The following is a 57,671-nucleotide window of genomic DNA, read 5'->3' on the forward strand; positions in this document are numbered from 1 at the left end:
GGATGGCTCGCAAACGCTGTTACCCTGGGTGCTCGATCCGGCCAACCCGGCGAATCCGGCCACGCGGGGTGATAACCTTCGGGACAATGTGGAGCAGATTCTGATTGCCGATGCCATTCCGGGGAAAACCTACACCTTGACAATTTCGCACAAAAACAGCCTGTTGAACGGCAGACAGGATTTCGGTCTGATCGTCAGCGGAACCGGTGGAAATGCGTATTGTGCCTCGGCGGCTACGTCAGCGGGTGCGGCCAACATCGACCGTGTTCGTTTCGGCACCATCGACCAGGCCGGGCGCGACGGCTGCCAGCCGTATTCTGATTTCACGAGTGTAATCACCAACGTTTCTATCGGTCAACAACTGCCGCTGAACGTGACCCTCGGCAGTTGTGGCCAAACCCGGCAAACCATTACGAGGGCGTTCATTGACTGGAATCTAGACGGTGATTTTGATGACGCGGACGAACTGGTCGCCACCTCGGGTGTGCTGACGACTTCGGCTACGTTCTCGACAACCGTAACGGTGCCGGGCGGTTTGGTGGAAGGGCAATCTACACGCCTACGGATTGTGACGGTCGAAACCAGCGATGCGGGATTCGTGCAGGCCTGCGGAAATTATCCCAACGGCGAAACCCAAGATTATCTGGTGCGCTTCGTGCGTCCGCAAAGCGATGTCGGAATCAGTGCGCTGGTGTCGCCCCAGAACGGTTTTTGCAGTCAGTCCGAGATTCAGGTAGCCGTAACGGTTCGTAATTACGGCTCCACCGAGCAGCGGAACATTCCGGTGACGGTTCAGATTCTGGCCCCGTTTGGAGCGGCTGTTGCCAACTTGAGCGACACGTTGAAAGTGACGTTGGGGCCATCGCAGGAAGCCCGGTTGGTTCTGCGTGGTCTGGCCGAATTCAGAACCGCAACCGCCTATCGCTTCACCGTTCAAACGCGTTTATCGACGGATCAAAATGCGGCAAACGATCAATTGGTCAGTATTCTGACGACCTCGGCAGCCATCACCGATCAGGGCAGTTTTTCGGTTTCGGCCTGTGACAACAGTGCGGTTTCGCTCCGAAATACCGGCAGTGGCACAGCTTTCTGGTACGACGCCCCGACGGGCGGGAACCTGATCGGTGCGGGCAATCAGGCAACGGCACTCAGCCAACCAGCCAGCGGAATTTATTATGCCGCGCTCAACCAGTTTGTCGGCACGTTCGGCCCGGCGACCAAACAGGCGTTTGGCGGAGGAACGTATTCGGGGAATTTTGGCCCACAACCGGTGATTACGACGCAGGTTCCAATCGTTTTGGAAAGTGCCCGCCTGTATATCGGCAGTGCGGGACGGATTACGTTTACGGTTCAGAAACCGGATGGGGCTTTCGTTTCCAGTGTGACGCTCGATGTGACGCCCACGCGAAGCCCCAACACACCCGTCGGAACGCCCCCATCAGGCCAGCAATCAGACGACCCCACCGATCCGGGGGCCGACTATCTGCTCAATCTGTCGATTCCTGAAGCGGGTAGTTATACGATTGGTATTGCCTACGAAGATGGTGCTACCATTTTTCGGAGTAATGTCGGCGTCACGGGTTTTCCGTTCCAGATTCCCGGCGTCATTAGTCTGAAAGGGTCGCTGTTCAACGGGGATACGCTGACGAATGCCTATTATTACTTCTACAACCTGCGGGTGAAAGCAGCGGGTTGTCCGGCATCGGAGCGCGTGGCCGTGACGCCCAAACCGGGCTCTGCCGTGGTGGCGGTGGTAACGCCCGACGGTGCAACGGACATTTGCCGGGGGAGTTCGGTGGTGCTGCGGGCGCAGAATGTAGCCGGGTATGCCTATCAGTGGTTGTTGAACGGGCAGGTGATTTCGGCGGCTACCTCCGCTACGCTGTCGGTGACTGCTGCCGGTTCCTACAGCGTCCGGGTGTCGGGCGAATGCCCCACAGCAACTTCTGCGGCTGTGGTCGTTACGGTCAAAGAGCCACAGGCACCGGTGATTACCCGGGATGGCTACACCCTGCGATCCAACGCAACGACGGGCAACCAGTGGTTGTTGAACGGCGTTCCGATTGCGGGGGCCACGCAGCAATTGTATACGGCCACGCAATCAGGACGGTATTCGGTGCGCGCCAACGCCAACGGTTGTGCCGAACTGGTTTCGGCAGAAATCACGCTGGACGTCATTACATCAGTGAATCCGTCCGTCAGTTCAGGAGTTAGCCTGTGGGTTTCGCCGAATCCCGCTTTCCGGCAGGTGACGGTTTCGTTTATACCGGAATCGGTCAAGAGCCGGACGTACCGGTTTACGCTGGTGGATGTCCGGGGCATCGCCCTTCGCTCGGCACTCCTTACCCGAACCGCTACCGATTACTCCGCAAACATCGACGTGTCTACCTTGTCGCCGGGCCTGTTTTTTGTATTGATTCAGGATGAAGACGGGCAAACGATTCGGCGTAGTAAATTACTGAAAGAGTGAGTAAATTGGATTCGCCAAATGACTGCTACTGCAACCGGCTCACCATCTCACATTTTAACGCTACGGGTATGAATTCTCTCATTTCGCGTCGAACCTTTCTGAACGGTAGTTTAACGGCAGGGATCAGCCTGCCGGGGCTGCTTTCTCCCACTGCTCACGGTTTTGCTCCGGAAGACAACCTGCTCGTGATCGGTCCGTTGAAGGGCTACACGCCCCAAATTGGCACGCTCGTTTCGATGCTGAACTACAACCGGGACACCATTATTCGTTTGGTGAAAGGCATGACCAGAGCACAACTCGACTTTCTGTTCGATGCCCACGCCAACACCATCGGCAGTTTGTTGCTGCATCTGGGGGCAACGGACAAGTTCTACCAGATCAATACGTTCGAAGGACGGCAGGAATTCAACGAGGAGGAAAAAAAGAAATGGGGGGCCGCGATGGCGCTGGGCGATGCCGGGCGGAAAGAGATCAAAGGCCACGAGGTGAATTATTACCTGGACAAACTGGCTGCCGTGCGGGAAAAAACGCTGAACCTGCTAAAAACCAAAGATGATGAATGGCTGCTGGCGCTCGACCCGGTCTGGTCGAAACAGCAACCGGTCAATGCCTACTGGAAATGGTTCCACGTCTGCGAGCACGAATCGAACCACCGGGGCCAGATTGCCTTTCTGAAAAGCCGCCTGCCCGGCGCGAAACCGGCAAAGGATTGAATGCTACTCCTTCGACAGGGCGATCAATACGGCCCCACCGGCCATCAGGACGGCGCCCGCAATGACTTGCCAGTTAATTTTTTCTTTCAGGAAGATAACCGCCAGGATGATCGTAAACACCAGCGAGATTTTGTCCAGTGGAGACGTGCGGGAGGCATCGCCTAACTTCAACGCTCGAAATGTGAGCAGTGACGAGACGCAGGTGATGATGCCCGCAGCGATCAGGTAAATCCAGACGCGCCGGTCAATGCGACTGACATCCGGCAGATTGCCTTGCCCGATCACGACGCCCCATGACACCACGAGGATGCAAACCGATTGGATCGCAAACGCCAGGCTGGAATCGACCTGCTTGATGCCCGCTTTAGACAATGTCACCACGACAGCGGAAGCTAGAGCGGCCAGTAACGAAAATACGATCCACATGAGTTGATAGAAGATAAGTATACAATCAAAAAGCGTTCGTTGAAGGAAAAGGATATAAAAACTGATCGAAAGGTTTTTCAGGTTGGGCGGAGCGTAAAAACTTACTGGCCTAAAGTATATGATACATCTAAAATATAGAAAATGACCCAAATTGGGTTTTTTTACATCGAAAAAGCATTTTTTGTTAACTTAAAGCCTGCAAATTTAAACAACTCTTGCTTTTAGTCGGTTGTATGATATAAATATACGATACGATCAACGCTATGAAAATTGCAGTAGAAGAAGGGCAGGACAAAACGGTTTTGGTCGATGGCCGGCAGACCGTTACGATCACGCACATTGAGGAGGGCGTTAGCGAACGCAAAGGCATTCCGTTCTTTGCCGTCCGGTTTGAAAACGAAGCCGGTTACGTTTCCCACCGGTTTTATCAATCCCCGGCGGGTATGCCCGCGATCATCAGTTTGTTCGATCAGGTTGGGATCAAAGCCCAGGAAGGCAAAGAACTTGATACCAAACAATTGATGGGGAAAGAATTAACGATCGAGGTGGGTGAGCGGTCGTATAGCGACCCCGAAACCGGAAACGAGCGCACCCTGAAACAGGCTATTAACTTTCTGGCGAGTTAACCATACGCCGGTTCTCTGATTTGTAAACGCCCTGGCTTGATGGTCGGGGCGTTTGCTTGAATAAAAGAGAAAAAAGCCAATATTTAATTATCTCAAAACGTAATACCCTCCTCCCGAAGCAAGTCCGTCAGATTCAAGGAACAACTTTCCAAAACCGTTACACCATCAGCCCAGGTCTGCGTAATCCAGATGACGCGCTGATTTTACTTCTCAAAATTCTCCGTGAGAATTCGCTCAACGGTTAATTTAAGCGGCTCCAGTTTATTAGTGGAAATGTCCCAAAGTAGCTCAAGATCAACGCCAAAGTATTCGTGCGTTACGAAATTTCGGAAGGAAACAATCTTGCGCCATTCGATTTCTGGAGCAGACTGTTTTAGTGCGTCAGACAGGTGGTTAGCCGCTTCACCAATAATTTCTAATTGTCGTTCTATGGCAAAGCGAAACATCGGTTCGTCGTAAAGCGATTCTTTAGGACGATCAGCCATAAATTCATCGACGTAGGCAATGGCTTGAAGAATATGGAGCAATCGCGCTTTATCGTCAATCGGCTTTCTCATAAATCAGTAACTTTTCCCGATCAATGTACGGCTTAATGAACGGCGAAAGGCCATTCGCACTCACGAGATCGACGGGAGTGTCCAGCAATTGAGATAACTGCTCTTGCATGTCCAGAAACCGGAAGTAATCAGCGCCCTGTGCATAATCCAGTTCAACCAGAATATCAATATCGCTGTTCGGCGTTTGCTCACCACGTGCCGCCGAGCCAAACAGATAGGCGCGTTTCACCGGTTGGTTCTGGAAGTAAGAAACGAGTTGCGGAAACATACAGATTGCGGTTATTGTATAGGAAAGTTAACAGGATAACTCAGATTTACCAATACCTACTATTCCAGCGCAATCTTCGCCTGAATCACCGGATGCTCGCCCATTCCGACCCGCGAGAGGGGTGCGTTGCGTCGCCAGGTGCCGCCGTTGATGCGCTCCCAGTAGGTTGCCGTCCGCAGCTCCCGATTGAACGCCAGGTATTGCCCGAAACATTCCCGCACATTCTTCTGACCATCCGGCATTTTGAACGAGGTCGCGAATTTATAGCGGTCTTCGTTGGTCGGGAGCCATTCCATCGCGATGAAGAGACCTTCTTTCGGAAATTCAATCTGGTAGCGCGACAGATCGACCTCGCACCAGGTGTTGCCCCGCCGGGCGGCCGTCACCACGCTCTGGGGCAGCCGGTCCTCGCCCGGTTCGCCGTCCGCGTTGGCGTAAATGCGCACCCGAAACGGTGCCGTCGCCACACCCCCGCGTGCAATCAGATACGAAACGCGCTGCAGATACCCCCGAATGCCTTTGGTATTGCGGACGTGCAACGCAAACTCGATGTTCCGGCCCGAGCAGTTGCCCCAGACAATCGGCGCGCGCTTCCGGAGGGCCCCGACGGCCACCACCTTCGGTTTTCGGCCCCGAACCACAATTTCGGTCAGCACGTTCGGTTTGGCTCGCAGCCGGTAAACCGCCGTGGTATCCGACAAACCGGCCAGCGGCAGCAGCAGATTCTCAAAACCGACGCAGCTAATCAGGAGCGTATCGATGCCCTCCGGAATCCGCGCCGAAAACCGCCCCTGCGCATCGGCGTAGGTACCAAACCGGTGCTGTGGCTCGCTGATCAGGGCGTAGGAAACCGGCTGATTCGTGCTGTCAATCTGAACTTGTCCCCTGATAGTCGTTTGAGCAAGCACAAATAAAGGGCTGAATAAAAAAACAAAGGAGAAGAGAAACCGGCAGCGGGAGGTCATATACATGGAAAACCGTCAACAATTCGGTAGTTTTGTAATTCGGGTTAATGGATAAAGAGCGCGATCGATGCGTTAAACCGGAATCCGAATCGCATTTACAATTCTTCCGTTTTATGGATTTAAAGCACGTACCGCTCGAAACGATTCACGAACAACTTGGGGCAAAAATGGTGCCGTTTGCCGGATTTCTAATGCCGGTACGGTATTCATCCGACCTTCTGGAGCATCAGACCGTCCGCAATGCGGTTGGCATTTTCGATGTATCCCACATGGGTGAGTTCATTTTGAAAGGTGAAAAAGCCCTTGATCTGATTCAGAAAGTGTCGGCTAATGATGCCTCGCTGCTCTACGACGGCAAAGTGCAATACAGCTACCTGCCCAATGATCAGGGGGGCGTAGTCGACGATTTGCTCATTTATCAGATCAGCAAGGTAGAATATATGCTGGTGGTAAATGCGTCGAACATCGAAAAAGACTGGAACTGGATTCAGAGCCAGAACGATTTCGGGAGTGGCCTGGAGATGATCAACATCTCGGACGGCACCTGTCTGTTCGCCGTTCAGGGGCCCCTGGCAGCTCAGGCACTGCAACCGCTGACCAACGTCCTGCTGGATTCGATGTCGTATTATACCTTCGAGAAGACGGACTTTGCCGGTTTTCCCAACGTGATTGTCTCGGCTACGGGCTATACTGGTGCGGGCGGTTTTGAAATTTACGTGGCCAATGAACAGGCCGAAGCCGTCTGGAATGCGATCATGAAAGCCGGCGAACCCTACGGCATCCAGCCCATCGGATTGGGCGCGCGGGATACGTTGCGACTCGAAATGGGCTATTGTCTCTACGGAAACGACGTCGATGATACGATTTCTCCCCTGGAAGCCGGTTTGGGCTGGGTGACGAAATTTACCAAACCGTTTGTTAATTCCGAAAACCTGCAAAATCAGAAGAAGGACGGTTTGAAACGGAAACTGGTCGGATTTGAACTCATCGACCGGGGCATTCCGCGGAGCCATTACGAGCTTTGCGACGCTGATGGAAACCGCATCGGTGAAGTCACGTCCGGCACCCAGTCGCCCACGCTTAGCAAGGGCATCGGGATGGGCTATGTTCCGACGGAATATAGCAAACCGGGTTCCGAATTATTTGTCAAAGTCCGCGACCGGCTGTTGAAGGCACAGGTCGTGAAATTACCTTTTGTAAAAAATTAACGTAGATGGGAACACGGATTGTGCGGATTGAACGGATCAAAACTGATTTTTATCTGTGCAAATCCGTTCAATCCGCACAATCCGTGTTCCCATCCCTCCCCGTATGAAAACCATTGACGTCTGCCTGACTCCCGATTTACTCCACCTGCATGCCGATTCCCTCGAAAATTCCATCGTTGTCGTAGCAGACGTATTCCGGGCTACCTCGTGCATGGTGACCGCTTTTGCCCACGGTGTCAATAGCATTACGCCGGTGGCGACGGTTGAGGAGTGCAGCCAGTTGCAGGGCCGGGGCTATCTGGCCGCAGCCGAACGAAACGCCAAAAAAGTGGACGGTTTCGAGCTGGATAATTCGCCGTTCAGCTACATGGACGAGCGACTGATCGGCGCCAACATTGCCATGACCACCACCAACGGCACCTACGCCATCACGCGTTCGCGAAACGCGGTCAAAGTACTCGTTGGGTCATTCCTGAACCTGGAAGCGGTGGCGCGGTTTCTCCAGGGCGAACGCTACGACGTTCTGATTTTGTGTGCAGGCTGGAAAGGGCGCGTCAATCTGGAAGATACCCTGTTTGCCGGGGCGCTGATCGAGCGGCTGAAAGACGAATACATGGTTCCGGAAGACAGTGGGCTGATGGCCTTGCGGTTGTATGCCCAGGCGAAAAACGATTTACCCGCCTACCTCGCTCCGTCTTCCCACGTCCGGCGGCTCCACCGGCTTAGCATTCACAAAGACATTATCTACTGTTTACAGCACGATCTATACGACGTCATCCCGGTTTTGCGGGGCAGTGCGCTGGTGAGTATGGAGGTGTAGCCCATAAAAACGAGCCGACGCGCATCTCCTTCCGGAATCGCGCGTCGGCTCGTTTCATATTCTATTTTTTAGTTTGGCTTAGTCCTGCATGGCAACGTGCTGCTCCGTCTGCAAATAGTCTACAACCCCCTGAAAAGTGGTCAGTTTCGAGTAATCTTCGTCGGGAATCCGAACACCGAATTCCTGTTCCAACTGCATGATCAAATCAACTGTGTCCAGGCTGTCGAGGCCCAGGTCGCGCGTAAAGTGAACGGTAGGATGAATGGCCGATTCCTTGATGCCGAAGTTCTTGAGGATGTTGGTTACGCGATCTTTCATAGTCGTAAACTGTTTTCAGGTTGTCTAGTCGTGCAGACGAGCATCTGCTGGTGTGTGAGAGCGGCTATTTGTGTACGTGGCCACGTTGAAAGAACCGTCTGTTTTCTTTTTTAGTTTGCCAGACAATCAACTTTTCGTTTCCGGTACCTATAAATTTTCGCCCAGCAATCGTTTATACTCTAAATGATTGAGCAATAGTTGATACTGATAGTTCAATCGGGCCAGTTCCGCTTCTTCCACACCGGTTTCCGCGCTTTGCAACTCAACGGGTGTAATGACGCCGGAGGTTAACCGGATCTGCGCAATTTCGAGCGCTTTCCGGGCCTGTAACACCTGCGTTTCCAGGTTCTGTAACCGTTGCTGATTACTCCGAATATCGGCATTCAATTGTTCCAGATTCTGCCGCAACTGGGCATTGGCGTTCTCAACGGCATACCGGCTGGCGTCCAGATTCAGACGGGCGGCCTGGTTTTGCAAGCTGTATCGTTTGCCGGCATAAATCGGTATCGTCAGATTGACCCCGGCGGCTACGTTAAACCTCAGCGCGCCAATTTCCGGTAAATACCCGTTTTTGTAGCCCGCTGAACCGTTAAAACTCAGGTTAGGCCGTCCACTGCGGTCGTTGGCCAACACATCGGTTTGAGCCGCCCGTACCCGGTCTTGCGCTAGTTGTACTTCTTTATTCGTTGATTGAGCCGTTTGCAGGCTTCCTTCCAGTGTGAATGGCTGAACCTGTGCATCGAACTGGACGGCAACAGGGCTGATGGCCGGATTTGGATCGCCGGTCAGATACGTCAATAACGCCCGTTGCCGCTCCAGATTGTTTTGCAGATCAATTTTTCGATTCTGGGCGGTTTTTAACCGGACCTGTTGCGTCAGCAAATCATACTGCAACGCTTCGCCATTCTGTAAGCGATTGGCAAAAATCTGAATATTGCCTTGCGCTACTTTAATAACCGAATCCTGCACCACCATACTTTTTTCCAGAAAACCGATGCCGTAATAAACCGCAGCCACCTGATAGCCCAGGTTTTGTCGGGTCAGCTCCATATTTCGGCGCAGCAACTGCACCTGGTCGACGGCCTGTTTGATGCTGGCATCCGTCCGGCCAAAGTCATACAGGGTCTGTCCGATGCCAATGTTTGCATTGACGTTGTGGTTGGGTTGAAACTGAATGGTAGCGTCCTGACCGTTAACCGGCAAGGTTGCCTTTGCGACGGGCGTAACGTATTGGTAAATACCGTTGCCGGTAATGTTGGGCTGGTAGGCCGAACGGGCAATGGCCACGTGTACCTCGCCCGCCCGGAGTTGTTGCTGCTGCTCTTTCAGACGCGGATAGTTGGTGTTGGCCTGATTGATAAGCCCCCGCAGGTCGTCCGGAATCGACTGGGCTCCTGCGGTTTCCGCAATCAGCGTGAGGATAAAAAAGAGACTAAATAGTTTCATTGTGTTTTCGTATGATATTGTGGATAAGGTTATCCTTGATTGGTCGGCTGGTTAGTGGGCAGCATCGGCCGCGGCTTTGGCGGCTGCGGGGTCCATTTTTTTGTTCTGCATCAGAAACAGCAGCGGCAGGGTCACTACGAAAAAGAGCCCGGCGAGTCGAAACGTGTCCAGATACGAAACCATCAGCGCCTGTTTGGAAATCAGCGCATCCATGTTTCGGTAGGCTGCCGTAACGGAGTCGAATGCATTCATCCCCCGGGACGCCAGGCTCTGGGCCATCGCATTCAGCCGGTCGGTGGTCAACGCGTCACCGGGTTGCAGGTTCGAAACCAGATCGTTGCGGTGAACGGCACTGCGCTGGGCGATGTACGTATTGGTGATGGCGACCCCGAATGCCCCGCCCAATTGCCTCACCATGTTGGTGAATGCTATACCGGTCGGCAGTTCAGACGGTTTTAAGGTCGAAATTGACTGGTTGATCAATGGCGCGTTGATCATCGCCAAACCGGCTCCGCGCACCAGCAACGCCCACGTAAAATCGCGCTCACTGGCGTCGGCGTTGAGGTTCGACATCATGTAACAGAACAGAATGAACGCCAGATAGCCGAGAATGGCGAAAATGCGCGGAGAAACGCCAGCCGCCATCGACCGCCCGACCACCGGGAACATGATCAACGCCACGGCCCCGCCCGGAATCAGGATGTTCCCGGTTTTGGTCGCCGTATAACCGACAATCCGCTGGGCAAACAGGGGAAACAGCAGAATCGAGGTGAACAAGCCGTAGCCGATGATGAACACCAGCACCGAACCGACGGCCAGATTGCGGTTTTTCACCACCCGTAAATCCATCACCGGACTCTTGGTTTTCAATTCCCACCACAGAAACAGCGGAATGGAAATGGCGGCTATGATGGTCAGGTACAGAATGGCGCGGTCGTCGAACCAGTCGTCGGCTTCGCCCCGTTCCAGTACATACTGCAAACTCCCGACCCCCACGGCCAGCAACAGAATTCCGATCTGGTCAATCTTGATCGTACTGCGATCAATGCTGTATTCGGATGGCTGTTTGTCGATAAAGGTCGAGCACAGGAAAACCGCCAGAATTCCGATCGGAACGTTGATGAAAAACATCCAGCTCCAGTGGTAATTGTCGATGATGTAGCCGCCCAGGGTGGGTCCGAGGGTAGGACCCATCACAATGCCCATCCCGAAAAGAGCCGAGGCAATGGCGCGTTGCGAGGGCGGAAACGCATCGTACATGATGCCCTGTGAGGTCGAGAGCAATGCGCCCCCGCCGATTCCCTGTAAAAAACGAAATGCCACCAGCGTCCATAAATTGTCGGCAATCCCGCAGAAATAGGACGCAATCGTGAAGAGAATGATGGACCCGATGTAGTAGGTTTTCCGGCCAAAATAGTTCTGGAGAAAACCGGTCATCGGAATGATGATCACATTGGCAATCGCGTAGGCCGTGACAACCCACGAAATGTCTTCAATCGTGACGCCAAGATTACCCGCCATCTGGGTGATCCCGACGTTGACAATCGACGTGTCGATCAGTTCCAGAATAGCCGCCGACACGGTTGTGATGACGATAATCCACTTTTTGAATCCTGCTGATGCCATCTTACTGAACTTTCACGGATACATCCGTACTCAAACCCGCCCGCAGCAAGTCTTTGTATTTCGCCGGATTTTCGATTTCAATTTTCACCGGAACCCGCTGCGTTACTTTTACAAAGTTGCCGGAGGCATTGTCGGCGGGCAGTAGGGCAAACTTGGCGCCCGTTGCTTCCGAGAGCGAAACGACCTTGCCTTTGACTTCCAGATCCGGGTACGCGTCGATCTTCACATCGACCGGCTGCCCGACGCGCATGTGTTGCAGTTGGGTTTCCTTAAAATTGGCCACCACCCAGAACGTCGAATCGTTGACGATGGTGAACAGGTTCTGGCCGGGCTGCACATACTGACCGACCACCACGTTTTTCTTGCCGATCTTGCCAGCGATGGGGGCAGTAATTTTGGCGTAACCCAACCGGAGTTTGGCGTTGTCGATGGCAGCCTGTTTCACTTTCAGGAGGGCCTGCGCTTTCAGAATGTTGGCCTGGGCCTTCGCAATGGTGGCCTGCGCGACGGCTTCGGAGGTTTTGGCCAGCCCGATCTGTTGCACGTTGGCGTCGAACTGCCGGGCCTGAACCTCGGAGTTGTTGCGGCTATCCTCCAGTTGCTTTTGCGTCAGCGACTGCCCTTTGTACAGATTTTCGTCGCGTTTGAGGTCGTTGGCCGCTTTCGAGACCCGTAATTGTTGCACATTGGCGTTTGACTGGGTGACTTTCAGATTTTGCTGCACATTCCGCAAACTGGCCTGAGCGTTTTGCAAATCGGCCCGGGCGGTTTGAATATCGGCCAGCGTTTGCTGGTAATCGGCCTCTGCCTGTTGTAGCGCCACTTCATATTCCTGCGGGTCGACAGTGATCAGCTCCTGACCGCGCCGGACGGCGGCATAATCTTCAATGCCAACCTGTTGCACATACCCGGCAACCCGCGCCAGAACCGGGGCCGTGTTGCCCTCGATTTGGGCGTTATCGGTCGTTTCATACTGTTGGTTGTAGCGATACGATTGAAAACCGTAGAAAGCAGCCGCTACCACAACGACCAGCACGACCAGACGGGGGAGATACTTTTTCACGGGTGTGGTTTGTTCTGTTGCCATTTTTAGGAAAAGTTATACGAATCTTGTTTTAGTAAACCAGGTTGACTAGTTTTGGGCAAAAGTAGAAGAAGTTTTTAGAATAGTCAACTTGATTGACTAGTTGTATTCATACTTTAACAGGATTTTAATAGTATGCATCGGGGCCATCCAACGACCGTTTACGCAGTCGATGCTCCGCACCTTGTGAAAAGTTTGTAACTTGTCGGCTCTGTAACGACGCAAAGGAAGACGTATGAATACCGAAGCGGTGGCGGTTGAAAAACCGTTTGATTTTCAGTTTTTTTACAAAGTGCGTGAGCGGACGTTAGGCCGGGTCATGTCGAAAATGAAGCGGTTTATAGGCCGGTATATCGAGCAACGGCTTCCTGAGCTGGGTTTTCCGGATTTTAAAGCGAGTTACATTGCCTTTCTGGCCAATCTGGAAGAGGATGGCATTACGAACAATGAGCTGGCAAGACGGGCGGGCGTTACCAAGCAGGCCATGAGCAAGGTCGTCAATTTGCTGGAAGATGACGGCTATATTTATACGGTGAAAAACGAGCGCGATTCGCGTTCCAGCCAGATTTTTATCAACGAACGCGGCAAGCAGTTGATGGTAGCGGTTTTCAACTGCATGGAGGAGATTCGGGAGAAATTCCAGGCCATTGCCGGTCGCGAACGGGTCGAACAGATGATCGATACGATGGTGATGCTGGTGCGGGAAATCGAGAAAGATACCGGCCCCTTATCGGGTATTCACTGCGTGCAATAACGATTGATGCTGAAATTTTCACCCTAACTGGTCAGTCGGTTAGGGTATTTTTTTGTTTAGGAATAAAAACCACAGGCCATGAACTTTACATCCGTCAATCCCTATACCCAGAAAAAAATCAAGTCCTATCCGGCCCTGAGTGCACAGTCGCTCGACCAGAAAATCAAACAGGCGGACCGCGCTTTTACCGGTTGGTCGGCGCTTTCGCTGGAAGAACGTCTGGCTTATTTTCGGAAAGTAGCGGCCTATCTGCGCCAGGAAAAACAGCGGTATGGGGCGTTGATGACAGCCGAAATGGGTAAGACGCTCAAAGAAGCCGTGGCCGAAGTGGAAAAATGTGCCGTTGGTTGCGATTATTACATCGAACACGCACCCCGGTTTCTGGCTGACCTGACGATCAAGACAGAAGCCAAAAAGAGTTTTATAGCCTACGAACCGCTGGGCGTGGTGCTGGCCGTGATGCCCTGGAATTTTCCGTTCTGGCAGGTGTTCCGGTTTGCCATTCCATCGTTGCTGGCGGGGAACGTCGGCTTGTTGAAACATGCCGCCAACGTTAGCGGCTGTTCACTGGCGATTGAAGAAATCTTCCGGGCCTGCGACTTTCCAACCGGCACGTTTCAGTCGCTGCTCATCGAATCGAAAACCGTCGAAACCGTTCTGAAAGACCCGCGTGTCAAAGCCGTTACGTTGACTGGCAGCGAAAAAGCCGGGATGTCGGTGGCGTCGATTGCCGGCAGTCAGATTAAAAAATCGGTGCTGGAACTGGGCGGCAGCGACGCCCTGATTGTACTGGCCGATGCCGATCTGGAAAAAGCCGCCCAAACCGCCGTGCAGTCGCGGATGCAGAACGCCGGGCAAAGTTGCATTGCCGCCAAGCGGTTTATCGTCGAAAAATCGGTTAAGAAAGAATTTACAGAACGGGTTCTCAGTCATATCCAGGCCATTCAGCAGGGTGATCCGACGCAGGAAACCACCACCATGGGGCCGGTGGCGCGGGTCGATCTGGCCGAAGCCATTGAGAGTCAGTGTGCGGAAACCGTTCGGCAAGGTGCCCGGATTTTGCACACTGGAAACCGGGAGGGTTGCAATGTGCAACCGATTTTGCTCGATAAAGTAAAACCGGGTATGACGGCTTTCGATCAGGAAACGTTTGGGCCACTGGCCGTTATCGTTGAAGCCAAAGACGAACAGGAGGCCGTAAAACTTGCCAATCAATCCAATTACGGCTTAGGCTCTGCCCTCTGGACGAAGGATATGGACCGGGCCGACCGGCTGGCGCGGCAGATTCAGGCCGGTTCGGTGTTTGTCAATTCGCTGATGCGCTCCGACCCGAGAGTGCCGTTTGGCGGGGTGAAACTGTCGGGTTTTGGCCGGGAGTTGGCGGAAGTCGGGATGAAAGAGTTCCTGAATATCAAAACCGTCTGGATGGAATAACGATCAGACGGCCACTTCCACGACCGTGCCACGATCGGAGTAAATCCGAAACTGGCCGCCCAGTTCTTCGGCGCGTTTCTTCATGTTTTGCAACCCGTAATGGTTGTCAAGCGATTCGTCCTGATTCCAGGCCAGACCGTTGCCGTTATCGCTGACACTCAGTTGGAAAGAGCCATCGGGTTTGGCGAGTAGCAAAACCGTCACTTCCGTCGCGTGGGCGTGTTTGACCACGTTGTGCAGCGCTTCCTGCATGATCCGGAACATGTTCAGGGCCTGAACCGAGGTCAGCGGCTGGGCGAGTTCACCTTCCGTATGGATCGTGATTTGCAGCGGGTCCAGTTGCTGAAAATACCGGCTGACGTAGTGGTTAATCCGCTCCTCAAATTCTTCCAGCGTAAAACTCTCCTGGTGGATGGCCCAGATGGTATCGCGGAGCATCTTGATGGCTTCACGTGTGTAATCGACGACAGAACGAATTTGCGACGACAAAGGCCGGGTGTTGGCGACCGGCTGTTTTTCGGCCTGACGTGCAATTTGCTGCAAACTGTTGACGATGAACGACAATTGCGCGCCCACGTTGTCGTGTAAATCGCGGGCAATGCGTTCTTTTTCCTGAAAAGATTCATTTCTAAGCTGAAGCCCCTGCACGTGCGCTTCAAACGCCAGCCGTTGCTGCTGGGTGCGTTCTTCGCTGAGTCGTTCGTTGTGGTCGCGGATGAGTTTATACCGGTACGCCAGCCCGAAAGTCAGCACCATCACTTCAAACAAAGCGGCCAGGGCGAAATTCTCGTAGCTTTCCAAAAACGCGTAGGTCGGAAACAACTTGAGATTGCAGAGAATTACCAGAAAATTGAGGGTATAAAACGGGCTGACGGCCACCAGATAAAGCCAGGCTTCCTGCACACGATACCCCCGGATGAGGTTAATGACGATGAAAGCCCAGATGAGCGGCATCGGCAGCCAGTAAAAAACAATGAAAAGTCGCATTACCATCAGCTCGACCAGGGGCGGAACGTAGGTGATCCATTCGACCAGCAAAGACGTCAAACAGAAGACGCCACCCACCAGAGCCACCGTTGCTACGCGATGCCACAGGCGGCTGGGGGTTTTTTCCAGCGACAAAAATGACCGCACGAACAGCAGTTGGAAAAAAAAGAGCAGCAGCGGAAACACGAAATAGATGTTTCGGTTGGGCATCCGGAACTGACTATCGAAATAGAACTGGTATAAAAAACCGTCGTTGATGAAAAAATACCCCGCCAGACCGATTACGCAAAGAATATACTTCGCATAAATCCGGTCGAAGGTGGTCAGGTAAAAGAAAAAACTGATGGCGATGACGAAGAGAAACACCGCAAAAATACCGCCCCAGAACGCGTAATCGCCCAGAATGAAGGTGTCGAGCCCGCCTTGTGGCCGAATGGTGATTGGAACGACCTGGACACCCCGGCTTTTGAAGGACCGGACGTAACAGGTAACTTCCATGCCTGCGGGCAGTGTGAACGGAAACCAGTAATTCCGGTGGTAAACCATTTTCTGCGTAACGGGCGTTTTCCAGCCGTATACGGGGGAGGTGTAAACGACCTTTTGTCCGTCGGTAATAAACAGTTGCAGATCGTCGAAGGCCCAGAAATCAATTTCGCAGAATAGCGCCTGGATTTGATCCGACGTATTTTTCAGCCGGAAGCGCACCCAGACCGGGTGCGAAAACTGGTCGCCACTGCTGTAGCCAAAATTCGGAATGGGCGACGAACTGGGCTGAAACGCTGCGGCCATTTCCGGTCGCACAACCTGATCGATGGTCAGCCGATGGGCCGTATCCTGAACGAACCAGAGATCGTGATCGAGAACCAGTGTCTGATTATCGGATGAAATGGGTATGACGGGTTGGTCTGCCCAGACAAAAACCGGAGAGAGTAGACAAAGAAAAACAACAAGCCGGTAAAGAGGAGCCATACCGTCGGGAAGGTTCGGTCCCAAATATACTGAAAAACCGGCTTGGTTGAGAGGGAGTTAGCTGTTTTTGTTATTCGGTTATGACACCGTATACGTCGAACTCGTGGGCTTCTGTAACGCGCACCCTGGCAAAATCGCCCTGACGGACGTATTGCCCCGCCGGAACAAGCACTTCATTGTCAACTTCGGGCGAGTCAAACTCCGTCCGGCCAATGAAAAAACCGCCTTCTTTCCGGTCGAAAAGCACCTTGTAGGTCTTGCCGAGTTTGGCCTGATTCAGTTCCGATGAGATACCCTGTTGCAGATCCATGATGGCGTCGGCGCGCTCCTGCTTGATGTCGGCCGGTACATCGTCGGGCATCGTGTAGGAATGCGTATTGTCTTCGTGGGAATACGTAAAAGCACCCAGCCGGTCGAACCGCATCCGTTCGACAAAATCATACGTTTCGTCAAACATGGCTTCGGTTTCGCCGGGATGGCCGACAATCAACGTGGTCCGGAGCGCAATACCGGGTACTTTTTCGCGAATGGTGTCGATCAGGGCTTCGGTTTTCTCGCGGGTAATGCCCCGGCGCATGGATTTCAGGAGTTCAGTCGAGCCGGTTTGCAGCGGCATGTCGAGGTAGTTACAAACGTTCGACCGCTCGCGCATCACATCGAGCACATCCATCGGAAAACCGGACGGATAGGCATATTGCAAGCGAATCCATTCAATGCCTTCGACGTCGGCCAGGCGATTGATGAGGTCGGCCAGCGTGCGTTTTTTATAAATATCCAGCCCGTAATAGGTCAAATCCTGGGCAATCAGAATCAGTTCTTTGGTGCCGCGCCGGGCCAGCGACTGCGCTTCTTTGATCAGTTCTTCCGCCGGACGCGAAACGTGGTGTCCGCGCATGAGCGGAATCGCACAAAACGAACAGGGGCGGTCGCAGCCTTCCGCAATTTTCAGGTATGCATAATGGGCGGGGGTCGTCAAAAGCCGTTCGCCCACGAGTTCGTGTTTGTAATCGGCTTTCAGCGTTTTCAGCAATCGCGGCAATTCATTGGTACCAAACCACGCATCGACGGTCGGCATTTCAATCTCCAGTTCGTCTTTGTAGCGGTGTGACAAACAGCCGGTTACGTATACTTTATCGACCACGCCCGCATCCTTGGCATCTACATACCGCAGAATGGTGTTGATCGATTCCTCCTTTGCATTGTCGATAAAACCGCAGGTGTTAATGACCACAATGTTGGCATCGTCTTTCTTCGATTCGTGCGAAACGTTGTAGCCGTTGCCTTTCAGTTGGGTAAATAATACTTCCGAATCCACCAGGTTTTTGGAGCAGCCCAGCGTGACGATATTGATTTTATTCGTGCGTAATCCTTTTGTTTTCAAAGTAGTAGAATGCTAAGTACCCGGAGCGGTGACCGTTCTGGCACAACACCGGTATTTTGGGCAAAGTTCGGAAAAGTACAATTCAGGAGAAAGTTATGGGGCAACAATCCAAGGAATTTTGTGCGGAACATACTGAATCGGGACGGTTTTGAAATAGTCGTCGATGGCGAAATCAAGGTAGCTTTTGTTTAGATTGAGGTAAACCGCATGGCCGTTCTTCAATTTGAAAATCAGATAACTGTAGCCAGCGACCATTTTGCTGGACTTTAGACCGGACCCGTGTTTTTCAATTTCCTGCACGTCATCGGCCGAAAATCGGATTATTTCCTCCGCTGTATCGATTGTCAGGCTTTTATCTGCTGGGTCAAGCGTAACGGTTTTGTTTCGGGTGATGAGCCAATATTGCCAATCCAGCTTAAAAACAGAAGCAATCAACCACAGAGCATAAAGACAAGCCGCAAACAATCCTAAACTGACCATCCAGTGCCAAAAGGAGTTGGAGGCTGGCATTAATACAAATACATCCGCATACAGCATGGAGACCATGAGCAAGGTAATCACCACATTTAAAATGTAATCAAAGCGCGTGAAATATTGCCAGTCCTCAATTTTGTAGCGAACAACAATCACTAACGGGGATTCGTCGCCGATGGTTTTGGCGGTGTAGCGGAGCAACTTGTAGATGACCCAGGCGAAGGGGGTAAGAACCGAAACCGTGATCAAAAAAGCGTTCATGACGGTTAAAATACCGCCTGATATGAGATATCAAACGCGATTGTGGACCGGCGGTTTTTCTCCACCGTCACCGGAAAAATGTTGTTTTGGCCGTCGGAGAGGTTGGCGTACAAGCCTTTTTCTTCCTGCACAAAAACGGAATAACTACCGGCGGGCAGACTTATACAAAATTTTCCGTCTGTATCGGATTTGACTTTTTTGATGAACCGGGTGTTGATTTTGGTGTAAAAACCGTCGTCGGTGGCTTCCGTCTGGTCAATTTTCGTCAATTCATAAATCAAAACCTCCCGGACAACGGGCTGGCCTTTCGGCTGCGGTCGGTCGGGGCCGGGCATGTGGTTGCCGGATTTGAATAGAACCGTTCCGCAAATGCCCTGAAATGACTTGCTGTGCTGACTGGGTTTGCAGGCGATGAAAAGGGTGAATGCCAGCAGGAGCAAAGATGGTTTTAGAATGTTGGAGAGTTGATTATCAGGCATATTTCTCTTTGACAAAATGAAGGAAATTTTCGGATCTTATGATCAAATCATTGATTTCCTCAAGAGGAAAATCGCCCTCGAGGTCATAATCCGCTATTTGTCGGTGGTCAAATAGAATTTTGAAATCATCCTTGAATTGTTCAGACACTTCACCTGACTTGATTAAATGCATGGAGAACATCTCCCGAGCTGCCGAATGGCGTTTTGTAATGATATTTTTATCAGAAAGTAATCCACGTACAAGCCAGAAAAAACAATAATAACTTGAAGTGAAGTAATAGCACCAAGTGGAAACTCCGTCAAAACCAATGTTTTAGTATTTGCCAGATAAGCTTCCGCTTTCTTAATGCAGTCTTTTAGGTCATCGCTCATAAATGCATTTAGCGTCTTTTCTGACCTCGCGAAAAAAAATACGATTCGATGTGAGAAACTTATTATGAGAGACTACAACTGCAGATATATCGATAAATGTTTCAAGGTAATAAGCATTACGATCGGCGGCAGTCGTAGCCACTTCTTTGAAGGGAGAAACATTTTCGTCATCCAACAGCACTAAATAATCGACATCTGATTCTTCATGAAAATCGCCCCGGGCATAGGAACCGAATAGCAAGATTTTGGCCAGCCGATCGCCGTAGTGCCGTTTCATGATGTCGGTCACTTCGCGATTAACTATCTCTAAATCGGTTACAACTGCCATTGTCAGATTTTCTTAAAAAACGAATCCACGAACTCCATCTTGTGAAACGTCTGCAAATCTTCGATTTTTTCGCCGACGCCAATGTACTTCACCGGAATCTTGAACTGATCCGAAATGCCGATCACCACACCGCCTTTGGCTGTTCCGTCTAATTTCGTGATCGCCAGGGCCGTCACATCCGTCGCTTTGGTAAACTCCGTGGCCTGAATAAATGCGTTCTGACCGGTTGACCCGTCGAGCACCAGCAACACCTCGTGGGGAGCTTCGGGCAGGAATTTCTGCACAACGCGTTTGATTTTCGATAGCTCGTTCATCAAATTCACCTTCGTGTGCAAACGGCCCGCCGTATCGATAATCACCACATCGGCGTTCATATCCACGGCTTTTTTGACGGCATCGAAAGCCACCGCCGACGGGTCAGTGTTCATGCCGTGTTCGATCACCGGCACGCCGACGCGCTGTCCCCACAGTTTTAACTGCGTAACGGCGGCCGCCCGGAACGTATCACCCGCGCCCAGGACCACTTTATAGCCGCGCTTGTGAAACTGCGAGGCCAGTTTGCCAATGGTGGTGGTTTTACCGACGCCGTTGACGCCGACGACCATGATCACATACGGTTTTTTGTCAGCGGGCAACGAAAAATCGTCGTCGACATCTTCCGATTTGTTTTCGGCCAGCAAGGCAGCAATTTCCTCCCGCAGAATGGAATCGAGTTCGCTGGTACTGACGTATTTATCCCGGGCAACGCGGTCTTCGATGCGCCGGATGATTTTCACGGTGGTGCCAACGCCCACATCCGAGGTAATCAAGACTTCTTCCAGTTCGTCCAGAACCTGCTCGTCGACCGTCGATTTGCCGACGACAGCGCGGTTGAGTTTCGAGAAAAAACTTTCTTTGGACTTCTCCAGCCCTTTATCGAGTGATTCTTTTTTTTCCTTCGAGAAAAAATCAAACAGACCCATTGCTTTGTCGTTAGAACGTTGGATGGCAGACCACAGACGCCGATTCGTACGTATACAGTCTCGTGTCTGTTTTGTCGAACAAAGATACAAACAAAAAAGTCCCACAAAGGGGACTTTCGATGTACCATAAAACCGGAAAAACTAGCCTTTCAATGCGGCTTGCACTTCTTCCAGTGGGACCATTTCTTCTCTAAAGGTGTAGGCACCGGTTTTCGGCGACTTCACGGCTTTGATAATCTTCGCGAAGTTCTTACCGCCACCTTCCTTCTTCAGGGTTGCAACAACTTTCTTTGCCATCTTGGATCGTCGGGAACAGTCCCGCGGTTACAATTATTTAATTTCTTTGTGTACGGTTACGCGTTTCAAGTTCGGATTGTACTTTTTCAGTTCGATCCGGCTTGGCGTATTCTTACGGTTTTTGGTGGTGATGTAGCGCGAAGTACCCGGTACATTCGTATCCTTCTGCTCCGTACACTCCAAAATCACCTGAATTCTATTGCCTTTCTTAGCCATTGCTGTAAATATTTTCTCAAACAGGAACGCAAAGGTAAGATAAAGTCTTAAAAACCACAATGGTTGGTTGTGAAAAAAGCACTTAAAACTTGGTTTGTGGTTTACGGTTTTCAGTTTACAGTGGCTGACGCATGCTTTTCAACGATTTTTTACAGCGCGTCAGCCACTGGGAATTGAAGACCGTCAACCGAAAATCCTGCCGGGTTTGACTTTTGACCGTCTCCTGCCGACCTTTGACATACGATGACCACACAAACCATCCAATACCACTACCAGCCCGGCGTGTTTCAGGCTTCCGAGCCCAATAAATATACGCTCGATGAACTCGGCTCCGGCGAGATGATTCTGAACATGGGGCCGCAGCACCCCTCGACGCACGGTGTTCTGCGGTTGGAAATCGTCACCGATGGCGAGATCATTGTCGATGTGGTGCCGCATTTGGGTTATCTGCACCGCTGTTTTGAGAAACACGCCGAAGCCTTGCCGTATAACCAGATCCTGCCGTTTGTTGACCGGCTGGATTACATGGCCGCCATGAACAGCGAACACGTCTTTTGCATGGGCGTGGAGCGGATGCTGGGCATCGATAAGGAACTGTTAACGACGCCCAACGGCCGCCGGATCGAATACATCCGGGTGCTGGTTTCGGAATTAAACCGGCTGGCGTCGCACTTCGTGGCCATCGGAACCTACGCGCTGGATATTGGTGCCTACACGCCGTTTCTGTGGATGATGCGCGACCGCGAGCACCTCCAGCGGCTGTTGGAATGGGTCAGCGGGGCACGGATGCTCTACAATTACATCTGGATTGGCGGTTTATACTACGATTTACCGGTTGGTTTTGAAGAACGGTGTCAGGAGTTTCTGACCTATCTGAAACCGAAACTGGTGGAGTTGCAGCAACTGGTGATCGAAAACAAGATTTTCGTGAAACGGACGGCCCATGTGGGCGTGTTGCCGTTGCCGGTGGCGATCAATTATGGCTGTTCGGGACCGGTTTTGCGGGCGTCGGGTTTACGCTACGATCTGCGCCGGGTCGATGCCTATTCCGTGTATCCCGAACTGGAATTCGATATTCCGATTGGCGAAGGAACCGTTGGAACGCTGGGCGATTGCTGGGATCGGAATTACGTGCGGGTGCTGGAATGCTGGGAGTCGGTGAAAATTGCCGAGCAATGCCTGGCGCGCTTGACGGGCGATCTGAAACGCACCCGGGATTTTGATCCGCAGGCAATGGCACCCAAGAAAATCCGGCCGAAAGCGCAGGAATTCTACATTCGGGGCGAAATTCCGAAGGGCGAGCTGGGTTTCTACTTCCGGGCCGACGGCCGGGCCGATATGCCCTTCCGGTGTCGCGCGCGGTCGTGTTCGTACCACAACCTGTCGGTCATCAGCGAAATTTCCAAAGGCGCGATGATGGCCGATTTAGTCGCGATCATCGGCTCAATCGATGTGGTAATGGGGGAAGTAGACCGTTAGGCAAGCATAAAGATTTCCTGCGTATTGCGGCCAAAACCGTCGTAATCCAGCCCGTAGCCGACGACAAACTGGTTTTGAATCTCGAAACCAACGTATTTAATGGCGACGTCAATCTGCAGGGATTCCGGTTTGAACAGCATCGTGGCAATTTCCAGGGATGCGGGTTGCTGCTCCATCAATTGCTGGGATACTTGCTGAATGGTGAGGCCGGTATCGATAATGTCCTCAATCAGAATAAGATCCTGACCCGCCAGTGATTCGCTCAGGCCCAGAATATGTTTGACAACGCCCGTCGAAGCCGTCTGCTGGTAGGAACTGACCCGAATAAAGGTGACCCGACACGGAATGGTCAGGTGGGTCATCAGTTCAGCCGCGAAGATAAAAGCGCCGTTCAGCACCACCACCAGCATGGGTTCCTTGTCCCGGTAGTCCTGATTAATCTGTTCGGCCAACTGAACAATGCGGTTTTTCAGCGTGTTTTGATCAATAAACGGAACGAAACTTTTGTCTTTGATAGTCAGCATAGCATACCCGTTGGCGCGAGACTCAAAGGTAAGGCATCGGGAGGGTTCGTAAAAACTTTTGGTGGCGTAAACTGGAAATTCAAAAACTTCGTTGATAGAAGACAATACCCGTGTCCTTAAAAAATGAAAAAAAACCTTCTTGTTCTGATCGGCTTGTTTCTGACCTTAACGGCTCGCGCTCAGGTCTATTCTCTTGCTGAATTCGACAAAAAATACGATATGCTGATGAAGCGTCCCGACGTTCAGATCGAGTCGGCAGAGGCTATCAATAACTTGTATAATTACAAATTTTACGAAGCCGACAAAGAGTTTCGCTGGCTGAAAATGCGGTATCCCGATCACCCGATGCCGTACTTTCTGATGGCCCTCGCCGAGTGGTGGAAAATTGTTCCGAATACCGAAAATACCGACTTCGATGACAAGTGTCTGGCCTACCTGGATACGACGATTACGAAAGCCGAAAAGCTGTATGACGATAAAGAAAACAAAGTAGAACCCGCGTTTTTTCTGGCGGCTGGCTACGGTTTCAAAGGGCGGTTGTATTCGGAGCGCAAGAAATGGGCAAAGGCCACCTGGGCCGGAAAAAATGCGTTGAAATATTTTGATAAATGCAAAGGCAATGGTGATCTAACGCCAGAACTGCTGTTTGGCGACGGTTTATTCAATTATTACGCCCAGTGGATTCCGAAAAACTACCCGGCTTTGAAACCGATTCTGATGTTTTTCCCGAAAGGCAACAAGGTGGAAGGCATTCGGCAGTTGGAAAAAACCGCTAACAACGCTTTTTATACCCGAACCGAGGCCCGGTATTTTCTGCTTCAGATTTATAGCATGGAAAACCAGTATGAAAAGGCGTATGATCTGGCCAAATACATGTGGCAGCAGTATCCCGACAATCCCTATTTTGAGCGGTATTATGCCCGGACGGCTTTTGTACGCGGATACAGCAACGAAGCGGCTGCCGCTTCCAACAGCATCCTGAGCAAAATCGAACGGGGGATGGACGGATACGAAGGCGTTGGCGGTCGAACAGCAGCGTATATTCTGGCGTATAATAACCAGCATTATACCCGCGATTTGGCCAAAGCCAAGCAGTATTACCTGAAAACCATCGAGTTTGCCAAGCAGACCAACTCCTACGATGCGGCCTATTACTGGGCGTCGGTATTGAGCCTGGGGAAAATTGCGGCTGCGGAAAAAAACTACGATCAGGCGCAAACCTATTACAAGGAAGTCATCGACAAAGCCGACCGCAAATCCAGCCAGCACAAAGAAGCCAAAGACGGTTTGCAGGAACTCAAGAAATTGCGGAGAGAAGAGCGGAGGAAAGGAAGGAAATAACAGGGTTGAATATCGAACACTAAATGTTGAATAACGAATATTGAAGTCTAAAAGCGTGCGGAGCTGCTTCGATATTCGTTATTCAACATTTAGTGTTCGATATTTTTTTTCAGGGGATCGGAAGCACTTTACTTTCTTTAAACGTCGACAGAATTACCATGGTTTGGGTGCTGGCGACTTCCTCGATTTCGTTGATTTTTTCCAGCATCAGAACCTGATACGAGGCAATGTCTTTGGCGATGACTTTCAACAGAAAATCGCCGGAACCCGTGATGTGGTGGCATTCGATAATTTCCGGAATTCCCTTCACGGCATTGACAAACGATTCGGTTACCTGCTTCTTGTGACCGACCAGCGAAACCTGCACAAACGTCGTAACGCCCAAGCCAACCCGGTCCCGGTTCAGTTGAGCGTGGTAGCTCTGAATGATGCCCGATGTTTCCAGTTTTTTGACGCGCTCAAGGGTGGGTGCGGGGGACAAACCGATTTCCTTCGACAGTTGAGCATTGGTGATTTTAGCGTTTGTCTGTAGAATTTCTAATACTTTCCGATCAATCTGATCGAGTTTGATTCCTGACATAATAGTGATGACCTTAAAACTTTATCCAACCAATATGAGATCACGCAAAATTAACCACAATCCTTTTATTTTTATAAAAAAATATGGATTATTTACTAAAATGTAAAATAATGATTGGTTTTGCGGCCCAATTTTAGCTACAAAATTACTGTATACAATAGTTATACCAAATACTGTTCAACATTAATATTAACCGTTCCTAAATTTTTTCCAAATAATATTTTGTGGATACAGGGGCGGTTTTCTAAAAAGGCTTCCCCAAAAAAAGCAATCGTCTTCATTAAATCCAAAAAGGAAGAGCCCCAATGCAAGGGACGGCAACAGCGGCAAGGCAATAAACTGATCGGTAACAAAGTTTGAAAGGGGAGAGGGTTCTTCCGTATCTTTGAGCATCATCTTTTCTGACCAATCTCGTGCGCATGCGCTTTCATTACCGGGCTTTCTTCGTCTTTTTCGTCTGCATTTTTTGGGAAACGTCTGACGCGATTGCCCAGCTTCCGCCAAAGCGGGAGTTTCGGGCGGTTTGGATTGCCACGGTAGACAATATCGACTGGCCAAGTGTGCGGGGGTTACCAGCCGAGAATCAGCAGGCCGAATTCATTGCCCTGCTCGACCAGCACCAACGGGCGGGCATCAACGCCGTGGTGGTGCAGATCCGGGCGGCAGCCGATGCTTTTTACGCCAAAAGCACCGAACCCTGGTCGTTCTGGCTGACGGGCCAGCAGGGTCGCGCCCCGGTGCCTTTCTACGATCCGCTGGAATTTATGATCCGGGAAACCCACGACCGTGGCATGGAATTTCACGCCTGGTTTAACCTCGACCGGGCCACATTCAGTAAAAATTCGAGCGTTACCCCCGATCACATCAGTTTCCGTCGGCCGGAATGGATGCTGCAATACGGTGGCAGGAAACTATTCAACCTGGGTTTGCCCGAAGTCCGCAATTATGTGACCGGTATTGTGACCAACATTGTCCGCAATTACGATGTCGACGGTATTCACTTTGACGATTATTTCTATCCGTACGGAATTGCCGGACAAGTTATCCATGACGAAGTGACCTATAAAACGTATTTCAACGGCATGAACCTGGCGAACTGGCGTCGGGAAAACATCAACCAATTGATTCACCAACTCCGGGATTCAATTCAGGCCCTGAAACCGTATGTGAAGTTTGGCGTTAGTCCGTTTGGGGTCTGGAAAAACAGCAGCCAGGACCCCGAAGGCTCGCTCACGACGGGCGGTTTAACATCCTACTTCGATCTGTATGCCGACACCCGCAAATGGATTCGGGAAGGCTGGATCGACTACATTGCGCCACAAGTGTATTTTAGTACAGATTTTCAGAAGGTTCCGTACCGGCTTTTGGTCGACTGGTGGATCAAGAACGGTTTTAACCGGCACCTCTACATTGGCCAGGGCGCCTTTCGGATCAACCGCTCTACCCCGCGTGACCGCGCCTGGAACGATCCGAACGAGATGACGACCCAACTGAACTACAACCGGCAGTTCAGCCAGATTCATGGCAGCATTTTCTTTAGCTCCAAATCCCTGACGGATAACCTGAATGGCGTTCGTGATACGTTGCTGACGAATTTCTACCGGTATCCGGCGCTGATCCCGCCGATGCCCTGGAAAGATCCCGAGCCGCCCCTTTCGCCCAAAGACCTGAAAGCCCGGCCTACGTCCGAGGGGGTCGAACTGCTCTGGCAGGAGCCCGGCCCGGCGCCAGACGGCGACAAGGCCCGGTATTATGTGGTGTATCGTTTTGACCGGAAAGACAAGGTGAATACGGAAGATCCGACTCACATTCTGGCGATTTGCGTGGGCGAGCGAACCACCCGGTTTATTGACCGAACCGCCGAAGCCGATGGACGGTATGTGTACCTGATTACGTCACTCGACCGGTTGCACAACGAAAGCGTGCCAAGTCAGGTCAATGTGCGGGTTCCGGAGGAATAAAAGAGAGAAACTTATCAATGTAAAATGACGAATGCTAAATGTAAAAGTAGTTAAGCTCCCTACACTTTTACATTTAGCATTCGTCATTTTACATTGATAAGTTGATAGCTTAACGCGAACTGTGAGATTTATTGGTTGCGTTAAGTTGTTTATTATCAGTGATTAAGCTTGGTTAAACCGTCTTCAAAAACGCCAACCCCTTTACGGCAATGTCTTCGCCGGAGGCTTCGATGTCGCGCCAGATGGCTGCGGCTTTGGCAATGGCTTTCACCTCGGGTGTAAACGATTCGATGACCAGTTGGCCTTTAAAATCAATGTCTTTCAGAGCCTGACCAATGGAGGGCCAATCGATGTGATCATTGCCCGGAATACCCCGGTCGCAACCGCAACTGTGCAGCAATTCCAGCCGTGAACCGGCTTTGCGAATGGCTTCAGCCTGAAATTTCTCCTCGATGTTCATGTGGAACGTGTCCAGGTGCAACCGAACGGCGTCGTTACCAACCAAATCCGCCAGGTGAATGGCCTGATCGGCGGTGTTGATAAAGTCGGTTTCGAAGCGATTGAGTGGTTCGAGGGCAATTTTCAACCCTTTGCCCGCAGCGTAAGCCGCCAGTTCTTTCAAATGCCCGACAACGGTTTTCTCCTGTTCCTTATACACGTCTTTTGGCGTGGCTTCAGCGCGTCCAACACTTGAATACAACGGCCCGACCAGCATTTCGGCGCCAATGATTTCCATGAAATCCAGCAGCGCTTTCAGATACGTCATCGCCGTTTGCTGCTGCTCGTCGTCCCCGCGAAAGTCCCGGTCCGGACCCATGGCCGCACAAACCGTTTTGCAACCTAACCCGGCATCAGCCAACGCCTGTTTTACCAACTGAGGATCGACGTTCCAGGGTTCTTCCAAACCGATTTCGACGGTATCGAAGCCCCATTCCGCAAATTTTGAAAACCACTTCACGCTTTCGTTCGTGAAAGGCGATGTAAATAAAAACGTGTTGATGCCAATGGTGTACATAAGGGTTGATTGGTTATGATCTGGTCTTGTTTCTGCGGGTTTGCCTCAGTGAGCCCTGTAAAACGGGTGTATTCGGTAATCACCTTTTAGGCAATGCAAAGGAAGGTTGGTGTGCTTTTTACTGTCATTTCAGGACATTTATGGCGATTTCGTGCCGGATTTCAGGAAGCAAACTGCCGTTCGACTTCCGCCATGACGGCGTCAATCGGGCGGGCATCGGCAAAAAAGGAGACGATCTTGAGAAGAATACCTTCCACCACGGCGTCGGGGCATGACGCTCCGCAGGTCAGTAGAACCGTGACCGGTTTTTGATCCGGGAGAAAGTTTTCGGTAATTATTTCCTGTTTCGAATGCAGGTTAAAATGCCGGATCAACTCCCGCGACAGAATTTTCTGTTCGGTTTCAATGAAATACGTCGGCAGTTTTTCTTCGCACAACTCCACGATGTGCAACGTATTGGAACTGTTGTAGCCACCTGCAACAATCGTAAAATCGGCGGGATGCGTCAGCAGGGCGTAGGTCGAATCTTGGTTGTCGTTGGTCGCGTAACAAAGCGTATCGCGGGTATTGGCAAAGCGACTGTCTACTTCGTCCGGCTGCAGACGGTAGTGACGGATCATGACGGTTTTCAGGAAATCGGCAATCTGCTGTGTATCCGACGCCAGCATGGTGGTTTGATTGACAACACCGATGCGCTGCAAATCCCGTTCGGGATCGAAACCGGGCGAAAACTGACCGTCAAATTCGGCATAAAACGCTTCTTTGGTCGACTCTCCGGTGAGGTACGTCGCCAGCCGTTGCGCCTGCGCCATGTCTTTCACCACCACGGTCGGCGCCGATTCCTTGCTGTGCGAAAACGTAGCGCGGGTTTCTTCATGCGACGGTTTGCCGTGAACCACCACGGTATAGTCTTTCTGCCCGATTTGCGTGGCTTTGTTCCACACTTTTTCGACAAAGGGGCAGGTTGTATCGTATTGCTCGACATTCAGGCCGATGCCGGTCAGTTGCTGCTGAATTTCGATGGTCGTGCCAAACGCCGGAATCACCACGACATCGTCCTTCCGCAATTCCTCCCACGGAATGATCTGTTTCCCCGAGGTTTCCATGATAAACTGCACCCCGCGTTCCTGCAAATCCCGGTTCACATCCGGATTGTGAATCATTTCACTGAGCAGAAAAATGCGTTTTCCGGTATTTTCAGCGATGGCTTTGTAGGCAATTTCAATGGCGTTTTCCACACCGTAGCAAAACCCAAAATGCCGGGCAATGAGGAAGCGAACCGGACCAAAATCAAGAACCGTGGGCGTAAAATCGCGCTTGAGTTTATCGCGTTTCCGCCGAAGTTCTTTCAGCGGGCTGATGATGGTACTGCGGTAATACTCCGGGATGTTGAAGGATTTCATTCGGGCAAAATTAGACAGACTTCATTGGAAGAACAACGGCCGGAATCGCTTCGTTCAGCTAAAAAGACGGGCTTGTCAGGAGAGCGTTGTCAAACGGCCCAGAATATCGTCCAGATACTCCCGGCTATTGCTCAGGCGCGGCACTTTATGCTGACCACCCAGCTTGCCCCGGGTTTTCATCCATTCGTAGAAGGTCCCCCGCGGAACGGCATGAACGATGGGCGGATGTAATACCATGTCGTTATACCGCTTGGCGTCGTAGTCGGAGTTGACCTGCCGGAGCGTCTGGTCGAGTACCTTGCGGAACGTATCGAAATTAGCAGGTTCGCTCGAAAACTCGATGATCCATTCGTGTCGGCCGTTGGTACCGCTGCCCATGTAAACCGGCCCGGCGGTATAATCACTCACGGTAGCACCGGTTACTGCGCAGGCTTGGGTAATGGCGTTTTCGGCGTTTTCAATGATTACTTCTTCCCCGAAGGCATTGATAAAATGCTTGGTCCGGCCACTGACTTTTAGCCGGAAGGGGTATTTTGAGGTAAACCGCACGGTATCGCCGACGCGGTATCGCCAGAGTCCACCGTTGGTGGTAATTACCAGCGCATAATTCTTGTTCAGTTCAACTTCCTCGATGGTCAGGGCTTTTGGAAAAGGCTTGTCGGCATCTTCTATCGGCACAAACTCGTAGAAAATACCGTAGTCCAGCATGATCAGCATTTCGCCGATCCGCTTCAGATCGTCCTGAATCGCAAAAAAACCTTCCGAAGCATTGTAGATTTCAAGGTAGCGGGTGTCGTTGGAAGGAAAAACTTCGTTGGAAAACAACTCCCGATAGGGCTGGAAAGCCACGGCACCGTGGATAAAAACTTCAAAATTGGGCCATACTTCCAGAATATTCTGCTTGCCGGTTATGGCCAGTACTTTTTCCAGCAAAACCAGCGCCCAGGTCGGAACGCCCAGAATACTCGTCACGTTTTCGCGGGCGGCAATTTCGGCCATCCGGTCAATTTTTTCTTCCCACTTGTCCATCAGCGCCACTTCGATGGGCGGGGTGCGGATGTACTGCGCCCAGGGCGGCAGGTTTTTCATGACCACCGCCGACACATCGCCCGCGTAGCCGTGCTGACCATACGGATTTTCGTGTAGACTACCACCAATCGACAGCCCTTTCCCCTCGAAGGCTTTGCTTTCCGGATTGTTGGCAACGTAGAGCGCCATCATGTCTTTTCCACCCCGAAAATGGCTTTCGTCCAGCGACTCCTGCGAAACCGGAATGAATTTGCTGCGGGCGTTGGTCGTGCCCGACGATTTGGAAAACCAGTGAATGCGGGAGGGCCACAGCAGTTTCTGCTCACCCTTCATCGTCCGCTCAATATACGGAAACAGGTCTTCGTAGGAGGAAACCGGCACCCGTTCCTGGTACTCGCGGACGGTGCGGATGGAATCGTAGTGGTGTTGACGGCCCCATTGCGTATGACGGCCTTTGCTGATGAGCTGCTGAAAAACCGCCTGCTGAACCTCGCCTGGGTGCGCCATCATAGCCTTGATGCGCGGCACTCGCCGGAGCAGCAGCCATTTCAATGTCGTATTCAGCAGGGTCATACGTGGAGTGGTAATTCTGATTCAAACTTACTAAAAATGTTGCATTTAGAAGAACTTTGCTTCATAACCTGATTCGGTGGACATTGTTCGTTAGATTTCGTAAACTGCCACCGTTGAAAAAACCGGGAGTTCAGGCTCTTTTATTGGTATAAAAGCAAGAATAAATTTTCTTTGTGACCGATCCGGCACATGCCGTTCCCTGTATGAAAGTTTTCAAAGCCCTGTTGAGTCTATTTATTTCCATCGGTGTAACAGTTGCACTCAATCAACCCTGGGGCAGTGTTCCGGCCCTGGGCCGTTTGCTGAGTCCATTTGAGGGATTCTGGCAGAATGCCGAAACCGTTGGTCAGTCTTCGGAACAAACAATATCCGTCAAAGGTGCGAAAGAAGAGGTGACCATTTTGTTTGACGATCTGCATGTTCCGCACATTTTTGCCAAAAATGACTACGACGCTTATTTTGCCCAGGGTTATGCAACGGCCCGCGACCGCTTGTGGCAGATGGAATTTCAAACCCACGCGGCTGCCGGACGGATTTCGGAGCTAATCGGTGATCGTGCGGTCGAACTCGACCGCTACAACCGGCGGCTGGGCATGGCCTACGGGGCTGAAAAATCGCTGGAAGGCATGTCGAATGACCCGGTTTCCAAATCGGTGCTGGATGCTTACACAACGGGCATCAATGCGTACATCAACCAATTGAAACCGGCTGATTACCCCATTGAATACAAGTTGCTGGGCTACGCTCCCGAACCGTGGACGCCCATCAAAGTAGCGTTTCTCCTCAAGCAGATGACCCAGACACTGGCCGCGGGTGCCGACGATCTGATGATGACCAACATCCGGCAGCAACTCGGTCCGGCCCTGACGGCCAATTTGTTTCCGGATTATCCTTTTAAAGAAGATCCCATCATACCGGTCGGCACACGCTGGGACTTTGAACCGGTCAAATTGCCCAATCCGCCCCCGAATACTGAAACCGATAGCAGCGTCGCGCTGAACTGGCAGTCGCATGATCCGGGGATTGGCAGCAACAACTGGGCCGTCGGTCCGGAGAAAACCGCCACGGGCTACCCGATTCTGGCGAATGACCCGCACCTGACGCTGAGTTTGCCTTCCATCTGGTATCAGGTTCAGCTCGTAACGCCCACGATGAACGTCTACGGCGTGTCATTGCCCGGCGCGCCCGGCGTCATCATCGGTTTTAACAAGGACGTGGCCTGGGGCGTTACCAACGTCGGGGCCGATGTGCTGGATTTTTACAGGATTCGTTTTCGGGATAACCAGCGGCAGGAATACTGGCACGACGGAAAGTGGAAACCGGTTCGTCGGCGGGTTGAAACCATTCGGGTAAAAGGAAAACCGGCGGTTATCGACACCGTATTATATACCCACCACGGCCCGGTGGTTTATTTGCCGGAAGACAAACCGTTTCGAAACAACATTCCTACGGGCTATGCCGCTCGCTGGATTGCCCACGAGGTCGACAATGGCGTCAAGACGTTCTATTTGCTAAACCGGGCCAAAACCTACGACGATTATGTAACGGCCTTGTCGTATTACGTAGCTCCGGCACAGAATTTCGTCTTTGCCAATGCGGCCAAAGACATCGCGATTTCGCCTAATGGGCGGTTTCCGTTAAAATGGCGCGATCAGGGCAAGTTTTTGCTCGACGGAACCAGGGCCGCGAACGACTGGCAGGGCTGGATTCCGGCGGCTCAGAATCCCCGCGTGAAAAACCCGCCGAGGGGATTTGTCAGTTCGGCCAACCAATCGTCGACCGATCCAACCTATCCCTATTACATCAACTGGGAGTTTGAAACGACCGACCGGGGCATGCGGATCAACCAACGGCTGACAGCAATGCAAAACGTGACGGTGGACAGCCTGCGTCATCTACAAAATGATGTGTATAACCATCAGGCTTCCAAATTTCTGCCGGTTCTCCTGCCGTATATTCAGGAAAAAGATCTTTCCGATCCGCAAAAGCAGGCGTTGAAAACCGTCCGCCAGTGGAACTACCAGCAGGATACGGCATCGGTTGCCGGCACCATTTTCATGGATTGGATCAGCCGTCTGGAAGCCGGGATCTGGGCCGACGATTTTCCGGATAACGCCAATCGGCCCTTGCGGTATCCGAATACCGACCGCACACTGCAACTCGTCACCGAAGAACCCACTTCCCGCTGGTTTGACAACGTGCAGACGCCAAACCGCCAAGAAACGATTCAGGAAGTTGTTACCAGCAGCTTTCGGGCCACGGTAGATTCGCTGGTGAAACAGCACGGGCCGTTGGGGAAAACCTGGGCCTGGGCGGGTCATAAAGGGACTTCTGTCCGGCACCTGATTCCGGGTCTGGATGCCTTCAGCGCGTTGAATGTGCAGATTGGCGGAGGACGCGGCATCGTCAACGCGGCCGGGCGCCGGGCCGGGCCGTCGTGGCGAATGATTGTCCAAACGGGCCCCAACGTCCGGGCCTACGGTGTTTTTCCGGGTGGACAATCCGGCAATCCCGGTAGCCCCTACTACCTGAACATGCTCGAAACCTGGCGGAAAGGAGACTTGTATGAACTGCTTTATTTAAAATCGATAACCGAAAAAAGTCCACGCATTCAATCGACGCTTCAACTGACCCGTTAAAACCATGCTGCCCTTTTTGTTAATCGCGTTGTTAAGTGCCGTCGCGCAGTTGTTTTTGCCGTGGTGGAGTATTGCCCTGGTGACGTTTGGGGTTTGTTTCTGGCGTAGCAAAACCGGCTGGCGGGCCTTTGGTGCCGGTTTTTTAGGAATTGCGGTGGTCTGGTTCGTCTATGCACTCCTGATCCATCTGCAAACGGACGGTATTCTGACGGGTCGAATGGCGGAGCTTTTTTTAAAAACGAAGACGCCGGTTTTTCTGCTCCTCATCACGCCCCTGCTGGGCGGTTTGACAGGCGGCCTGGCGGGTTTGGCGGGCCGTCAGGTCCGTGCGGTTTTTAGGGCCAAACCGGAATGAATGCTCCGCAGAGCTGCATCAGATTGCTACATAACGAGTAAATCGTACCTTTGTAAAATCATTAATCCATTAATTAACTGTTTCTTGTGAAAAACGCATCCCTTGTTTTGAACGCCGTACTGGCGGTTGCTGTAGCAGTTTTATACTACCTGCACTTCTCTGACAAAAACACTACAGAACCGGTTTCTGCCAGTACAACGAAATCGGCGCCGGTCCGCAAGACGGTTTATGTCAACGTCGACTCCCTGCTGACCAATTATGAATATTTTAAAGACACCCGGAAAGTGCTGGAAAGCAAACGGTTTCAGCTTGACAATGAATTGAACAACAAGGGACGTTCACTGCAAAATGAAGTGGCTTTCTTTCAGCAACGGGCCCAAACGATGACGATGGAACAGGGCCGGGCAACAGAAGCCGCTTTGCAAAAGAAACAACAGGATTTGGTGGCCTATCGTGACCGGGTGGTTCAGCAACTGGCGGAAGAAGAGCAAAAAAAGAACGAAGAACTGTACAATCAGATTCATGATTATCTGAAGAAAGTCAATAAACAAAATCAGTATGACTTTGTGATGGGCTATTCCAGAGGGGGCGGCATTCTCTTCGCAGACACCACGCTGGATGCTACCAAATCGATCATTGGCGGCTTAAACAAAGAGTATCAGCAAAAGCAGACCAAAAAATAACGACTTGTCGTCTACATAAAAAAGCTCCACTACCGAATCGGTAGTGGAGCTTTTTTATGTTCTTTTTTCAACAAAATAAAGATTCATGCCGGGTTTTTAGAGAGTTGAATGCACTACGGCATAAAATTTGTTAAACGTACGGTGATGTTGTATGTATCGACAAATCATTGTGGTCCATCCAATGTAATAATCTTTCTAAATAACGGCAATTAGCTTGGAAAGACAGGTTTTAATTTTTAGCGATTGGTACACGCTCAGGGTGTGTATAAATGAAGATATCCTGGAGAATGCCGGTGTGTACAGAAGGGTCTTGAGGCTGTGATTCGGCTGTACGCCGTATCTTTTTGGATGCGGTTAAAACACCGGCTTCGCCAGGAAAATGTTTATAATGCAGGAATCATTGGATACCCCGGAGATTACTTCGGGGTATTTTTTGTTTACAAATCGGTACTTTTGATTTAGCATTTAAAAGTCGGTTTGCCAACCTGTTTTCCAGCACGCGAATGTTCCGGTAAGCAGAAATGGGGTGTCATCCGATGATCACATTGACCACACTATAAGTATGTCTGATAAAACACTGGCCAAACACATCGAAATCCGAAATCGCCGGGCTTCCTTCGAATATTTTTTTCTGGAGACTTTTACCGCCGGTATTATGCTTACAGGCACCGAAATTAAATCGGTTCGGCAGGGAAAAGTAAATCTGGGAGATGCCTATTGTTTGTTTTCCAAAGAAGAGTTGTATGTCCGGCAAATGCACATTTCGCAGTATACGGAAGGAACCTACAATAACCACGAGCCGCTGCGCGACCGGAAACTGCTGTTGCAGAAGCGGGAATTGAAACGACTGGTCAATAAATTGACCGATCAGGGGTTGACAATCATTCCAACCAAGCTTTTTATCAATGACCGGGGGTTTGCCAAACTGGAGATTGCACTGGCCAAAGGGAAAAAATTATACGATAAACGCGACTCGATCAAGGAACGGGATGTTTCGCGGGAGATGAGCCGGGAGCAGTTTTGATGCTTAGTTGCCTGACGGTCAAGCTCGTCGGCTGTAGTTAAAAAAATACGTACGATTCCGGGAATAACCTGTCATTTATAATGAAATATCATTAACTTGCTTGAAAAAGTAGGAGTCAGATACATTGTTTATGGGTAGGAAAGTCCTGGTACTTAATCAAGACTATAGCGCATTAGGCATCTGTTCTGTACCGAAAGCGTTCTTGTTGGTCTACCTGAACAAAGCGGAACTGGTTGCCAAATCTCAGGGTTTCGTCCTGCGAACGGTGGACGTTGAGTACCCGTCTCCCACCGTCATCCGCCTGCACCGCTACATACACCTTCCTTACAAGGGGGTTATGCTCAATCGTCAGAATATTTTTAAACGCGACGGAAACCGGTGCCAGTACTGCGGCAAACTCGAAGACCTGACCCTCGACCACGTTCTGCCCAAATCGAGGGGCGGCAAAACCAACTGGGACAACCTCATCACGGCCTGTAAACGCTGCAACTCCCAGAAAGGCGATCTTACGCCCGAGGAAGCCGGCATGAAATTGTACCAGAAACCCTTCAAACCGTCTTTCCTCGTCTTTTTGCGCGACTTTTCCGGCTCGCTCGAAGAAACGTGGGTGCCTTTCCTGGCCAAACGCGAAAAAATGTACTGAGCAATCCGCTCTTCAACGGCCCCGTTGACGGGAAATGACATTTTTTTGTCTTCCCTGGATGTTTTTCCAGAAAACTTCACTATTTTTGCACCTCCTTTTTTGGGGCAGTGTCTCCATGTTATCAACTAAAAGTCAGCCAGGAAGGCCCGGGGGCTGATGTATCGATGGGCCACAACCAAACTTTTATGAGCAAAACGCAAACACTGCCTGATTTTGATTGGGATAAGGCAGACAACCGGGGTTTCGGTAGCGGTTATTCAGACGAAGAACGTAATCGTCTGTCTGAGCTGTACGATAACACCCTGGCGCAAGTAAACGAGAAAGAGGTAGTGATCGGAACCGTTGTCGGTATTACTGACCGGGAAGTGATTCTTAACATTGGTTTTAAATCGGATGGTCTGGTTCCGGCTTCGGAATTCCGTGACTTGCCCGATATGAAAATTGGTGATGAAGTAGAAGTTTACGTAGAAAATCAGGAAGACCCCAACGGTCAACTGGTGTTGTCGCGCAAGAAAGCCAAAGTCATTACGGCCTGGCAGAAAATTCAGCGTGCTCTGGACGAAGACCTGGTCATCGAAGGATTCGTGAAGCGCCGGACCAAAGGCGGTCTGATTGTCGATATTTATAGCATTGAAGCTTTCTTGCCAGGATCGCAGATCGACGTGAAGCCGATTCGTGATTTCGACGTGTTCGTCGGCAAGAAAATGGAAGTGAAAGTGGTGAAAATCAATTACGCGAACGATAACGTAGTTGTTTCACACAAAGTACTGATCGAAAAAGATCTTGAAGCACAACGTCAGCAAATCCTGAACAACCTGCAAAAAGGTCAGGTACTGGAAGGGGTGATCAAGAACATGACCAACTTCGGGGTATTCATCGACCTCGGTGGGGTCGATGGTCTGCTGCATATCACGGATATTTCGTGGGGCCGCATCAGCCATCCATCCGAACTGTTGCACCTCGATCAGAAAGTCAATGTCGTTGTACTGGATTTCGACGAAGACAAAAAGCGGATTTCGCTGGGTATGAAGCAACTCCAGGCGCATCCCTGGGATTCGCTGCAGGAAGGCATGCAGATTGGCTCGAAGGTGAAAGGCCGGATTGTCAACGTGGCCGACTACGGCGCGTTCCTCGAAATCATGCCGGGTGTTGAAGGTCTGATCCACGTTTCTGAAATGTCGTGGTCGCAGCATCTTCGCAATCCGCAGGACTTCCTGAAAGTGGGTGACGAAGTGGAAGCCGTTGTACTGACGCTGGATCGCAACGATCGCAAGATGTCCCTCGGTATCAAGCAACTGACGGCTGACCCCTGGTCACGTCCGGAACTGGTGGAGAAATACGCCATCGGTACCAAGCACAAAGGGGTTGTTCGGAACCTGACCAACTTCGGTTTGTTCCTGGAACTGGAAGAAGGCATCGACGGTCTGGTACACGTATCGGATCTGTCTTGGACGAAAAAAATCAAGCATCCGTCTGACTTCATCAAAGTTGGCGAAGAGCTGGAAGTAATCGTTCTGGAACTGGATGTTGACAACCGTCGTCTGGCTTTGGGTCACAAACAACTGGAAGAAAATCCGTGGGATACGTTTGAGAGCGTTTTCACTCCGGGTTCAGTTCACCGGTGTACGATCCTGTCGAAAAACGATAAAGTTGCCACCCTGGAATTGCCATACGGTATCGAAGGTTTCTCGGCCCTGAAAAATTTGCAGAAAGAAGACGGTTCGTGGGCTGATGTCGGCGAAACGGTTGACTTCAAAGTGATTGAATTTTCGAAGGACGAAAAACGCATCATGCTGTCACACTCAAAAACGTGGCAGGAAAAAGGCGACGATCGCAAACCGGAGAAAAGACAGGCCGTTGCCAAAGCACCGACCACCAGCAGCAAAGAACCGGAGCGGGCTACGCTTGGTGACCTTGATGCACTGGCTGCGTTGAAAGAGCAAATGGAAGGTCGTTCTTCGAAAGGAGAATAAGTTCTGAAATATTTGAAGTGCCGCGCTGTCTGGAATGAATATTGTAGTAAGTTTGCGGCACGATAGCAGTCGAGGAGTTTGGGAATTTAAGAATTCAGGAGGGCTTTCAGGAGAACTCCCCACCCCTTAAATTCCTGAACTCCGAAACCAAAAAGGGTCCTGTGGCCGAGTGGCTAGGCAGAGGTCTGCAAAACCTTTTACAGCGGTTCGAATCCGCTCGGGACCTCTCCCTTTGTATCAGTTCGATACAAGTACTATTTTAATACGAATTGCCATCCGAGGAGGTTCAAAGCCTGCTGGATGGCATTTTTTTTAGAATTAATTTAGGTATGGGAGGGTGGTTCAAAGTGATTAAATCGTACAAAAAAGCCAGTTACTTAGACAAAGTATAAATAAAATCCCGTGGTAAAATATCAAACCGCAGATGTTTGATTAAAACCGTTCCTGTGCTACTTTTGTGCGTTAATGGAAAATAATTAGTAGGTATGCATACTGATTTTATCGGTTTCTCATTGATTAAAATGTACTCACGAAGTGTAATAAGTACTTTAGTAATTGTACTGATAGCACTGTTCAGCAGCTATCAGTCAGTGGCTCAGGAAGCCGCGGCTGCAGGTGGTGATGCGGCAAAAGGAAAGGAATTATTCTCGACTTTATGCCAGCAATGCCACGCCGTAACGGACGAAAAAGTGATCGGTCCCGGGTTGAAAGGGATCAAAAGCCGCCGGGATGAAGCGTGGCTGATCAAGTGGATCAAGAATCCACAAGCTGTCATTTCCAGTGGTGATGCCTATGCCACGGCACTGTACGCCAAGTATCAGCCGCTGGTGATGCAGAGCTTCCCGGATTTGTCTGACGACGACATCAGGAACATCCTGGCGCATGTAGAAGCGGCTGGTGCTCCAGCACCGGTTGCTACAGCCGCACCGGGTGGAACCGCACAGGCTGCCGCACCGGCCAGTGAAAGCCCATCCGGGTTGTTTACGGCCGTACTGGTTGCGCTGCTTGTCGTTATGTTGCTGGTTCTGGGCGTTTTACTGGTTCTGGTATCGGTTCTGTCAAAAGCCGTTGCGCCAACCCCCGGGACTGAAGGCACCCAATCGACGCCATTCTTTCAACGACTGAAAAGCAACCTGTCGGCTGTCGCCAGCAACAGCACCCTGCGCTCCATTGTTCTTTGGCTGTTTGTATTTGTAGTAACCAAGCAAACCTTCGACGGTCTTTACAGCGTCGGCGTTTCGCAGGGGTACGCTCCCAAACAACCCATCGCGTTTTCGCACAAACTGCACGCCGGTCAATACCAGATCAATTGTAACTACTGTCACACCAGTGTTTACAAGGGGAAGCTGGCCACCATTCCATCGGCTAATATCTGTATGAACTGCCACGGTGAAATCAAACGCGAATCACCGGAAATCCAGAAAATCTACAAGGCCATCGAAGAAGATCGTCCTGTGGAATGGGTGCGTGTTCACAACCTCCCGGATTTGGCCTATTTCAATCACGCCCAGCATACGAATGTAGGTCAGGTGCAATGCCAGACTTGCCACGGCGAGATCGAAAAAATGGAAGTGGTCGAGCAGCGGTCTTCCCTGACGATGGGCTGGTGTATCGATTGCCACCGGAAAACCGAAGTTGCTACGAAGGATAATGCCTACTACGATAAATTAGTTGCCCTCCACAAAAAGGGAAGCAAAGAACCGTTGCGAGTGGCTAATATTGGTGGCCTCGAGTGTTCAAAATGCCATTATTAATCACATCGAATCCCATTAAACAGTTGAACTGAATCAATAGGACTGTATGGAAAGTACAAATAAACGGTATTGGAGGGGACTGGAAGAGCTACGAAACGACGAATCTTTTGTAAAAAACGCGTATAAGGAGTTTCCAGAAGCCAATAGTGATAAATCATCTACCGAATCAGGAAGTATTGTCGACGGTATTGGTAGTGACCGTCGGGATTTCTTAAAAGTATTGGGATTCGGCATGGCCGCCGTGACACTGGCGGCCTGCGATACGCCGGTTCACCGTGCTATACCGTATATCAACAAACCGGAAAGCACCTTTCCGGGCATTGCCGATTATTATGCATCGACCTACAGTGAAGGGGGCGACTATATTCCGGTTTTGGTGAAGACCCGCGAAGGTCGGCCCATCAAAATTGAAGGAAATACGTCATCGACCATCACCAAAGGGGGGACGTCGGCACGGGTTCAGGCTTCCGTTTTGTCGCTGTATGACAACGACAAACTGAAAGGCCCAAAACGCGGAGACGCCGATAGCGACTGGGCAACGATTGATAAGGAAATTCTGGGTCAGTTGCAACGGGGGGGAGCCATCCGCATCGTTTCGTCAACCTTACTGAGTCCGTCGACCAAATCGGTTATTGCGGCTTTCATCGCCAAATACCCAACGGCTACGCACATTCAGTATGATGCCAATTCCGTCTCTGGATTGGTGCAGGCCAACCAGACGTCGTTTGGTCAGGCGGTGATTCCTTCCTACGATTTTAGCAAAGCCAAAACGATCGTCAGCGTTGGTGCCGACTTTCTGGGTAGCTGGATCGCGCCATTAGAATACACGGATCAATATATTTCAACCCGTAAAGTCGGTGCAAATGCTGGTAACAAAAAGGAAATGTCACGGCATTACCAGTTTGAAACCGGTTTGTCGATGACGGGTTCCAACGCCGATTACCGGAGTCCCATTAAACCTTCGCAGGAAGGTCTGGTTGTGGCCGCGCTCTACAATAAAGTAGCGGCTAAATTGGGTGGCGCGCCGGTTAGCACGGCCGCTGTGGATGTTCCTTATCTGGACAAAGCCGCTGCCGATCTGGCATCTGCCCGGGGTGCCGCTCTGGTCGTTTCCGGTTCAAATGATCCCAATGTTCAGGTGCTGGTCAATGCATTGAACAACCTGTTGGGTAGCTACGGGGTTACGATCGATCTGAGTCGGCCGGTCAATTACCGGCAGGGTAACGATGCGGCCATGAATGCCTTCATCACCGATGCCAAGGCGGGACGGATTCAGGGAGCAATTTTCTACGCAGCCAACCCGGTCTACGATCACCCACGCGGTGCTGAATTGAAAGAAGCCCTGCCAAAAATCGGCTTGTCGGTATCGTTTGCCGACCGTTCCGACGAAACCGCTTCCCTCTGTAAATACACCTGCCCGGCGTCACATTACCTCGAATCGTGGGATGATGCGTCACCCAAAGCCGGTTTCTATAGCCTGACCCAGCCGACGATCAATACGATCTTTAAAACCCGTCAGCCGCAGGTTTCGCTGCTGACCTGGGCCGGTTTGAGTCCGAATTACGAAAACTTTATCAAAAACTACTGGCGGACATCCATTTATCCGCAAGCCGGTAGCGGATTGCCATTCGACCAGTTCTGGATTCAGTCGCTGCACAATGGTGTTCTGGAAGTGAATGCCGCGGTAGCGGGCGCAGCCGGCGCTTTCAAACCCGAAAGCGTTGCAGCCGCCGTCGCCGGGGTTGCTCAAAAATACAAGCCAAACGCAACAGGATTCGAATTGTCACTTTACGAAAAAGTGAGCATTGGAACTGGTGCCATGGCGAACAATCCCTGGTTACAGGAACTACCCGATCCGGTTTCAAAAGCCTGTTGGGACAATTACGCCTGTCTGTCGCAGAAAACCGCTACCGAACTCGGTGTCGAGCAGTTCGACCTGGTTTCGGTTGAAGTAACGGGCAAACCCGCCGTTGAGTTGCCGGTTCTGGTTCAGCCCGGACAGGCTGACGGTACGGTTTCGATTGCAATTGGATACGGACGCGAGAAAGCCGGTAAATCGGCTGATGGCATTGGCAAGAATGTTTACCCACTGGCATCCGTTTCGGCAAATTCGTTGCTGTTTTCCGCCATGGACGTAAAAATTACCAAAGCCAGCGGAAGCCGTACGATCGCACAGACCCAAACCCACGATACCGTGATGGGTCGCCGGGCGGTTATTCAGGAAACGATCTTAGCGGCTTACAAAAAAGATCCGAAAGCCGGTCGGTATTTCCCGAAAGTGGTCACCTCAGAAGGTCCCGTCTCTCCTACAGACATTTCGCTCTGGAAAGGTTACGAAAAAACGAACCACTCCTGGGGCATGATCATCGACCTCAACTCCTGCACCGGTTGTGCCGCGTGCGTCGTGAGTTGCCAGGCCGAAAATAACATCCCGGTTGTGGGGCGGCAGGAAGTCATCAACCGCCGTGAAATGCACTGGATTCGGATCGACCGGTATTACAGCAGCGATGCCGAAGCCGAAGACCGGAAAGGTCTGGAAATTGCTTCCAACAATCCGGAAGTCGTCTTCCAGCCCATGCTGTGTCAGCATTGCTCCAATGCGCCCTGTGAAACGGTATGTCCGGTACTGGCAACAACGCACAGCGCGGAAGGTCTGAACCAGATGACCTACAACCGTTGCGTGGGAACCCGGTATTGCGCCAACAACTGCCCCTATAAAGTTCGCCGGTTTAACTGGTTCAAATATTTCGACAACGACAATTTCGACTACCACTACAACAACGATCTCGGAAAGATGGTCATCAATCCGGATGTAACGGTTCGTTCGCGGGGAGTTATCGAGAAGTGTTCATTCTGCGTGCAACGCATTCAGGAGGGGAAACTGACGGCTAAAAAAGAGCGCAGAAGACCCAAACCGGATGAGATCCAGGTGGCCTGTGCGCAAGCCTGCCCAACCGGTGGCATTATCTTTGGCGATATGAATGATCCGGAAAGCACGATTTCGAAACTGTTGAAAGAGGAGAATGAAGCCCGGGCTTTTCAGGTTCTGGAAGAAATCAACGTGAGACCGCAGATTTCCTACCTGACCAAAATCCGGAACAAGGATGAAGAAGCCAAACCCGTTGCAGCCGCAGCCGGGCACGCTGAATAACGTCACCCCTGATTGTGTATTTCCAGTTTGATAACTAGTAGCATTCAAAATTAACTACCATGCACGTTACATCACCCGTGAGAACCCCACTGGTAACCGGGGGCAAGACATATGCCGACGTGACGGAAGACATCTGCAAGCAGGTTGAAGGGAAACCGACCCGCGAGTGGACAATCGCTTTTGTCATTTCGTTTGTCGTATTGATTTACGGCACCTGTTGCGTATTCTGGACCTGGTGGGAAGGTCTGGGCGTCTGGGGCTTGAACAAAACCGTAGGCTGGGCCTGGGACATCACCAACTTCGTGTGGTGGGTCGGTATCGGTCACGCCGGTACGCTGATCTCCGCCATTCTGTTGTTGTTCCGGATGAAATACCGGACGTCGATCAACCGGGCGGCTGAAGCCATGACCATCTTCGCCGTTCTTTGTGCGGCCAGCTTTATTCTGATGCACATGGGCCGCCCCTGGCTGGCCTACTGGGCGTTGCCGCTGCCGAACGCTTTCGGTTCGTTGTGGGTAAACTTCAACTCACCGCTGGTTTGGGACGTTTTCGCCATCAGTACGTATTTCACCGTATCGCTGGTTTTCTGGTACATGGGCCTGGTGCCGGATTTAGCGACCATCCGCGACCGGGCAACGAGCAAGGTATCCCGCTATATCTACGGTGCTTTTTCACTTGGCTGGAACGGCGGAGCAAAAACCTGGGCTCGCTACGAATACATCAGCTTGATTCTGGCCGGTATCTCGACGCCACTTGTACTCTCGGTTCACACCATTGTAAGTATGGACTTTGCTACCTCGGTGATCCCGGGCTGGCACACGACCATCTTCCCGCCCTACTTCGTTGCGGGTGCCATCTTCTCCGGTTTTGCCATGGTGCAGAACCTGATGCTGATCACGCGGGTCGTTTTCAAACTGGAAGATTACATTACCTTCGAGCACATCGAGTCGATGAATAAAATCATCACGCTCACAGGTTCGATTGTAGGGGTGGCCTACATCACGGAGTTCTTTATTGCCTGGTATTCAGGTGTTGAATACGAACGGTATGCGTTCCTGAACCGGATGTTAGGTCCATACTGGTGGGCTTACTGGGCCATGATGACCTGTAACGTTATTTCTCCGCAGTTGTTCTGGTCACGGAAAATCCGCCGGAGCGTGACGTGGACGTTTGTGTTGTCGGTCATCGTAAACATCGGGATGTGGTTCGAACGGTTTGTAATTATCGTAACGTCACTGCACCGCGATTACCTGCCATCAAGCTGGGCGATGTTCTCACCCACCATGTTCGACATTGGTGATTATATTTTCTCCTTCGGATTGTTCTTCACCCTATTCCTGCTGTTTGCCAAATTCCTGCCGGTAATCAACATGTTCGAAGTGAAGGCCATCATCCGGTCGGCATCTGAAAAGCTGCCGAAGTCGGTATCGGGCGTTGCCAAAGGCGAAAGCGTGACAAGCCCGACCTTCAATAAAAACGTCGAGTAACTGGGAGTCCATTAACTGAAGAACTGGTTCAAATTTTATTATAGCAATGTCTCATCATAACGATAGCGCGAAATTTCTGGTAGGCGTTTACGACGACGATGAAGTCGTTCTGAAAGCCGTTACCGAAGTCAAAAGCGCGGGTGTCCGGATTCACGAAGTCTATACTCCTTTTCCTATTCACGGGCTTGATGTCGCATTAGGTCACCCCCGTACCCGCATCGGGATTGCGGCATTCCTGTTTGGTCTGACGGGCTTTCTGACGATGGTGTCGTTGACGTATTATACAATGGGCTACGACTGGCCCATGATTATCGGTGGTAAAGATAACTACGCCTATCCGGCATACATACCGGTGATGTTTGAGTTGACCGTTTTGTTCACGGCGCTTGGCATGGTAGGCACGTTTCTGGTATCCAACGGTTTAGGTCCCACAGTGAAACCACTGATGTTTGATCTGCGCAGTACGGATAACAAGTTTGTGATGGCAATCGATCTCAGCAAAAACAAGCAATCGGAAGTAGAGATTGCCTCGGTTTTGCGGGCATCGGGTGCGGCAGAAGTAAATGTAAAACAATTTTAATCCGACTGACGACACATGAAGTTTACGCGACTAAACCGCTCTCTTCTGGTGATGGCAGCCGCCATGCTAACGATAACCGCCTGCAAGCGGGGTCACGACAATCCGGGCAGCCAATTTGCCCCCAACATGTACGAACCGGTCGGTTATGAGCCATACAAGCAAGTAGATGGGTTCAAAACTCCTTATAGTAAAACTGGTACGGCTTTGTGGCTGCCCGTAAAAGGAACCGTATCCCGGCGTAATTACAATACGGCGTTTGGGGATGGTGACAGTACGACGAGCGACCTGATGATTTATAACATTCCTGCCGATAGCATCGAGATTGCCGAACGGACGCTGGTTAACCCCATTCCGCTGAACGAGAAGACGCTGGCCGAAGGGAAAGAATATTACACCCGTTTCTGCCAGCATTGCCACGGTGAAGCCGGCAAAGGCGATGGTCTGGTGGCTGCCCAATACAAAGGAGTTCCGAATTATGCCTCCATGTCGGGTATGAAAGAAGGACACATCTTTCACGTGATTACCCACGGTAGAAACCGGATGTGGCCGCACGGTTCTCAGATAACACCCGAAGACCGCTGGAAAATCGTGCATTATGTCCAGAAATTACAAAATGGGGGTTAAGTTGTACATAGAAGACTCATTATAGTTTACAAAGGAATGGCTCATACACATTCAATCCCGTCTCTTGACGAACAATTTGAATTTACAGCCGAAAGCAAACGCCGGTTAACCATCGGAATCATTGCTGGGGTTGTACTGGTTGGCATTGGTGCCTATCTGGCGGCAAAAGGGGGTGGCGGACACGAACACGTCGAAGCGGCTCACGGTGCTGCCGGACACGCTGCACATGGTGAAGCTGCCCATGCTGCGGCCGGCGGACATCATGAATACAAGTGGACAACCCGTTTGTGGGCTAACGTCTGGGTAAACAGTGTTTATTTCACCGGAGCAGCCGTGATTGGGATGTTTTTTATCGCTTATAACTACCTGGCGCAAGCGGGCTGGTCGGCGGTTTTTAAACGCATTCCTGAAGCCTTACCGGCCTTTTTGCCGATTACGGGTGTTATCATGCTGATTACTTTCTTTGTCGCCGGCCACGATCTGTTTCACTGGACGCACGAAGGACTGTATGAAGTAGGCGGACCGGAGTACGATCCGATCATTGCCGGGAAAAAAGGCTTTCTCAATACGCCATTTTTTGTAGGCCGCATGATCTTTTACTTTGTGGCCTGGTATGCATTGTGGCGGATTGTCCGTAAGTTCTCTCTGGACGAAGATCTGGAAGGCGGAACGGAGTATTACGAAAAAAGCATTAAATATTCGACCGCTTTCCTGGTTGTTTTTGCGGTTACGTCATCGACCTCAGCCTGGGATTTGATCATGTCCATCGATACGCACTGGTTCAGTACGATGTTCGGTTGGTATACCCTGGCAAGCTGGCACGTAACGGGTCTGGCTATCATCACCCTGGTGGTCGTCAGTCTGCGTGAAAAAGGCTATCTCAAGGCCGTTAACGAAAGCCATTTGCACGATTTGGGTAAGTTCATGTTTGCCTTCAGTATCTTCTGGGCCTACGTCTGGTTTGCCCAATTCATGCTAATTTATTACGCCAACTTACCGGAGGAAACCATTTATTACCGGGAACGGTTTAGTGGGTATGGCGGTATCTATAAGGCCCCGTTTTTCATCAATATCTTCCTTTGTTTTGTCTTTCCATTCCTGGTATTAATGACACGGGATGCCAAGCGGACGCCTATCATTTTGAAAGTTGCTTGCTGGGGGATTCTTGTTGGTCACTATTTTGACTTCTACACGAATATTATGCCCGGAACGGTGGGAGAGCATGGCGGATTTGGGCCAATCGAGTTCGGAATGATCCTGATTTTTGCCTGTGCCTTCATATGGTCGGTATCTGCACAGTTGGCGAAAGCAAACCTGATTCCCAAAAATCACCCGATGCTGGAAGAATCTTTGCACCACGATATTTAAGAATCGGTACCTTTTCGTATTCAAATTCATTCACAGATTGCTATGGTTTACCTTGTAGGACTGTTGTCGTTAGTATTTCTTGTACTGGCTATTCTGGTACTGACGCGATTGACCTCTGTTTTAAAAGGCGTCAATGGTGATACCCCAACCCAGGAAAGCGAAGGTGCAAGTGTAAGCAACCGGGTTAACGGGTTTCTATTTCTTATCTTTTTTGTTGTGGGGGCAGCCGCAGCCGCCTGGTCGTTTATTCACGCTTCACAGTTTTTTCTGCCCGAAGCGTCTTCCCCACACGGTCGGCATACGGATAACCTGTTCTGGTTAACGATGTCGGTGATCACCATCGCTTTCGTGGTGACCAATGCACTGTTGTTTTATTTTGCCTTTAAATACCAGTACCGGAAAAATCATAAGGCTACCTATTATCCCGAAAACCACAAACTGGAGTTGATCTGGACGGTTATTCCAGCCGTAGTGATGGCTTTACTGGTATTTACCGGCTGGCGCGCCTGGCGGGACATTACCAAAGAAGCTCCGGAAAACGCGCTGGCTATCGAAATCGTTGGGAAGCAGTTTAACTGGGAAATGCGGTATCCGGGTGTCGACAACGATAAGTTGGGTAACTACAATTACAAACTCATCGATGCCGCCAACAGCCTGGGAATCGACCTGGAAGATGAATCTTCGTTCGACGACGTAACGGTATCCAACGAAATGCACATTCCGGTCAATCGCCCGGTTTTGCTGAAAATTCGTGCCAAAGACGTACTGCACAGCGTTTTTATTCCGCACATGCGGGTGAAAATGGATGCCGTTCCGGGGATGCCGACGCGCTTCTGGTTCGTTGCGGATAAAACCACCGAGCAGATGCGGAACGAAACAGGCAATCAGAATTTCAAATATGAAATTGCCTGTACGGAAGTTTGCGGTCAGGGACACTTCTCGATGAGAACCACCCTGATCGTTGAAGACGAAGATTCCTATAACAAGTGGATGGCTGAACAGAAACCGTGGTTGACCAAAAACCCGGAATATCTGGCTCGTGTTCCGGAGAAACTGAAAGCGAAGGCCGCCAAATACGCACCGGCTGATGCGGCAGCACCAGCCGACAGCACCGCAGCACCCGTTGAAGAGGGAGTGGGGGCAACAACCAGTGCATCGTTGCGATAACCAATTAACCTAAAGATTCTATAAAACCATACACTATGGCAACCGTTGAAACGAACGCAGCATCATCGGCGGTTCATGTTGAAGAACATGACCACCACGAAGAGCTAAGTTTCCTGAGGAAATATGTGTTCTCGGAAGACCACAAAACGATTGCAAAACAATACATGTTTTCGGGCATTTTCTGGGCGATCATTGGCGCATCGCTTTCCGTTTTGTTCCGGTTGCAATTGGGATTTCCGAACATGACGCTGGAGTGGCTTCGGCCCATTCTGGGTGGCTGGATCGACGAATCCGGTAAGCTTGATAAAGAATTTTATCTGGCCTTGGTGACTATGCACGGCACCATCATGGTGTTCTTCGTACTGACCGCCGGGTTGAGTGGTACCTTCAGTAATTTCCTGATTCCGTTGCAGGTAGGCGCCCGTGACATGGCATCCGGCTTCCTGAACATGCTTTCCTACTGGTTTTTCTTCCTGTCCAGCGTTCTGATGTTCTCGTCGCTGTTCATCGAAACAGGACCGGCATCCGGTGGCTGGGTAATCTATCCCCCTCTGAGTGCCTTGCCGCAGGCCATGTCCGGTTCCGGTTTGGGTATGACGCTCTGGTTGATGAGTATGGCGATCTTCATCGTCTCGCAATTGTTGGGCGGGATCAACTACATCACCACGGTGATTAACCTGCGGACCCGCGGGATGTCGTTCAGCAAAATGCCGCTGACCATCTGGGCATTCTTGTTGACGGCAATTCTGGGTTTGATATCTTTCCCGGTATTGCTATCGGCAGCTTTGCTGTTGATCTTCGACCGGAGTATGGGAACCAGCTTTTACCTGTCTGAAATTTACATTGGCGGAGAAGCGCTGCCAAACATTGGTGGCAGCCCGATTCTGTTCCAGCACCTGTTCTGGTTCCTGGGTCACCCCGAAGTATACATCGTACTGCTTCCGGCATTGGGGATTACCTCCGAAATTATCGCTACCAATGCCCGTAAACCGATCTTCGGCTACCGGGCCATGATTGCCTCCATGATCGGGATTGCCTTCCTGGCGTTTATCGTATGGGCTCACCACATGTTCGTAACCGGGATGAATCCTTTCCTGGGATCGATCTTCATGTTCCTGACGCTGATCATTGCGGTTCCATCGGCAGTAAAAGCGTTCAACTACATCACGACGCTGTGGCGTGGTAACATCGTCTTTACCCCGGCCATGTTGTTTTCCATTGGTCTGGTATCTTTCTTTATCTCGGGCGGTTTGACCGGTATTATTCTGGGAAACAGTGCCCTCGATATTCAATTACACGATACCTATTTCGTTGTCGCGCACTTTCACCTGGTAATGGGAGCTGCTTCGGCCTTTGGGTTCCTGGCGGGTGTTTACCACTGGTTCCCGAAATTCTTCGGCCGGATGATGAACCCAACTTTGGGTCATATCCACTTCTGGCTTACGTTTGTCGGGATTTATCTGGTGTTCTTCCCGTTACACTACATCGGTATTGCCGGTTTCCCGCGTCGGTATTATTCATTCACTACCTATGAAGCCTTCCGGACGTTCGGCGATCTGAACATGTTTGTGAGTATCGCGGCCATTTTCACCTTTACGGCACAGTTTATTTTCCTCTGGAACTTCTTCTACAGCATTTTCAAAGGGAAGAAAGCCGCACTCAATCCGTGGAATTCGAACACCCTGGAATGGACCACCCCGCTGCATCCGGGACATGGCAACTGGCCGGGCGAAATCCCACCGGTTTACCGCTGGCCTTATGACTACAGCAAACCGGGTGCAACCAGCGATTTCATCCCGCAGAATGTACCCTACTCTCAAACGCCGGAATCGAATTTGCCGCACGAAAATGCGCTGATCGCCCTGGAGAAAGAGATTGAGGCACAGAACTACAATGACCAGTTCAAGCAGCCTCACTAATCAACGTGAGCACCTGTTCCGGCGCCTGGCCCTTCTGACCGTCATCACCATTTACCTGCTCATTTTGGCGGGTGGGATTGTCAGAAGTACTGGCTCTGGAATGGGTTGTCCAGATTGGCCCCGGTGCTTCGGGCGATGGGTTCCCCCCACCGATGTATCACAACTCCCCCTTAACTATCAGGAAATCTACGGAGCCAAACTGAAAGGAGAAGTGGAGTTTAATCCGGTCAAAACCTGGATCGAGTACGTCAACCGCTTGCTGGGTGCCTTTGCCGGTTTGCTGGTTTTTGCCCTGCTTCTGGTTTCGATTCCTTACCTGAAGAACGATAAACGTGTTTTTTACTGGAGCCTCGTCTCGTTCGTGCTGATTGGTCTGAACGGCTGGCTGGGTTCCCGCGTCGTTGCGACGGAATTGGCTCCGTATCTGGTAACCTTACACATGTTGCTGGCCATCCTGGTGGTGTTTGCCCTGCTCTATGTTATGGCCATATCCTATACCGGTCGAGTCAACGTTGAACCGGTTAACCGAAACAAACGGGTAGTCAATCAGATTTTGCTCTGGGCTATGGTTCTTTCTGTCGTTCAGGTGTTAATCGGAACTCAGGTGCGCGAATCCATCGACGAAGTTATTCAGCGACTGGGATATAGTGAGCGGTATCGGTGGATTGACAACCTGGATTTTCGTTTTTACATTCACCGGTCTTTTTCGTTGGTCATACTGGTTTTTCATCTGGCGGTTATTTACCAGTTGCGCAAACACACAACCACCAAAGGACTGCTTTCCCAACTGATTACGGCTTTGATGGCCATGGTTGTCGTTGAGATTCTGACGGGCATCATACTGGCTTATTTCGCAGTTCCGGCAGCGGCTCAGCCCATTCACCTTACGTTGGCCATTGTGATACTGGGTTTGCAGTTTATTGCGCTTCTGGTATTGAACGCCGACCAACTATTAAAAAATCGGGCTGTTCAACAGCCTATTTATTCAAAACTATAGAATGCAACAAACCAAAACCATTGGTATCAGTGCGTTTGCATTAAAAGGAAAAGCGTACTTCGATTTGCTGAAATTTCGGTTGTCAGCTTTTGTCGCTTTATCCGGCATGTTTGGCTACAGCCTTGCCGTCACCCGGATCGAGTGGCTAAAGCTGGGCCTGTTATTTGTTGCTTCGCTGGCAATGACCGGGTCGGCAAATATCATCAACCAGATTATTGAAAAAGAATACGATAAACTGATGAAACGGACGGCGGGTCGGCCATTGCCAACCGGTCGATTAACGGTTCAGGAAGCTGCTATTTTCGCATTTGTCCTTTTCGTCGTTGCCTGCTACCTGTTCATCGTCGTTTTTAACCTCCGGGCGTGTGCGCTCTCAGTACTCTCTTTGCTGCTATACGGGTTTGTTTACACGCCCTTGAAGCGGGTTGGCCCGATTGCTGTTTTTGTGGGTGCTTTGCCGGGCGCATTTCCGCCCATGATTGGCTGGGTTGCGGCCACGAACCATTACGGACTGGAACCCGGTATTTTGTTTGCTATCCAGTTTTTCTGGCAGTTTCCACATTTCTGGGCCATTGCCTGGGTGGCCGATAACGATTATAAAAAAGCCGGTTTTAAATTGCTGCCTTCAACGGGGGGCAAAGACGAAAAAACGGCCTTGCAGATCATGATTTATACCCTGTTTCTGTTGCCGGTTGGCTGGTTGCCTTACGAACTGGGTATGACGGGGATTAACTCGGCAATTGTTGCGATGGTTTGTGGAATTCTATTTCTGACTCAGACGTTTTACTTAATGAGAAAACGGACGGACAAGGCGGCTTTACAGATTATGTTCGGATCATTTCTGTATTTGCCGATTGTTCAAATTGCCTTCTTGTTAGACAAATTGTAACAAACTATGAGCGAACTAGTTAAGACTTTGACCGTGGCGGAAGAACCCGAAGAAACCTTATCGATGAACCCTAAAAAGTTCATCGTCTGGATGTTCGTGGTCAGTATTGTGATGTTGTTTGCGGCTATGACGAGTGCCTATCTGGTTCGTCGGGCAGAAGGAAACTGGCTGGAATTCGAAATGCCGGCTATTTTTATGTACAGCACAGTGGTGTTGCTTATCAGCAGCGTTTCCATGCATTGGGCGTACCGGGCCGCAAAAAAAGATGATTTTGGAACCCTGAGAACAGCAATTTCTATTACTTTTGCGTTCGGGCTGGCATTTTTGGTGATGCAGTTCATAGGTTGGAAAGATCTGGTAGCTCAAAACGTGTATTTTGTCGGCAATCCATCCGGCTCGTTCATGTATGTTTTCACCGGACTTCACGCGTTTCACCTGGTTAGCGGTTTGATCGTGCTTCTCTATGCGCTGCGTGCTTCTTTTCAGTTGAAGATTCACGCTAAAAATCTGACCCAGCTTGAAGTTTGTATGACCTACTGGCATTTTTTAGATATCTTGTGGGTCTATCTGTTTGGTTTTTTATTGTATTTTAATTGATTCAATTTCCGTAAAGCATGGCTGCTACTGCAACAACCGAAGCACCGGTGTTCGATAAGAAAACCTGGATGGGCGGTGTAGAACCGATGAAAGTGAGCTACGGTAAGCTCATGATGTGGTTCTTCCTGATTTCCGATACCTTCACCTTTTCTGCCTTGCTGGTAACCTACGGGTTAATCCGCTTCAGTTTTCAGGCATACGATCCGGCCATCCACGGAGAGTTTCATTTCTCGAACCTCTACTGGCCCATTCCGGAGAAGGTATACGAAGCTGTACCGTTTCTCCACGGCATCGAGTTGCCCCTGGTTTTTGTCGGTATCATGACCTTCATTCTCATTTTCTCATCGGTTACGATGGTATTGGCGGTAGAAGCGGGTCACCGGATGGACAAAGCGGCTGTAGAAAAGTACATGCTTTGGACTATTTTGGGTGGCTTGACTTTCCTGGGTAGCCAGGCATGGGAATGGGCTCACTTTATTCACGGAACCGACGAAGGAACGGTTATCCGGGAGATTGTAAACGGGCAGTGGGTCGAACGCACCATTTTCGGGGCTAACCTCACCGAGAATCAATACGGCCCGCCGGCTTTTGCGGATCTGTTCTTTTTCATCACCGGTTTCCACGGAACCCACGTATTGAGTGGCGTCGTACTGAATATCCTGATCTTCTACCGTACGGCATTCGGCTTGTATCAGCGTCGTGGACACTACGAAATGGTTGAGAAAGTAGGTCTGTACTGGCACTTTGTCGACCTGGTTTGGGTATTTGTCTTTACCTTCTTTTACCTGGTATAAAAATTCTGAGATACAATCATGGCAGATCATAGCTCACATCACCACAATACGGAACCCGGTGTTATTGCCGAACCGCAAACCAAGGCCATCTGGAAAACCTTCATTATCCTGTCGGTCCTAACGGCTTTTGAATTCCTGATCGCTTTTACGTTACACGCCGGTTTTCTGAAAACGTCGATTTTCGTTCTGATGACCATCGTAAAGGCTTTCTATATTGTCGGTGAATTTATGCACTTAAAACACGAAGTTAAATCACTGATCTGGGCAATCATTTTGCCTTGTATTTTTGTGGTTTGGCTGTTGCTTGCCCTGTTAATGGAGGGTGGCTTCATCTTCGTGGCACGATAAAATGGCGCGTCTTGTAAAGGCCGGAATCCTCCTGTTCTTGTTGGTGGTTCCGGCTTTTGTTTTTATATTCCTCAAAGTATTCGGACACAATCAGTTTGCCCTCCAGACTTTTTTTCCGGTAATCGATGCCAAAACCGGCCAGATTGAACCCCGACCCGCCGATAAATCGGGTTGGGGGAAAGAAGCACGGGATACGGTTTTCTATACCCTACCACCGATTGTTGGGACTTTGCCTGATCAAAAGCCGTTCGCTACATCAGCCTTACAAGGCAAAGTCTACGTTGCTTCGTTTTTTGGTCTGACGTGTGACAGCACCTGTACGAAGGTCGCCAGTCAGCTCAATCGGGTGCAGGACATCTTTTCCCAGAAACCGGACGTTAGGCTGGTGTCATTTGTCGACAATGATTCGGTGGCTCAGCAGGTCATGACTTCGAATGACGTAGAGCCTGAAAAATGGCTCATCGCTAAACCCGATACGCTGGAAACGACCTTCCTGGGCGAACAATATTACCGGATTAAACAGCGCCCTATGACGGGCCGGAAAAACGAAACTTTTACGCTGTACGAGGGGTTGGTATTAGTAGACCACGAAGGCCACATCCGGGGTTTCTACAACGGAACAGATAAAGCGGATGTAGATCGGTTGGTTCTGGAAATCAGAGTGCTACAAGATATTTATTCCAATCAATAGGCTCCTGCATCGTATGGTAACCTTGCAAATTGAACAAAGCAAAAAATACAGTCGCCTGATCAACATCCTGGCGATTGTGATTCCGGTAGTGGTGGCAGTTCTATTAGGAATTCGCCAAAAAGTAGATCTGGGCAATTGGACTACTTACTTGCCGCATATCAATGCCGTCATTAATTCAGCCACAGCAGTTTTGTTGCTGGTGGGCTTTTATTTCATCAAACAGAAAAACATCACAGCCCACCGGGTAACCATGCTGTCCGCTTTTACGCTGGGCTTTCTTTTTCTGCTGAGTTATGTCTTATACCACCTGTCGAATGAGTCAACTCCTTTCGGTGGAGAAGGCTGGATTCGGCCGGTTTATTACTTTCTGCTGATTAGCCACATTAGTTTGTCCATCGTGGTGGTGTGGTTTGTGCTTCGGGCGGTTTATTTTGCGCTGAGCGGGCAGATTACCAAGCACAAGGCCGTAGTGAAGTGGGCATTTCCCATCTGGTTGTATGTCAGTATCACCGGCGTTGTCGTTTATGTACTGATTGCTCCTTATTACAATCATTAATCCATTGGGCTATGAAAACCTTGAAAAGCTTTTTGGCACTTGGCATACTGTATATGCTGACCCTCACCAACACCTTTGCCCAATGTGCGATGTGTCGGGGAACGGTGGAAAGCACGATGAGCAACGGTCGTAATCAGGTTGCAGTGGGCTTGAATACCGGTATTCTCTATTTGTTGGTAACGCCATATCTGTTGGTAGCAATCATCATCTTTCTTTGGATAAGAACCAGCAAAAAAGAACATGGCAAACGTCTCGCAATTGCAAGCCGTGTCCGGGGGGCTATGTCCCAGGTGTAGACAGGGCAAGGTTTTCCAATACCCGGTTTACAACCTCCGGCGGTTTGATGAAATGTATGAGCATTGTCCGCACTGCGGTTTGCGGTACGAAATCGAACCCGGTTATTTTTGGGGGGCCATGTTTGTCAGTTATGTTTTGTCGGCCGGTGTTGCCCTTCTACTCGGCTTTTTGATTTTCTACGGACTAAACGACCCGGGCGGCTGGACTTACGTGCTGATCATTTGTCCGGCACTGGTTCTGATCACCCCCATCAACTTCCGGATTTCACGAATCGTCTGGCTTCATTTTGTATCGGGGATCTATTACGAACCCGGCAAAACGTCGGAATTTTAAACTTCCTCAAGCCCGGTCTGCCGACCGGGCTTCTTTTTTGAATAATTTCAACCCACCGTGCAACCTCGACCCACCCGGTTTGCATCTTGTGCCTGAAAACGATTCTTAACCGGCATGATTCGACGATTACTCGGCTATTCAACGGAAATGCAGCTCATAACGGCACTGCAACGGGCGGACAGCCGGGCGCAGAAGGCGTTGTTTGAGCGGTATTCGTCGAAAATGCTGGCGATCTGCGTCCGCTACGTCTCCAACCGCTACGAAGCCGAGGAGATTCTGATGGACGGTTTTATGCGGGTTTTTGAAAAAATCGGGCAGTATAAAAGTGAAGGCAGTTTTGAAGGCTGGATTCGGCGGATCATGGTGAATGAGTCCCTGATGTATCTGCGGAAGAACAAACAATGGCGGGCCGAAATTGCGCTGGAAGATGTCGCACCGGAAGCCGACACCACGTTTGCCGATCAGGATTTGATGGCCGAAGATCTGATGAATCTGCTCGAACAGTTGCCAGCAGGCTACAAAACGGTATTCAATCTCTACGCCATCGAAGGATACAGCCACGCCGAAATAGCCGAATCATTGGGAATCACAGAAAGTACCTCCAAATCGCAACTGCACCGCGCACGGGCTCTCCTGCAACGGTTGCTGACGCAGTTGGACGTAAAAAAAAAATCAATAAGTTATGAGCCAGCATCCTATTGACGATCTGTTTTCCAGCCAGTTAAGGGACCACAGGGTAAAACCGGAACGGGCTTCGTGGGAAGAACTACAACGCCGAATGAACGCGAAGGAAGAACGCAAATCGCCATTTGTCTGGTGGTATGCGTCAGCCGCCAGCGTAGCCGTACTGCTGTTGGTGTCGTGGTGGTTGTGGTCGGGCGATGAAACCGTCAAAACTGGTCCGGCAACCAACCGAATAGCGAAGCAGACGCCGAAAAAAGCCGCACCGGGCCAGCAACCTTCACCATCAAAAACCGACCTGGCATCAGCGATGGACGAAGTGGAAAAACCAGTCATCGCGTTTGAAAAACCGGCGGTCCGCCGAAACAACAGTCCGAACGAAGACAGCCGTCCGGTTGAAAAACCGGCTCCAAGTATCGCTGAGGAACTGGTAGTCAATGAAAAACCGCCCCTTTCAATTCCGCAGGAAGAGGTTCGGAAACCGGAAGTGTTGCTTGCGGCCGAAGAAGCTCCCAAGCAGGCCGAGCGAACATTGGTGGTTCAGATGGCGGCTCCAGAAATCAAACCAACGGCTCTGGTTGTGTCAACGGAACCCGGAAATGCTGATTTTACGGGGCGTAACGAGGATCAGCCGAAGAAAAAACGCTTTCGTTTGGGCCGGGTGCTGCGCCAGTTCAACAAGATAAAATCCGGTGAGCCCGTCGAATGGGAAGAGGTGGGCGTTCAGCCGGGGGCGTTGCTGGCCCGGGCGTCGGAGCGGGTTCAGGAAGGCAAA

General features: G+C 50.8%; 58 protein-coding genes and 1 tRNA gene (2 of these 59 only partly in view). 36 read left to right on the top strand and 23 right to left on the bottom strand.

The genetic code is table 11. The annotated features are described in order from the left end of the window. On the top strand, positions 1-2,470 hold the 3' portion of the coding sequence (locus tag FH871_RS19215; protein WP_138993022.1) for a S8 family serine peptidase. The gene continues 1,541 nt to the left of window position 1, outside the view; only the last 2,470 of its 4,011 coding nucleotides appear in the window; its start codon lies beyond the left edge, outside the window; its stop codon occupies positions 2,468-2,470. 68 nt (positions 2,471-2,538) lie between these two features. Beyond that, positions 2,539-3,183, top strand: coding sequence for a DinB family protein (locus FH871_RS19220; protein WP_138993023.1), 645 nt, complete (start codon positions 2,539-2,541; stop codon positions 3,181-3,183). A gap of 3 nt (positions 3,184-3,186) precedes the next feature. Here FH871_RS19220 and FH871_RS19225 read toward each other — a convergent pair whose 3' ends face one another. Continuing rightward, positions 3,187-3,609, bottom strand: coding sequence for an EamA family transporter (locus tag FH871_RS19225; protein WP_138993024.1), 423 nt, complete (start codon positions 3,607-3,609; stop codon positions 3,187-3,189). A gap of 263 nt (positions 3,610-3,872) precedes the next feature. Here FH871_RS19225 and FH871_RS19230 point away from each other — a divergent pair, with 263 nt between their 5' ends. Continuing rightward, positions 3,873-4,235 carry a hypothetical protein gene (locus FH871_RS19230; protein ID WP_138993025.1) on the top strand — a complete coding sequence of 121 codons (363 nt, stop codon included), beginning with the start codon at positions 3,873-3,875 and terminating at the stop codon, positions 4,233-4,235. 203 nt (positions 4,236-4,438) lie between these two features. On the opposite strand, the gene FH871_RS19235 is transcribed toward FH871_RS19230, so the two are convergent. The 3 genes from FH871_RS19235 to FH871_RS19245 are packed head-to-tail and all read right to left on the bottom strand — an operon-like array spanning position 4,439 to position 5,968. Beyond that, a complete protein-coding gene (locus FH871_RS19235) occupies positions 4,439-4,792 on the bottom strand; it encodes a DUF86 domain-containing protein (protein ID WP_138993026.1) in 354 nt (117 codons plus the stop codon). Continuing rightward, positions 4,776-5,060: a nucleotidyltransferase family protein gene (locus FH871_RS19240; protein WP_138993027.1), complete on the bottom strand. Its 285-nt coding sequence runs from the start codon at positions 5,058-5,060 to the stop codon at positions 4,776-4,778. The genes FH871_RS19235 and FH871_RS19240 overlap by 17 nt, the downstream gene beginning before the upstream one ends. Positions 5,061-5,119: 59 nt before the next feature. Continuing rightward, positions 5,120-5,968, bottom strand: coding sequence for a carboxypeptidase-like regulatory domain-containing protein (locus FH871_RS19245; RefSeq protein WP_171062889.1), 849 nt, complete (start codon positions 5,966-5,968; stop codon positions 5,120-5,122). 170 nt (positions 5,969-6,138) lie between these two features. On the opposite strand from FH871_RS19245, the gene gcvT reads away from it, so the two are divergent. Together gcvT and FH871_RS19255 are read left to right on the top strand one after the other, a co-directional pair. Further along, positions 6,139-7,233 (top strand): glycine cleavage system aminomethyltransferase GcvT, encoded by a 1,095-nt coding sequence (gene gcvT, locus FH871_RS19250; protein WP_138993029.1) that lies wholly within the window; start codon positions 6,139-6,141, stop codon positions 7,231-7,233. Positions 7,234-7,336: 103 nt separating this feature from the next. Continuing rightward, complete coding sequence (locus FH871_RS19255; RefSeq protein WP_138993030.1) at positions 7,337-8,053, top strand: 2-phosphosulfolactate phosphatase; 717 nt, start codon at positions 7,337-7,339, stop codon at positions 8,051-8,053. 78 nt (positions 8,054-8,131) lie between these two features. Here the strand turns inward: FH871_RS19255 and acpP are convergent, their stop codons facing one another. The 4 genes from acpP to FH871_RS19275 all read right to left on the bottom strand — a co-directional run bounded on the left by acpP (position 8,132) and on the right by FH871_RS19275 (position 12,506). Beyond that, positions 8,132-8,371, bottom strand: coding sequence for an acyl carrier protein (acpP, locus tag FH871_RS19260; protein WP_114406463.1), 240 nt, complete (start codon positions 8,369-8,371; stop codon positions 8,132-8,134). A gap of 147 nt (positions 8,372-8,518) precedes the next feature. Next, positions 8,519-9,817 carry a TolC family protein gene (locus FH871_RS19265; protein ID WP_138993031.1) on the bottom strand — a complete coding sequence of 433 codons (1,299 nt, stop codon included), beginning with the start codon at positions 9,815-9,817 and terminating at the stop codon, positions 8,519-8,521. A 51-nt stretch (positions 9,818-9,868) separates the two neighbouring features. Then, positions 9,869-11,443, bottom strand: coding sequence for a DHA2 family efflux MFS transporter permease subunit (locus FH871_RS19270; RefSeq protein ID WP_138993032.1), 1,575 nt, complete (start codon positions 11,441-11,443; stop codon positions 9,869-9,871). A gap of 1 nt (position 11,444) precedes the next feature. Next, positions 11,445-12,506, bottom strand: coding sequence for an HlyD family secretion protein (locus tag FH871_RS19275; RefSeq protein ID WP_229317392.1), 1,062 nt, complete (start codon positions 12,504-12,506; stop codon positions 11,445-11,447). A gap of 256 nt (positions 12,507-12,762) precedes the next feature. Between FH871_RS19275 and FH871_RS19280 the strand changes: the two genes are divergently transcribed. Beyond that, positions 12,763-13,281, top strand: coding sequence for a MarR family winged helix-turn-helix transcriptional regulator (locus tag FH871_RS19280; RefSeq protein WP_138993034.1), 519 nt, complete (start codon positions 12,763-12,765; stop codon positions 13,279-13,281). A gap of 78 nt (positions 13,282-13,359) precedes the next feature. Then, entirely contained in the window at positions 13,360-14,715 is a 1,356-nt protein-coding gene (locus FH871_RS19285) for an NAD-dependent succinate-semialdehyde dehydrogenase (protein ID WP_138993035.1), read from the top strand. Between the two features lie 3 nt (positions 14,716-14,718). Here the strand turns inward: FH871_RS19285 and FH871_RS19290 are convergent, their stop codons facing one another. From FH871_RS19290 to rpmG, 9 genes are all read right to left on the bottom strand, one after another. Beyond that, entirely contained in the window at positions 14,719-16,671 is a 1,953-nt protein-coding gene (locus FH871_RS19290; RefSeq protein WP_138993036.1) for a 7TM-DISM domain-containing protein, read from the bottom strand. 70 nt (positions 16,672-16,741) lie between these two features. Then, on the bottom strand, positions 16,742-18,052 hold the full coding sequence (rimO, locus tag FH871_RS19295; RefSeq protein WP_138993037.1) for a 30S ribosomal protein S12 methylthiotransferase RimO: 1,311 nt from the start codon (positions 18,050-18,052) through the stop codon (positions 16,742-16,744). A 93-nt stretch (positions 18,053-18,145) separates the two neighbouring features. Continuing rightward, the gene (locus FH871_RS19300; RefSeq protein WP_138993038.1) at positions 18,146-18,775 is read right to left on the bottom strand and encodes a hypothetical protein; all 630 of its coding nucleotides are present in this window, start codon (positions 18,773-18,775) and stop codon (positions 18,146-18,148) included. 17 nt (positions 18,776-18,792) lie between these two features. Further along, the gene (locus tag FH871_RS19305) at positions 18,793-19,266 is read right to left on the bottom strand and encodes a hypothetical protein (protein ID WP_229317394.1); all 474 of its coding nucleotides are present in this window, start codon (positions 19,264-19,266) and stop codon (positions 18,793-18,795) included. Then, entirely contained in the window at positions 19,259-19,576 is a 318-nt protein-coding gene (locus tag FH871_RS34210; protein WP_138993122.1) for a HEPN domain-containing protein, read from the bottom strand. Before FH871_RS34210 ends, FH871_RS19305 begins: the two co-directional genes overlap by 8 nt. A 51-nt stretch (positions 19,577-19,627) precedes the next feature. After that, positions 19,628-19,966, bottom strand: coding sequence for a nucleotidyltransferase domain-containing protein (locus FH871_RS19315; protein ID WP_138993039.1), 339 nt, complete (start codon positions 19,964-19,966; stop codon positions 19,628-19,630). A gap of 2 nt (positions 19,967-19,968) precedes the next feature. After that, positions 19,969-20,928 (bottom strand): signal recognition particle-docking protein FtsY, encoded by a 960-nt coding sequence (gene ftsY / locus FH871_RS19320; protein WP_138993040.1) that lies wholly within the window; start codon positions 20,926-20,928, stop codon positions 19,969-19,971. Between the two features lie 141 nt (positions 20,929-21,069). Continuing rightward, positions 21,070-21,225, bottom strand: coding sequence for a DUF4295 domain-containing protein (locus FH871_RS19325; protein ID WP_111626371.1), 156 nt, complete (start codon positions 21,223-21,225; stop codon positions 21,070-21,072). Between the two features lie 33 nt (positions 21,226-21,258). Beyond that, positions 21,259-21,441 (bottom strand): 50S ribosomal protein L33, encoded by a 183-nt coding sequence (gene rpmG / locus FH871_RS19330; RefSeq protein ID WP_038121932.1) that lies wholly within the window; start codon positions 21,439-21,441, stop codon positions 21,259-21,261. A 243-nt stretch (positions 21,442-21,684) separates the two neighbouring features. Here rpmG and FH871_RS19335 point away from each other — a divergent pair, with 243 nt between their 5' ends. Beyond that, positions 21,685-22,920, top strand: a complete 1,236-nt coding sequence (locus FH871_RS19335) for an NADH-quinone oxidoreductase subunit D (RefSeq protein WP_138993041.1) — start codon at positions 21,685-21,687, stop codon at positions 22,918-22,920. Here FH871_RS19335 and hpt read toward each other — a convergent pair. Then, a complete protein-coding gene (hpt, locus tag FH871_RS19340) occupies positions 22,917-23,444 on the bottom strand; it encodes a hypoxanthine phosphoribosyltransferase (RefSeq protein ID WP_138993042.1) in 528 nt (175 codons plus the stop codon). The two genes, FH871_RS19335 and hpt, sit on opposite strands and share 4 nt — an antisense overlap. 123 nt (positions 23,445-23,567) lie before the next feature. Between hpt and FH871_RS19345 the strand changes: the two genes are divergently transcribed. After that, positions 23,568-24,785, top strand: coding sequence for a lipopolysaccharide assembly protein LapB (locus FH871_RS19345; protein WP_138993043.1), 1,218 nt, complete (start codon positions 23,568-23,570; stop codon positions 24,783-24,785). A gap of 109 nt (positions 24,786-24,894) precedes the next feature. Here FH871_RS19345 and FH871_RS19350 read toward each other — a convergent pair whose 3' ends face one another. Together FH871_RS19350 and FH871_RS19355 are read right to left on the bottom strand one after the other, a co-directional pair. Next, the gene (locus FH871_RS19350; protein WP_114406450.1) at positions 24,895-25,365 is read right to left on the bottom strand and encodes an Lrp/AsnC family transcriptional regulator; all 471 of its coding nucleotides are present in this window, start codon (positions 25,363-25,365) and stop codon (positions 24,895-24,897) included. 189 nt (positions 25,366-25,554) lie between these two features. Beyond that, positions 25,555-25,761: a hypothetical protein gene (locus FH871_RS19355; protein WP_138993044.1), complete on the bottom strand. Its 207-nt coding sequence runs from the start codon at positions 25,759-25,761 to the stop codon at positions 25,555-25,557. 23 nt (positions 25,762-25,784) lie between these two features. Here FH871_RS19355 and FH871_RS19360 point away from each other — a divergent pair, with 23 nt between their 5' ends. Continuing rightward, entirely contained in the window at positions 25,785-27,326 is a 1,542-nt protein-coding gene (locus tag FH871_RS19360) for a glycoside hydrolase family 10 protein (RefSeq protein ID WP_138993045.1), read from the top strand. Positions 27,327-27,498: 172 nt separating this feature from the next. Here the strand turns inward: FH871_RS19360 and FH871_RS19365 are convergent, their stop codons facing one another. From FH871_RS19365 to FH871_RS19375, 3 genes are all read right to left on the bottom strand, one after another. After that, the gene (locus FH871_RS19365) at positions 27,499-28,341 is read right to left on the bottom strand and encodes a sugar phosphate isomerase/epimerase (protein ID WP_138993046.1); all 843 of its coding nucleotides are present in this window, start codon (positions 28,339-28,341) and stop codon (positions 27,499-27,501) included. A gap of 161 nt (positions 28,342-28,502) precedes the next feature. Next, positions 28,503-29,744: a 4-hydroxy-3-methylbut-2-enyl diphosphate reductase gene (locus FH871_RS19370; protein ID WP_138993047.1), complete on the bottom strand. Its 1,242-nt coding sequence runs from the start codon at positions 29,742-29,744 to the stop codon at positions 28,503-28,505. 75 nt (positions 29,745-29,819) lie between these two features. Further along, positions 29,820-31,346 carry a GH3 auxin-responsive promoter family protein gene (locus FH871_RS19375; protein WP_138993048.1) on the bottom strand — a complete coding sequence of 509 codons (1,527 nt, stop codon included), beginning with the start codon at positions 31,344-31,346 and terminating at the stop codon, positions 29,820-29,822. Between the two features lie 203 nt (positions 31,347-31,549). Between FH871_RS19375 and FH871_RS19380 the strand changes: the two genes are divergently transcribed. The 26 genes from FH871_RS19380 to FH871_RS19505 form a co-directional block, all read left to right on the top strand. Then, positions 31,550-33,985 (top strand): penicillin acylase family protein, encoded by a 2,436-nt coding sequence (locus tag FH871_RS19380; protein WP_138993049.1) that lies wholly within the window; start codon positions 31,550-31,552, stop codon positions 33,983-33,985. A 4-nt stretch (positions 33,986-33,989) separates the two neighbouring features. Continuing rightward, positions 33,990-34,340: a hypothetical protein gene (locus FH871_RS19385; RefSeq protein ID WP_138993050.1), complete on the top strand. Its 351-nt coding sequence runs from the start codon at positions 33,990-33,992 to the stop codon at positions 34,338-34,340. 86 nt (positions 34,341-34,426) lie between these two features. Beyond that, on the top strand, positions 34,427-35,023 hold the full coding sequence (locus tag FH871_RS19390; RefSeq protein ID WP_138993051.1) for an OmpH family outer membrane protein: 597 nt from the start codon (positions 34,427-34,429) through the stop codon (positions 35,021-35,023). Positions 35,024-35,585: 562 nt separating this feature from the next. Beyond that, on the top strand, positions 35,586-36,047 hold the full coding sequence (gene smpB / locus FH871_RS19395; protein WP_138993052.1) for an SsrA-binding protein SmpB: 462 nt from the start codon (positions 35,586-35,588) through the stop codon (positions 36,045-36,047). A 130-nt stretch (positions 36,048-36,177) separates the two neighbouring features. Beyond that, positions 36,178-36,690 (top strand): HNH endonuclease, encoded by a 513-nt coding sequence (locus tag FH871_RS19400; protein ID WP_138993053.1) that lies wholly within the window; start codon positions 36,178-36,180, stop codon positions 36,688-36,690. Between the two features lie 185 nt (positions 36,691-36,875). Continuing rightward, positions 36,876-38,663, top strand: coding sequence for a 30S ribosomal protein S1 (rpsA, locus tag FH871_RS19405; RefSeq protein WP_114406514.1), 1,788 nt, complete (start codon positions 36,876-36,878; stop codon positions 38,661-38,663). A 155-nt stretch (positions 38,664-38,818) separates the two neighbouring features. After that, a tRNA-Cys gene (locus tag FH871_RS19410) sits at positions 38,819-38,889 on the top strand. Positions 38,890-39,253: 364 nt separating this feature from the next. Further along, positions 39,254-40,417 (top strand): c-type cytochrome, encoded by a 1,164-nt coding sequence (locus FH871_RS19415; protein ID WP_306439245.1) that lies wholly within the window; start codon positions 39,254-39,256, stop codon positions 40,415-40,417. A gap of 46 nt (positions 40,418-40,463) precedes the next feature. Continuing rightward, the gene (locus FH871_RS19420; RefSeq protein WP_138993055.1) at positions 40,464-43,568 is read left to right on the top strand and encodes a TAT-variant-translocated molybdopterin oxidoreductase; all 3,105 of its coding nucleotides are present in this window, start codon (positions 40,464-40,466) and stop codon (positions 43,566-43,568) included. Between the two features lie 59 nt (positions 43,569-43,627). Continuing rightward, positions 43,628-45,055, top strand: a complete 1,428-nt coding sequence (gene nrfD, locus FH871_RS19425) for an NrfD/PsrC family molybdoenzyme membrane anchor subunit (protein WP_114406437.1) — start codon at positions 43,628-43,630, stop codon at positions 45,053-45,055. 46 nt (positions 45,056-45,101) lie between these two features. After that, positions 45,102-45,635 (top strand): DUF3341 domain-containing protein, encoded by a 534-nt coding sequence (locus tag FH871_RS19430; protein ID WP_138993056.1) that lies wholly within the window; start codon positions 45,102-45,104, stop codon positions 45,633-45,635. Between the two features lie 15 nt (positions 45,636-45,650). After that, positions 45,651-46,259 (top strand): cytochrome c, encoded by a 609-nt coding sequence (locus tag FH871_RS19435; RefSeq protein ID WP_114406435.1) that lies wholly within the window; start codon positions 45,651-45,653, stop codon positions 46,257-46,259. A 36-nt stretch (positions 46,260-46,295) separates the two neighbouring features. Beyond that, a complete protein-coding gene (locus tag FH871_RS19440) occupies positions 46,296-47,627 on the top strand; it encodes a quinol:cytochrome C oxidoreductase (RefSeq protein WP_138993057.1) in 1,332 nt (443 codons plus the stop codon). 42 nt (positions 47,628-47,669) lie between these two features. Next, positions 47,670-48,794, top strand: a complete 1,125-nt coding sequence (gene coxB, locus FH871_RS19445; protein WP_138993058.1) for a cytochrome c oxidase subunit II — start codon at positions 47,670-47,672, stop codon at positions 48,792-48,794. A 35-nt stretch (positions 48,795-48,829) separates the two neighbouring features. Next, positions 48,830-50,713 (top strand): cbb3-type cytochrome c oxidase subunit I, encoded by a 1,884-nt coding sequence (locus FH871_RS19450; protein ID WP_138993059.1) that lies wholly within the window; start codon positions 48,830-48,832, stop codon positions 50,711-50,713. Then, positions 50,688-51,710, top strand: coding sequence for a heme A synthase (locus FH871_RS19455; RefSeq protein ID WP_138993060.1), 1,023 nt, complete (start codon positions 50,688-50,690; stop codon positions 51,708-51,710). The genes FH871_RS19450 and FH871_RS19455 overlap by 26 nt, the downstream gene beginning before the upstream one ends. A gap of 1 nt (position 51,711) precedes the next feature. Then, positions 51,712-52,599: a heme o synthase gene (cyoE, locus tag FH871_RS19460; protein ID WP_138993061.1), complete on the top strand. Its 888-nt coding sequence runs from the start codon at positions 51,712-51,714 to the stop codon at positions 52,597-52,599. Between the two features lie 6 nt (positions 52,600-52,605). Continuing rightward, a complete protein-coding gene (locus FH871_RS19465) occupies positions 52,606-53,196 on the top strand; it encodes a cytochrome c oxidase subunit 3 (RefSeq protein ID WP_138993062.1) in 591 nt (196 codons plus the stop codon). Between the two features lie 17 nt (positions 53,197-53,213). Continuing rightward, positions 53,214-53,990 carry a cytochrome c oxidase subunit 3 gene (locus FH871_RS19470; protein ID WP_114406428.1) on the top strand — a complete coding sequence of 259 codons (777 nt, stop codon included), beginning with the start codon at positions 53,214-53,216 and terminating at the stop codon, positions 53,988-53,990. 18 nt (positions 53,991-54,008) lie between these two features. Beyond that, positions 54,009-54,338: a cytochrome C oxidase subunit IV family protein gene (locus tag FH871_RS19475; protein WP_138993063.1), complete on the top strand. Its 330-nt coding sequence runs from the start codon at positions 54,009-54,011 to the stop codon at positions 54,336-54,338. Position 54,339: 1 nt separating this feature from the next. Beyond that, a complete protein-coding gene (locus tag FH871_RS19480) occupies positions 54,340-55,029 on the top strand; it encodes an SCO family protein (RefSeq protein WP_138993064.1) in 690 nt (229 codons plus the stop codon). 13 nt (positions 55,030-55,042) lie between these two features. Then, positions 55,043-55,585, top strand: a complete 543-nt coding sequence (locus FH871_RS19485) for a DUF420 domain-containing protein (RefSeq protein ID WP_138993065.1) — start codon at positions 55,043-55,045, stop codon at positions 55,583-55,585. Positions 55,586-55,596: 11 nt separating this feature from the next. Further along, a complete protein-coding gene (locus FH871_RS19490; RefSeq protein WP_138993066.1) occupies positions 55,597-55,881 on the top strand; it encodes a hypothetical protein in 285 nt (94 codons plus the stop codon). Positions 55,882-55,933: 52 nt separating this feature from the next. Further along, positions 55,934-56,215 (top strand): DUF983 domain-containing protein, encoded by a 282-nt coding sequence (locus FH871_RS19495; RefSeq protein ID WP_255516937.1) that lies wholly within the window; start codon positions 55,934-55,936, stop codon positions 56,213-56,215. A gap of 114 nt (positions 56,216-56,329) precedes the next feature. Next, positions 56,330-56,917 carry an RNA polymerase sigma factor gene (locus tag FH871_RS19500; RefSeq protein ID WP_138993068.1) on the top strand — a complete coding sequence of 196 codons (588 nt, stop codon included), beginning with the start codon at positions 56,330-56,332 and terminating at the stop codon, positions 56,915-56,917. Continuing rightward, positions 56,898-57,671, top strand: the 5' portion of a protein-coding gene (locus FH871_RS19505; RefSeq protein WP_138993069.1) for a hypothetical protein. It continues 69 nt past the right edge of the window; only the first 774 of its 843 coding nucleotides appear in the window; its start codon is at positions 56,898-56,900; its stop codon lies beyond the right edge, outside the window. Before FH871_RS19500 ends, FH871_RS19505 begins: the two co-directional genes overlap by 20 nt.

It is taken from the genome of Larkinella sp. C7 (assembly GCF_006149005.1).
Taxonomy (GTDB): Bacteria; Bacteroidota; Bacteroidia; order Cytophagales; family Spirosomataceae; genus Larkinella.

Excerpts from the sequence above, each read along its gene's own strand:
- FH871_RS19220 (WP_138993023.1), top strand. The coding sequence starts at position 2,539 with ATGAATTCTCTCATTTCGCGTCGAACCTTTCTGAACGGTAGTTTAACG.
- FH871_RS19225 (WP_138993024.1), bottom strand. The coding sequence starts at position 3,609 with ATGTGGATCGTATTTTCGTTACTGGCCGCTCTAGCTTCCGCTGTCGTG.
- FH871_RS19230 (WP_138993025.1), top strand. The coding sequence starts at position 3,873 with ATGAAAATTGCAGTAGAAGAAGGGCAGGACAAAACGGTTTTGGTCGAT.
- FH871_RS19235 (WP_138993026.1), bottom strand. The coding sequence starts at position 4,792 with ATGAGAAAGCCGATTGACGATAAAGCGCGATTGCTCCATATTCTTCAA.
- FH871_RS19240 (WP_138993027.1), bottom strand. The coding sequence starts at position 5,060 with ATGTTTCCGCAACTCGTTTCTTACTTCCAGAACCAACCGGTGAAACGC.
- gcvT (WP_138993029.1), top strand. The coding sequence starts at position 6,139 with ATGGATTTAAAGCACGTACCGCTCGAAACGATTCACGAACAACTTGGG.
- FH871_RS19255 (WP_138993030.1), top strand. The coding sequence starts at position 7,337 with ATGAAAACCATTGACGTCTGCCTGACTCCCGATTTACTCCACCTGCAT.
- acpP (WP_114406463.1), bottom strand. The coding sequence starts at position 8,371 with ATGAAAGATCGCGTAACCAACATCCTCAAGAACTTCGGCATCAAGGAA.
- FH871_RS19265 (WP_138993031.1), bottom strand. The coding sequence starts at position 9,817 with ATGAAACTATTTAGTCTCTTTTTTATCCTCACGCTGATTGCGGAAACC.
- FH871_RS19270 (WP_138993032.1), bottom strand. The coding sequence starts at position 11,443 with ATGGCATCAGCAGGATTCAAAAAGTGGATTATCGTCATCACAACCGTG.
- FH871_RS19280 (WP_138993034.1), top strand. The coding sequence starts at position 12,763 with ATGAATACCGAAGCGGTGGCGGTTGAAAAACCGTTTGATTTTCAGTTT.
- FH871_RS19285 (WP_138993035.1), top strand. The coding sequence starts at position 13,360 with ATGAACTTTACATCCGTCAATCCCTATACCCAGAAAAAAATCAAGTCC.
- FH871_RS19290 (WP_138993036.1), bottom strand. The coding sequence starts at position 16,671 with ATGGCTCCTCTTTACCGGCTTGTTGTTTTTCTTTGTCTACTCTCTCCG.
- FH871_RS19305 (WP_229317394.1), bottom strand. The coding sequence starts at position 19,266 with ATGCCTGATAATCAACTCTCCAACATTCTAAAACCATCTTTGCTCCTG.
- FH871_RS19315 (WP_138993039.1), bottom strand. The coding sequence starts at position 19,966 with ATGGCAGTTGTAACCGATTTAGAGATAGTTAATCGCGAAGTGACCGAC.
- ftsY (WP_138993040.1), bottom strand. The coding sequence starts at position 20,928 with ATGGGTCTGTTTGATTTTTTCTCGAAGGAAAAAAAAGAATCACTCGAT.
- FH871_RS19325 (WP_111626371.1), bottom strand. The coding sequence starts at position 21,225 with ATGGCAAAGAAAGTTGTTGCAACCCTGAAGAAGGAAGGTGGCGGTAAG.
- rpmG (WP_038121932.1), bottom strand. The coding sequence starts at position 21,441 with ATGGCTAAGAAAGGCAATAGAATTCAGGTGATTTTGGAGTGTACGGAG.
- FH871_RS19335 (WP_138993041.1), top strand. The coding sequence starts at position 21,685 with ATGACCACACAAACCATCCAATACCACTACCAGCCCGGCGTGTTTCAG.
- hpt (WP_138993042.1), bottom strand. The coding sequence starts at position 23,444 with ATGCTGACTATCAAAGACAAAAGTTTCGTTCCGTTTATTGATCAAAAC.
- FH871_RS19345 (WP_138993043.1), top strand. The coding sequence starts at position 23,568 with ATGAAAAAAAACCTTCTTGTTCTGATCGGCTTGTTTCTGACCTTAACG.
- FH871_RS19350 (WP_114406450.1), bottom strand. The coding sequence starts at position 25,365 with ATGTCAGGAATCAAACTCGATCAGATTGATCGGAAAGTATTAGAAATT.
- FH871_RS19355 (WP_138993044.1), bottom strand. The coding sequence starts at position 25,761 with ATGATGCTCAAAGATACGGAAGAACCCTCTCCCCTTTCAAACTTTGTT.
- FH871_RS19360 (WP_138993045.1), top strand. The coding sequence starts at position 25,785 with ATGCGCTTTCATTACCGGGCTTTCTTCGTCTTTTTCGTCTGCATTTTT.
- FH871_RS19365 (WP_138993046.1), bottom strand. The coding sequence starts at position 28,341 with ATGTACACCATTGGCATCAACACGTTTTTATTTACATCGCCTTTCACG.
- FH871_RS19370 (WP_138993047.1), bottom strand. The coding sequence starts at position 29,744 with ATGAAATCCTTCAACATCCCGGAGTATTACCGCAGTACCATCATCAGC.
- FH871_RS19375 (WP_138993048.1), bottom strand. The coding sequence starts at position 31,346 with ATGACCCTGCTGAATACGACATTGAAATGGCTGCTGCTCCGGCGAGTG.
- FH871_RS19380 (WP_138993049.1), top strand. The coding sequence starts at position 31,550 with ATGAAAGTTTTCAAAGCCCTGTTGAGTCTATTTATTTCCATCGGTGTA.
- FH871_RS19385 (WP_138993050.1), top strand. The coding sequence starts at position 33,990 with ATGCTGCCCTTTTTGTTAATCGCGTTGTTAAGTGCCGTCGCGCAGTTG.
- smpB (WP_138993052.1), top strand. The coding sequence starts at position 35,586 with ATGTCTGATAAAACACTGGCCAAACACATCGAAATCCGAAATCGCCGG.
- FH871_RS19400 (WP_138993053.1), top strand. The coding sequence starts at position 36,178 with ATGGGTAGGAAAGTCCTGGTACTTAATCAAGACTATAGCGCATTAGGC.
- rpsA (WP_114406514.1), top strand. The coding sequence starts at position 36,876 with ATGAGCAAAACGCAAACACTGCCTGATTTTGATTGGGATAAGGCAGAC.
- FH871_RS19420 (WP_138993055.1), top strand. The coding sequence starts at position 40,464 with ATGGAAAGTACAAATAAACGGTATTGGAGGGGACTGGAAGAGCTACGA.
- nrfD (WP_114406437.1), top strand. The coding sequence starts at position 43,628 with ATGCACGTTACATCACCCGTGAGAACCCCACTGGTAACCGGGGGCAAG.
- FH871_RS19430 (WP_138993056.1), top strand. The coding sequence starts at position 45,102 with ATGTCTCATCATAACGATAGCGCGAAATTTCTGGTAGGCGTTTACGAC.
- FH871_RS19435 (WP_114406435.1), top strand. The coding sequence starts at position 45,651 with ATGAAGTTTACGCGACTAAACCGCTCTCTTCTGGTGATGGCAGCCGCC.
- FH871_RS19440 (WP_138993057.1), top strand. The coding sequence starts at position 46,296 with ATGGCTCATACACATTCAATCCCGTCTCTTGACGAACAATTTGAATTT.
- coxB (WP_138993058.1), top strand. The coding sequence starts at position 47,670 with ATGGTTTACCTTGTAGGACTGTTGTCGTTAGTATTTCTTGTACTGGCT.
- FH871_RS19450 (WP_138993059.1), top strand. The coding sequence starts at position 48,830 with ATGGCAACCGTTGAAACGAACGCAGCATCATCGGCGGTTCATGTTGAA.
- FH871_RS19455 (WP_138993060.1), top strand. The coding sequence starts at position 50,688 with ATGACCAGTTCAAGCAGCCTCACTAATCAACGTGAGCACCTGTTCCGG.
- cyoE (WP_138993061.1), top strand. The coding sequence starts at position 51,712 with ATGCAACAAACCAAAACCATTGGTATCAGTGCGTTTGCATTAAAAGGA.
- FH871_RS19465 (WP_138993062.1), top strand. The coding sequence starts at position 52,606 with ATGAGCGAACTAGTTAAGACTTTGACCGTGGCGGAAGAACCCGAAGAA.
- FH871_RS19470 (WP_114406428.1), top strand. The coding sequence starts at position 53,214 with ATGGCTGCTACTGCAACAACCGAAGCACCGGTGTTCGATAAGAAAACC.
- FH871_RS19475 (WP_138993063.1), top strand. The coding sequence starts at position 54,009 with ATGGCAGATCATAGCTCACATCACCACAATACGGAACCCGGTGTTATT.
- FH871_RS19480 (WP_138993064.1), top strand. The coding sequence starts at position 54,340 with ATGGCGCGTCTTGTAAAGGCCGGAATCCTCCTGTTCTTGTTGGTGGTT.
- FH871_RS19485 (WP_138993065.1), top strand. The coding sequence starts at position 55,043 with ATGGTAACCTTGCAAATTGAACAAAGCAAAAAATACAGTCGCCTGATC.
- FH871_RS19490 (WP_138993066.1), top strand. The coding sequence starts at position 55,597 with ATGAAAACCTTGAAAAGCTTTTTGGCACTTGGCATACTGTATATGCTG.
- FH871_RS19495 (WP_255516937.1), top strand. The coding sequence starts at position 55,934 with ATGTATGAGCATTGTCCGCACTGCGGTTTGCGGTACGAAATCGAACCC.
- FH871_RS19500 (WP_138993068.1), top strand. The coding sequence starts at position 56,330 with ATGATTCGACGATTACTCGGCTATTCAACGGAAATGCAGCTCATAACG.